The following is a 57,671-nucleotide window of genomic DNA, read 5'->3' on the forward strand; positions in this document are numbered from 1 at the left end:
CAAACCACCAAAATCGGCAATACTGACATGTACCCAGCTAATACCTGCGCCAAACCAACCTAAACCAAAACTAAACCCGAGTTTAGCGGCTTGCTCCGTTCGGGCTTTATAAAGTAGGCATAAATAGGCGGTGAGGCCGATGGGCATGACAGCCCAATATGAAAAAGGAGCGTAGCTTAAGGTTAAGCTCGCTCCAACAAGTAATGATAAAATATACAACATGCGCGTTAGGGCACCTAATCTTCTGAGTCGGGAATAGTGACCTTTAATTGGATCAGGCGGCGGGAGTCTGAATTCGAAACGGTAAAAATAAACCCATCGATATTAACTTTTTCGTCACGCATTGGCATATGACCAAATGCCTTGAGCACAATACCGCCTATGGTGTCGGCTTCCTCTTCGTCAAATTTGGTTTTAAAAAAGGCGTTAAAATCTTCAAGCTCAGTAAGTGCTTTAACCGAGTATGTCTGTTTGTTGAGCGCACGTATATTATCTGTGTTGGTTTCTTCTGCGTCGTGCTCGTCTTCAATTTCACCAACAATCAGCTCAAGAATATCCTCAATGGTCACAAGACCAGATACACCGCCATATTCGTCCACCACTATGGCCATATGAAAGCGTTTTTGCTGAAATTCTTTTAGCAACACATCCACGCGTTTACTTTCTGGGACGATGACAGCGGGACGCAGAATATTCTTTAATTCGAATTCTTTGCCAGGCAAAAAGGCATACTTGAGTAAATCTTTGGCCAGCAGAATACCTTCTATATGATCTTTATCTTCACTTATCACCGGAAAGCGTGAATGCGCCGAGTCAAGCATAATGGGTAGAAATTTGTCCACGGTTTCCGTAATGTCGATAGTGGTCATTTGCGCTCGGGGTATCATAATTTCTCTGACACGCATCTCGCTCACTTCCATGACGCCTTCGATCATTTCACGGGTTTCTTGATTGATGACTTCTCGTTGTTCGGCATCTGTGATGACAGAAAAGAGTTCGTCTTTATTTTTCGGTTCTCCCGTGAATGATTGGACTATTTTATCCAACCAACCTTTATTGGCAGAACCGTTAGTAGAGGGGGGGTTATCTTCGCTCATGATCTCGTTAAATTATGGTTTGAATGGTTATCATCATTGATCTTGGTAAGGGTCGTCAATCGAAAACTGTTTAAGAATTGCAACCTCAAGGTCTTCCATCTGTTGTGCTTCATCATCGTCTATATGGTCAAAGCCAAGTAAATGCAAGGTTCCATGAACGATCATATGGGCCCAGTGATGTTGTAATTCTTTATGCTGCTCAGTGGCCTCAGCGGCCACAACGCTGGCACATACTATCAAATCACCGAGCAAATCCAGACTCATGCCTACCGGCGCCTCAAACGGAAACGACAGTACATTGGTTGGTTTATCTTTGCCACGATAAGCCAGATTAAGTGCTTGGCTTTCTTGTGCATCAACTATGCGCACGGTGATTTCATTCTCAGGCACATTTTGCGCAGTGAATACCCCATCAAGCCATGTTTGTATGTCCTGCGCCGAAGGCAAGTTTGGCGAGTCACAGGCGATTTGTAAGTCTAGAATTGCGCTCACTGGTTATCGCTTTGTTGGCCAGTATGTTCGGCTTTCTTTTGTATTCGAATACGTTCTTGCTGTACTTCGTAATCTTCATAAGCCATAACAATTCGCGCGACCACAGGGTGGCGTACAACGTCATTCGCGTTAAAGAAGTTAAATGAAATGTCATTTACTTCTTTTAACACTTCAATGGCATGACGCAATCCAGAACGGGTGCCTCTAGGTAAATCAACCTGAGTAATATCGCCTGTGATGACGGCCCTAGAATTAAAACCGATACGGGTAAGGAACATTTTCATTTGCTCTACCGTGGTATTTTGGCTTTCATCTAAAATGATAAAGGCGTCGTTCAAAGTACGGCCACGCATGTAGGCAAGAGGCGCCACTTCGATGACATTACGTTCAATGAGTTTTTCCACTTTTTCAAAACCTAGCATTTCAAATAATGCATCGTAAAGTGGGCGTAAATAAGGGTCCACTTTTTGCGACAAATCACCAGGTAAAAAACCAAGTTTTTCCCCAGCCTCAACCGCGGGTCGAGTGAGTAAAATACGGCGAACTTCTTGACGTTCTAAGGCGTCGACTGCTGCAGCGACAGCCAGATAGGTTTTGCCGGTACCCGCAGGGCCAACTCCAAAGCTAATGTCATGGGTCAAAATATCACTGACATACTTAGATTGGTTTGGGTTGCGCGGCTTAATCACGCCACGCTTTGTTTTAATATGTACTTCTTTTCCGTAATGACCAGCTTCAGCACGCTCTAAACATTTAGCTTCTTGGATGGCCAAGTGCACTTGCTCGGATTCCAAATCAGGAATTTCACCGCGTACTGGTTGGGTTTCAATATAAAGCAATTTTAACAGCTGAGCTGCGCCACTTGATTGAAGAGGCTGACCTGTGACTTTAAACTCATTATTGCGATAGGTAATTTCTACCCCAAGACGACGCTCTATTTGTTTAATGTTGTCATCGAATGGTCCGCATAAACTCATTAAGCGTTTATGGTCAGATGGCTCTAAAAATATTTCATTACTGATAAGGTTACTCAATCGTTCTCTCTCGGTTGTTAATTTTAAATCAAAGTGAAGGTACGAACTGGGCGACGCCTATGGCGTCGGTTTTGTTCGTTTGTTTTGCCAATATAGCTTGCGGTGCAACGGCAATACGTAAATTCATATCCGCTTCTTTACGTAATACATCCCCGCGTAACGAATTGGCGAACACGTCTGTAATTCTTACGTCTACAAATCCTCCAATCATATCGGGTGTACCTTCGAAGTTCACGACGCGATTATTTTCAGTACGTCCAGAAAGCTCCATTGGATTTTTCTTAGAGGGCCCTTCTACCAATATACGCTGCTCACTATCAACCATATTACGGGCAATACGCAGAGCTTGTTGGGTAATGCGATTTTGCAACAACTGTAGACGCACTTTTTTGCTGTCCTCGGTTACGTCATCCGGTAAATCAGCTGCAGGTGTTCCTGGACGCGCACTGTAGATAAAACTAAAGCTTAAATCGAAGTCCATGGCTTGAATTAAATCCATTGTTGCTTCGAAGTCAGCATCAGTTTCCCCTGGAAAGCCGATAATGAAATCAGAAGACATGCTCAAATTTGGGCGAATTTTTTTAAGCTTACGAATTTTTGATTTATATTCTATTGCGGTATGACCGCGTTTCATCAAATTTAATACACGATCTGAACCAGACTGAACCGGCAGATGCAAATGATCAACTAGTTCAGGAATAGTCGCGTAGGCATCGATAATGTCGTCAGTGAATTCAACAGGGTGCGATGTTGTGTAACGAATGCGGTCTATTCCATCGATTGAGGCAACCATTTCTAGTAGTTCGGCAAAGGTACATATTGCGCCGTCATGGTGAGGCCCACGAAATGCGTTAACGTTTTGGCCAAGTAGATTAACTTCTCGTACCCCTTGCTCAGCCAATTGTGCGACTTCTAAGAGCACATCATCCACTGGTCGACTGACCTCTTCACCTCGAGTGTAAGGAACGACACAGAAAGTACAGTACTTAGAGCAGCCTTCCATAATCGACACAAACGCCGTCGGTCCATCCGCTTTTGGTTCGGGTAGGCGATCGAATTTTTCTATTTCAGGGAAGCTAATATCAATAACGGATGAACTGCCGCCTTTAATCTGATTAATCATTTCTGGCAAACGATGCAACGTTTGTGGGCCAAATACCAAATCAACGAATGGAGCACGCTGACGAATAACTTGACCTTCTTGGGAGGCGACACAACCACCTACACCTATGATGAGTTCAGGTTTGTCTTTCTTCAGGTGTTTCCAACGGCCTAATTGATGAAATACTTTTTCCTGGGCTTTTTCACGGATAGAACAGGTGTTTAACAAAATCACATCGGCTTCTTCAGCGGTGTTTGCAACTTGATATCCATGGGTCGAGTCCAATAGGTCAGCCATCTTCTGGGAGTCGTACTCGTTCATCTGACAGCCCCAAGTTTTAATAAAAAGTTTTTTAGTCATAACGCTGTGTACTTACCTTTGATGTGAAATCTATGCTTATTTAGAGCAATGTAATCTTGTCGTGCCCAGCCGAGAAACCATTAGTAACGAAGTTTCATGATAGATGAGCAAAATCGAACCGCACATTTTACGGGTTATTCTTGTCTTTCGCTAGTTTTATCCGGTGATTTGCGCGCAAAATACAACCTGAATCCATTCGTTGTTAATTATTTAGCCGCACCTTTACGCCCACGCTGAGTGGATGATAAAAAACGCCTTGAATAGTTATGCAATTTAATCTGCTAAGCAAAGTACGAATAATGATACTGCGCAGAAAATTGTGACAAGAGTATAGGGCTGTTAGCTACTGTCATAATGCAGTATGCAAGTCTTGACAGCCTTGCTATTCTTGCGCCCTAAGATTTTTCAAAGGCGTAATAAATGAATAATTTACACTCAATTTCAGTTGGTGACATTAAGGTTGCTAATGACAAACCGTTCGTACTTTTTGGTGGTATGAATGTTTTGGAGTCTCGAGACATGGCCATGCGTATCGCGGAGCACTACAAAGAGATCACAAGTAAGCTGGGGATCCCATATGTATTTAAAGCGTCATTTGATAAAGCGAATCGTTCATCTGTTAACGCTTACCGTGGGCCAGGAATGGACAAAGGTTTAGAGATTTTTGCCGAAATTAAAGCCACGTTTGATGTTCCTCTGATCACGGATGTGCATGAGCCAGCTCAAGCCGCTCCGGTTGCCGAGGTGGTAGACGTTATTCAATTGCCCGCATTTCTAGCACGCCAAACTGATCTTGTGGTCGCCATGGCAAAAACAAACGCCATCATTAATGTGAAAAAACCACAGTTTTTAGCACCCCACGAAATGCGTCATATTATTACTAAATTTATGGAAGCAGGGAATGACAAAATCATCCTGTGCGAACGAGGTTCAAGCTTTGGTTATAACAACTTGGTTGTTGATATGCTTGGTATGGATGAAATGAAACAATATGCGCCGGTCATTTTTGATGCTACACATGCGTTACAAAAACCTGGAGGACGCACAGATTCTGCTGACGGACGTCGTGCTCAGGCGGCTCAATTAGCCAGAAGTGGTATGGCGCTTGGGCTTGCGGGTTTATTCATTGAAGCTCACCCTAATCCGAATGAAGCGAAGTGTGACGGGCCTTGTGCCTTATCGTTGGATAAGTTAGAACCTTATTTACAACAAATGTTAGCGTTAGACGAATTAGTGAAGGGGTTTGCACCATTGGATACCAGTGCTAATTAGTCGATGAACTAGTTAGTTCTGAGAGGTTTTGAGCATACAGTTATTTTCCGTATGCTCAGAACGTCTAGATAATAATGCGCTAATATTTTAAATGATTAACACAAGGTTATTCTGATAAGGTCGCAGTTTGTGGGGCATTGCCACCACGTTCGTCATTCGTTCGCACTACAGCGTGCTGTAGGCCGTTAAGACTGTCTTCAAGACCGGCAATGATCTTGTTTAATCCTTGTGTACCATTGGCATTGCTCATATCGGCTAGCATGGTTTGCAACCCGGCTTCGATTTGCTCACTTACATACATAGAGGTAAGGTCGAATTCCTGAGCAAAAGACTGTTGGCTGAATACTAATGCAAATAAACTGCTTAAAACTAAATTTTTACGATTTTTCATAATTATCACCTAAAGTATATTAATGTTTTATGTAAACATATTCACTTAATTGTTAAATAAATACGCATTATGTTAACCCTTGTTTTAAAAGAGGTTTTACCTTTGACGGATTAAATAGTAACCAATAAATCCCCGTTAATAAAATGACAATAAGTATGGTCATGGATTAGAAAAACTAATGATGCTACACTTTGATCAAATTCTCCCTGTATTGCCCTTATGAGTCGCAGATTACCGCCCCTTAATGCCCTAAAAGCGTTTGAAGCCGCCGCACGTCATTTAAGTTTTACCCGGGCTGCAGACGAATTGTTTGTTACTCAAGCCGCAGTTAGTCATCAAATTAAGTCCTTGGAAGAGTTTCTGTCCATGAAACTGTTTATGCGCAAGAATCGGTCATTGCTACTCACCGAAGAAGGCCAAGGCTATTACTTAGATTTAAAAGACATATTTCAAGCGTTACATGAAGCGACGCAACGGTTATTGGCGCGTGGCGAAAAAGGCGCAATTACGGTGGCTTTGCCGCCTAGTTTTGCTATTCAGTGGTTGGTTCCTCGGTTAAATCAATTTAGCCAATCCAACCCTGATATCGATATACGCATAAAAGCAGTGGATTTTGATGAAGGTTTTTTAACCGACGACGTCGATGTGGCAATATATTACGGTCGTGGTAAGTGGCCGAATGTCTATGTACAGAAGTTACACACTGAGTATCTTACCCCTGTGTGCTCACCTTTATTATTTCAGGGTCAAAAGCCGTTAGAAAAACTCGAAGACTTACGCCATCATCTGCTGTTGCATGATTCATCAAGAGAGGCGTGGAAAAACTGGATAAAACACTTTCGTATACCTGGTATAAACGTTAACCAAGGTGCGATTTTTAGTCATTCCATGTTAGTTTTACAAGCCGCCGCGCTAGGCCAAGGGATCGCACTGGGTCACAGTGTACTTGCCCGCCCTGAAATTGAATCGGGTCGTTTGGTGTGTCCATTTGACGAACGCCTAATTGCCACGAATGCCTATTACGCTGTCTGTCATCAGTCCCAAGCTGATTTAGGAAAAATTGTGGCATTTCTCCACTGGTTACAAAGCCAAGTAAAAGATGAACAGGATAACGATGACTTTAATCAGTGAGGTAAAGACGCCCATTGCTCAATTAGTGTTAGCGCATGGCGCGGGGGCAGGGATGAACAGTGATTTTATGGCGTTAGCCGCTAAATTATTCGCTCAACAGCACATCCAGGTTACCCGCTTTGACTTTGAATATATGCAAAAAGCAGTGGCGTTAGACCGTCGACAGCCCCCAGATAGAATGCCAAAATTACAAGCTTATTATCATCATGTAATCGAGGGAATTGATTCATCGTTACCGTTATTTATTGGCGGTAAATCTATGGGCGGTCGTGTCGCATCTATGATACTCGATGCGTCGCCTGCTCTTGGCGGAATATGTTTTGGCTACCCATTTCATCCACCTGGTAAAGCAGATAAGTTACGTACTGAGCATTTATACACATTGGGCAAGCCGCTATTGGTGGTGCAGGGCTGCCGAGATACGTTTGGCACACAAGAAGAAGTAAGCGAATATGCATTGCCTGACAGTATTAGGTTGTTGTTTTTAGAGGACGGAGATCATAGTTTTAAGCCGCGTAAAAAATCTGGCTTTAGCCAAGCGCAACACATTATCCAGGCTATTGCGACAAGTAGTGAATTTATTCGGCAAATAATCGCTGGGCAACGCAGTTCAGCGGTAAAAGACAAAACATATTTTTTCCAGCATAACGCACCTATAGAAGGCAGTTGAATATGAAGATCTATCTTATCGTTGGGGCATTTACTGCAATGCTGGCAGTCGTTTTAGGGGCGTTTGCAGCCCATGGGCTTAAAAGTCAGTTATCTGGGAGTTTGATTGCGGTGTTTCAAACCGGCGTGCAATACCAGATGTACCATAGTTTGGGGCTAATTTTACTGGTTTTAGTCGCGCAGGTTATGCCAAGCTCATTGTTAGTATGGTCTGCAGGTTTTATGACCGCAGGTATGGTCTTATTTAGTGGTAGCCTATATTTATTGGCCGTCACCGGCAGCAAATGGTTTGGTCCGATTACACCCATTGGCGGCTTATGTTTTATTATCGCATGGGCGTTATTCATTTTTGCAGCATTTAAAGGGTTAAAATAATTAATGGCGGGATTAGCATTATATTGTCGTACCGGTTTTGAGAAAGACTTAGCCAACGAAGTAATTGAGAAGAGCGCAGCACTTGAGGTATTCGGTTACCCTGAGCTTAAAACAAACAGCGGTTTGGTATTATTTCATTGTTATCAGGCTGAGGGTGCGCAAACGTTAGCTAAATCGTTAGCGTTGACCAGTTTGATATTTGCTCGCCAACTTTTTGCCTTTACTGAACGCTGTGAACAATTAGATACGAGCGATCGTATCGGGCCGATTCTGCAGGCGTGTATCGAGTTCCCTGAATGTGGGGAATTGCGCGTTGAACATGCTGACAGTACTGACGGTCGTGAAATATCAAAATTTTGCCGTAAAATTAGTGTACCGCTCAGACAAACCTTGAGAGGGAAAGGCATATTAACGCCACTCGAACACAATAAGTTACCTGTGTGTCACGTTTACTTTGAGGACAGTACCACGGCGCTTGTTGGCTATTCCTATCCGCAAAATAACTCGCCTCATCCATTAGGCATTTTGCGTTTGAAGTTTCCAAACGAAGCCCCGAGCCGTTCAACATTGAAGCTTGACGAGGCCTTTCAATTATTCATTCCCAAAAAGGAACACGGCAAACGTCTGTCAGGTGGCTTACATGCCGTGGATTTGGGAGCTTGCCCAGGTGGCTGGACATATCAGCTGGTGAAACGCGGAATGTTTGTTGAAGCGGTTGATAATGGCGCTATGGACGAAGCATTGATGGCTACCGGGCAAGTACGATATTGCCCTGAGGACGGTTTTAAATTTCAGCCGCGCAAGAACAATGTATATTGGTTGGTCTGCGACATGATTGAGCAGCCACAGCGCGTAGCTAAATTAATGGCAACTTGGGTCGCAACCAAACGTTGTCAGGAAAGCATGTTCAATCTGAAACTGCCGATGAAAAAACGTTATGAATCTATCAAAGAAGCTTTAGCGATCATTGATCAATGCATTGATCAACATCACGCGGGGCCGTATGATTTAAGTGTGAAGCACCTTTATCATGACCGAGAAGAAGTGACAGTGCACCTAAGATTGAAAGCCTAAACTTCGTTAGGGGGGCTAAAGAACATCAAGTTAAAATACGTAAAAACAAGAGCTTAAGTTGTCTACGTTGAGCAATTAACCTTGCCAATATACTGAATTAATCAGTGCGTAGACGTTAGCGATCAGTATAATAATGACCAGAACATAGACAGTGTAGTGACACGAAATGAAGAATATAGAAATAGAAGACGATTTATACGCCTATATAGCCTCTCAAACCCAACATATTGGTGAGACGGCATCGGATATACTCAGGCGCTTAGTCATGCCACAAGGCAGCGTGCTAAAACAAGCTGTTAGCACCAAGCAAACTGGGCGTATAGTGCCAACTGGCAATGTGTTTAGCCAGATAACTACGGAAGAATTACGCGAATATCCTAAGATGGTTGAGCGATTTATAAAGATTTTATCGGTACTCGAAAACCTTCACGGTGCCCAGTTCGATGAAGTACTTACGTTAAGTGGTCGAAACCGCGTGTATTTTGCCAAAGACAAAGACACCTTGTTACAAGCCAGTAGCGTGACAAACCCAAAACAGATCGGCGAATCTACATTTTGGGTTATGACCAATAATAATACGGCTAAAAAAGCATCGTTGTTAAAAGAAGTAGCCGATGTTTTAGGCTATAGCACTGATGATGCACAACGCTTAGCTGTATTATTCGCCCCGGAATTATATGAAGACTAACTAAGGGAACAACATGGCTATTCACTCAGAAGCAGGTAAACCAGCGGCACAAGAACAACTCGTTAATGTGGCGCATTTAATTAGTGCCTATTACAGCAATAAACCTGATAAAAGTGATGTAAGCCAAGGGGTCACTTTTGGTACCTCTGGGCACAGGGGGAGTGCGTTTAAAAATACCTTTACGGATACCCACATTGCTGCGATTAGCCAGGCCCTAGCCGAGTATCGTGATGCTAATGGTATCACTGGGCCAATGTACGTTGGCATGGATACCCACGCGCTCTCTGAAGCTGCATTTACTACTGCAATTGAAGTATTGGCAGCTAACCAAGTAAAGCTGGTCGTTCAACAAGAACGTGGTTATACACCTACGCCAGTTATTAGCCATGCAATATTAGATTACAACGACGGAAAAGACACAGGGTTAGCTGATGGCGTGGTTATTACACCATCCCATAATCCGCCTGAAGACGGTGGATTTAAGTATAATCCACCCCATGGTGGCCCGGCTGATAGCGATGTCACTAATCAGATTCAAGCCCGTGCAAATGCGCTAATTCAAGCTGATTTACAAGGTGTGAAACGCATGTCCTACCAAATCGCCTGTGATACTGGTTTGGTACAAGAAGTCGACTTCTCCGATAATTACATTAATCAGCTTGATCAAGTTGTTGATATGCAGGCTATTGCAAATGCAGGATTGAAGTTAGGTACGGATCCACTTGGCGGAGCAGGTCTACATTATTGGGATAAAATAGCTAAGCGCTACGGTTTAAATATTGATGTGGTTAACCGTAAAGTTGATCATCAGTTTGGTTTTATGCGCCGTGATAAAGATGGCAAAATCCGTATGGACTGTTCGTCACAATATGCCATGGCGGGTTTGATAGATTTAAAAGATCGCTTTGATTTAGCGTTTGGTAATGATCCCGACTTTGATCGTCACGGTATCGTGACTAAAACCAACGGTTTAATGAATCCGAATCATTACCTCGCGGTAGCCATAGAATATTTATACTCTCATCGAAAAGAATGGCCTGCAGATTTAAAGGTCGGCAAGACACTTGTGTCTAGCAGTATGATTGATCGGGTTGCATTAGATGCAGGGTTAACCGTTGCTGAAATGCCAGTAGGGTTTAAATGGTTTGTGCAGGGAATGCTTAACAGCAAAATTGGCTTTGCCGGTGAGGAAAGCGCAGGTGGAATATTCTTGCGTCGTAATGGTAAGCCTTGGGCTACGGATAAAGACGGTATTATTTTGTGTTTATTAGCGGCTGAAATTCTAGCCGTTACTGGCAAAGATCCCAGTGAGCATTATCAAGCTTTTACCGAGAAGTTTGGCGCACCGCTTTACACTCGTATCGATGTGGCGGCGACTCATGCACAAAAACAAGCATTGAGCAAAGCGGACAAAAACGCGATTACCTCAACAGACCTTGCAGGGGAGCCGATTATCTCTATTCAAACCCATGCATCCGGAAATAATGCCGCTATTGGTGGTGTTAAAGTTGCCACGGAAAATGGTTGGTTTGCGGCGCGCCCTTCAGGTACAGAAGAGATATATAAAATATATGCAGAAAGCTTCAATGGTGAAAAGCATTTACAGCTTTTGATCGAAGAAGCACAAAAACTAGTTGCACGTATATTTGAAAATGTAACCTAATAAACATGTAACCATATTGTTTGTTTTACCTTTTGCAAAAGGCGGTTGAATACGTATTCAACCGCCTTTTTTGTTTATTTAACCGATTTTTAACAGATTAATCCCGATATTCCTGCTAAAACTATTCTCAGTTTATTTTTGTAATTTTATTACGGAATGTATCTCCATGATATTAACCGTTTTTTAACAAGTATTGGTTGAGGCAGCACAATGACAACAAAAAGCATTAAACGAGGAACTAAAAAAACCGTTGGGTCCAGTAGCACACCGCTAAACAAAGCAGAACTTAAAGCGGCTATCGTCAAACACTTGCATTGCTCATTAGGCACAGATGAAAACAAAGCGAACAATCATGCTTGGTGGAAAGCAACATGTGCTTCTGTGCAAGAGCATGTGCTGGAAGGGTTGCGTAAAACACAGAAATCTCATTATCTCAATGATACTCGAGCCGTGCATTATTTTTCTGCGGAATTTTTAATGGGTCGACTGACCTCAAACAACCTACATAATTTAGGTTTATTTGAGCAAACTGAAAAAGCGCTCAATGAACTGGGTGTAAATCTAACTGATATCATGGAAGAAGAACAAGATATGGCGTTGGGTAATGGTGGCTTAGGGCGTCTCGCGGCCTGTTTTATTGACTCGCTTGCTACCCTTGATTTACCTGCTGTTGGTTATGGTCTGCATTACGAGCATGGTTTATTTCGCCAAGAAATTAAAAATGGTGAACAAATTGAACGCCCAGATAGTTGGCGAGATTATGGTAATCCCTGGGAGATTTGTCGCCCAGAGTCTATCCAAGACATTCCCTTATTTGGTTATGTTGAAACAAAATACGGTGAAAATGGCCGCGTCAGCAAAGAGTGGCATCCTGGTCACATTGTTAAAGGATTACCTTGGGATATTCCCGTTGTTGGATACGGTGGAAAAACGGTTAACGTCTTACGCTTGTGGCAAAGCCAAGCGTCAGATTATTTCAACTGGGATGTTTTTAATGCCGGGGGCTACGTCGATGCGCAAAAAGAAAATGTGCAAGCTGAAACCATTTCCAAAGTACTTTATCCGAACGATGAAACAGAAGCAGGCAAAGAACTACGCCTTATTCAACAGTATTTCTTCAGCGCATGTTCGTTAAAAGATATTATTCGCCGTTACAAGCGTGCTCACGGAGACGATTGGAGCCGTTTTTCAGAGCAAGTGGTGATTCAATTAAATGACACACATCCTGCGGTGGCGATACCTGAATTGATGCGAATTTTAATCGATCGCGCCGAATTAGACTGGGATTATGCATGGAGCATTTGTAGCAAAACATTTGCCTATACCAACCATACTTTATTGCCTGAAGCGTTAGAAAAATGGCCAGCCCGTATGTTTGAAAAAATATTACCCCGGCATTTAGAAATTATTTATGAAATCAACCATAGATTTATGGATCAAGTGGAAGCGGTGTGGCCAGGCAACAATGCAATCAAACAGAAATTGTCAATTATTGAAGAAGGTGCCGAAAAAATGGTGCGTATGGGTAACCTATCGGTTATCGGTTCGTTTGCCGTCAATGGTGTGGCCGAAATCCATTCTGCTCTGGTTAAAAAAGATTTGTTTCCTGAATTTAATCATATGTGGCCTGATAAATTGACCAATGTAACCAACGGCATTACGCCCCGGCGCTGGTTAAAGGCCTGTAACCCGGCTTTATCACAATTGATTGACGGCAAGATAGGTAACGATTGGCCGTTGCATTTGCACAAGTTACAGGGGTTGGCCGAATTTGCCGATGACGCTAAGTTCCAAAAACAGTTTATGAAAATTAAACATGATAATAAGACTCAACTTGCCAAAGAAGTATTCACCCTAACGGGCGTTGAAATTGATCCCAATGCTATCTTTGACGTGCAGATAAAGCGTTTACATGAGTACAAACGTCAACACTTAAACTTGTTACATATAATGGCGTTATATCGTCGTTTATTGGAAAATCCCCAGTACGATATTCACCCACGAGTATTTTTGTTTGGCGCTAAGGCTGCACCGGGATACAAATTGGCCAAGGATATTATTTATGCCATTAATAAAGTGGCTGAAAAAATCAATAATGACCCCAGAGTCAATCACAAATTAAAAGTGGTGTTTTTGCCTAATTATCGCGTGAGCTTGGCGGAGAAAATGATTCCTGCGGCGGACATATCAGAGCAAATTTCGACGGCAGGCAAAGAAGCATCCGGCACGGGGAACATGAAGTTATCGTTAAACGGTGCATTAACGGTGGGCACATTAGATGGTGCAAATATTGAAATTGCTGAAGAAGTAGGGGACGAGAACATCTTTATATTTGGTCTTACTGTGGATGAAGTTGAAACGCTTGACCGCAAAGGATACAACCCGTTTGATTATTATGACAACAACCGTGAGCTTAAAGCGGTACTTGACTGGTTAGACAGTGATTACTTTACCCCAGGTAAACCGGGCGCATTATCATCACTGAAACGCAGTATGTTAGAAGGAGGCGACCCGTATAAAGTGTTAGCCGATTTTGTGTCATATAGTGATGCGCAAGCACTGGCAGACAAAGCGTATAAAGATAGCGCTAAGTGGGCAAAGATGGCGATTTTAAACACCGCTCGTATGGGGAAATTCACCTCTGACCGCTCAATAAAGGACTATGTAGAACGTATCTGGAAACTCGTTCCATGCGAGGTGGAATAGTCTTATCCTGATCCTATGTTTAACAACAGAATGGCTTTAACCCAAGCCATTTTCCTGTAGACTAAGGTCATATATGGAAAGTCTGAACGATAGTTTGGACTTTGTTTTCCTAATTAGAATAGACACTCAGTGTCAGAAGCATTCGGGGTTCACTTAACTGCATGAAGCCAGTTCACGATTCGTTGCGGACTTTACCTAATCGACATGTTTTTCTAGCGTTAATCGATAAGATGCTTAAGAAAAACCCTCATCACTCCATGTTATTGATAGACGTGGTGCGTTTTTCTGACGTCAGCAGTAGTTTTGGTTACGAACTTGGCGACGAATTGCTACTTAATATTGCGAATCGAATTTGTTATTTATTTGCCGGACATGATGCTCATCTGGGGCGTATCAGTGGGGATATCTTTGGCTTAGTGATACCTGGTAAATTTAGCCAAGTTCAGCTGCAACGCTTCTATATTCATCTTATTGATCATTTTAAAACCCCTATTGCGGTAGGCGACCATTCGTTTATTGCTGATTTTAACGTGGGTGGCGTATCCAATGAAGAATCAGCCGTGGCGGCAAGTCAGTTTTTTACTCGGGTAGAATCAGCGCTTAAGCAAGCTAAGCAAAATCGTTATGACAATTTCTGTTATATGAGTTTGGTTGATAAACCGGATAATAGTCGTTCAATTACCCTCAAGGCAGATTTAAAGCGTGCCTTGTCGCATAACGAATTAGAGATTTACTATCAACCCAAAGTCAATTTACGTACCCTTCAGATCACTGGCGCCGAGTGCTTATTACGCTGGAATCATCCTTTAGACGGCATATTGTTTCCAGGAGCACTGATCGAAGCTGCTGAATCCTACAATATGATGAACGAAATGGGTTATTGGGTCCTTGAAGCTGCGTTTAAGGGAGCCCAACAACTGACCGCGGCTAATATTCATCTCAAGCTGTCAGTTAATATGTCACCTACTCAATTATATGATCCACACTTCGTCGATCATTTAGCGCGATTTGCCCGTATTTATGCCGTAGACCTTAAGCAGATTGAGATCGAGTTGACCGAAGACGTTGCTTTGTCGAATTCTTTCGGTGTGACTACTCAACTCACACAAATACGTGCGCTGGGCGTTTCTGTTGCCATTGATGACTTTGGTAAAGGTTATTCCAACTTGGCCTATATGCGCAACATCGAACTGGATACCATCAAAGTAGACAAAACTTTTGTCATGGAATTAGGTGAAAGCCCAATCAACCGAGCAGTCATCGAAGCATCTAAATTAATTGCCACAGCAGCGAACTGCGAAGTGGTTGCTGAGGGGATTGAAAATATTCATCAACTTCATGTTTTACGTGAAATTGGTATAGTCGAAGGTCAAGGGTTTTTGTTTTCCAGAGCGGTACCCTTGCCTGAATTTATAGCGTTAACCCAACAAGACTTTATTGTGGGTAATTCTCACGCACGTCGTACGGATACAGATAATAAGCGTCACGGCTAACACGTAATCCGTAGCAAGCGAACCAGTGAAATACTCACGTTATTAACCAAAGCCAGCAGGGCATTTATGCATACACAAGACATCTCTATAATGATCAACAGCTTGTTAGAAAATGGACAGTTTCTGACAATGTCGCGACAGCAACCCGACGCACTGAAAAATCGAGTGAATTTTTCGTTAGCGAATAATACTAAGGTTTGCATTCAAGGCCCGGGGATCATTTCGTTCACGCCTCAGGTACCAGGCGATAAAGCCATTATCTTGTCTTGTGGGATCCACGGTAATGAAACTGCACCCATAGAGATTTGTGAGCAGTACGTGTCTGATATTCTTCTTGGTAACATAGCGGTGGCTCACCGGGTTTTATTTATTTTTGGTAATTTGCCCGCCATGGAGACAGGAACACGCTTCATAAAAGAAAATTTAAATCGATTGTTTAGTGGCGCTCACGCTAACGTGCAGGCTAATGCAAACACATATGAAGTTGCTAGAGCCAAAGAGTTAGAGGAGTCTGTAGCACAATTTTTTAATCTCGGTGGAGCCCAGGAAACCCGTTATCATTACGATCTGCATACGGCTATTCGCCCTTCTAAGAACGAGAAATTTGCGGTTTATCCGTTTCTACATGGTAAAGCACATAGCCGTGAGCAATTGAGTTTTTTACTTGCCTGCGGCATTGATACTTTCTTACTATCGGGAAGCGCGACAACGACTTTTAGTTACTTTTCGTCTCACCAGTTTGATGCCCACGCGTTTACCGTTGAATTGGGCAAGGTACAGGCTTTCGGACAAAATGATATGACCCGTTTTAGTCAGGTTCAAAACACCATGAAGCGTTTTATTTGCGGCCAAGCTATTGAGGTTAAATCATTCAATAATGGAGATTTCTCTATTTATCAGGTCAATCAAGTCATCAATAAAAGTCAAAATGATTTTGCGCTGGATTTTGCCGATGATTTACCTAACTTTAGCGACTTTACAGCCGGAACATTACTGGCTCACGAAACAGGCTGTGAATTTAGAGCACAGTATGACGGTGAAGCAGTGGTTTTCCCAAACGCAAATGTTGCCATAGGACAAAGGGCTATTTTGACAGTCGTTCCGACCAATATTGAGTAAACTATGCGAGTTTTGTTACAAAATTGTCTTCTAATCAAATGAGTCATTTAGCGATTATTTGCTAACGTAAATCATTAATAGGGTAAATCGCCAAGGAAAGATTATGATCATGACAACCACCCCCAATATTGAAGGGAAAAAAATAGAGCGTTACTGCGGCATAGTTGTCGGTGAAGCCGTTATGGGGGCAAATGTTTTTCGCGATATATTTGCCGCTATTCGTGATGTAGTTGGTGGGCGCTCAGGGGCCTATGAAGATGAGTTAACCAATGCCCGTAAAATAGGCTTTCGTGAACTTGAATCAGAGGCTCGTTCAATGGGCGCCAATGCAGTTGTGGGTATCGATATTGATTATGAGGTTGTCGGTAAAGGTGGCAGTATGTTGATGGTGAGTATCAGTGGCACTGCGGTGCAATGCGTCGATGTATAATCACTCGTTTACAATTATCTAGTACTTGAATGTTAGGCTAATCACCCACACCCGTTTACCGACGGGCTTATTTCTTATCCCAGTCGTCGTCATCAAAATTATCGTTGTTATCTTTTGTCGGTTTTGGCAGTTTAGTCTTGGCACTTTGTTGTAATAAAAATATATTGCCTAAGATGAATCCGAGTACCACTACTATGATCCCGACGACTATCCAAATATTCATTTCTGTCCTTTCATTGCGTTTGTTCCACGGTTGAGTATGTACCTCTGATAGAGCATTGGCAAACGACTTAGTATTTGGTCTTGTCCACAAAGGTGCTCTGTCGCAATAAGGTCATGTAGGCCCGATAGGGTGTGTAGCTGTTGTATTTTTTCTGCCACGGGACGATAGCTAATATGCCAAGGCTCTGCTGATACGCCGCCATTATATACTCGGTAAGGCAGGTAAAAACCAAATGTATCCCCATGTTCAATTAACCACTGACTCAGGGGACTACAAGGCCCATTCTGGCAATACTCATCTGGAACTAATTGTAATTTTTGTCCCGATTTATTTATCGCGATACGATCATAGACATCTAGGTCCGTGCCCCAATGATGACGGCTCGCACCTGGCAGCGCTGACCATGTTAGTATTGCTGCAATCTTTTGCTCTACACCGAGCGTGGCACCATCTAGTAGTTGCCCTTGCGCGGAATAAAGTGGTCGTTGACCTTGCCATTTTTGATCCCAGATTAGTTTTTGACGGGTAAAATCGCGAAAACCACTGGCGATACTGATGTCTATGTCGTCTTTTTGAGCGGCTTTTTGCATTCGTACAAAAGCGTCATAGGTTTGTTTCTCAAGGCGATGGCCATCTTGCGCCTCGCATAAATGCGAGGCATCAATCCCTAACGAATGTGCTAGGGTAATCAAGTCAGTAGTCCTTCCAATATGCTTTCGTATATTTTTGCCAACTCAGCTAGATCAGTAATTTTAACATTTTCATCAATTTTATGAATGGTGGCATTTACTGGCCCGAGCTCTATAACTTGCGCACCAGTTGGGGCGATGAAACGTCCGTCTGAGGTGCCACCTGCGGTGGATAATTGGGTTTCTCTTCCGGTGACGGCTTTTATGGCGGCTTGGGTGGCATCAACCAATTTACCTGAATCAGTCAAAAATGGCTGACCATTGAACGTCCAGTCAATCTGATATTCAAAATCGTACTTATCTAAAATCGTGGTTACCCGTGCTATTAGTTGTTTGTCAGTTACTTCGGTTGAAAAACGAAAGTTAAAGCAAGCAGCCAAGTCGCCGGGAATAACATTACCTGCGCCTGTACCTGAGTTGATATTAGAAACTTGAAAGCTAGTGGGTGGGAATGAGACGTTGCCATCATCCCAATGGGTGTTAGCCAATTCAGCAAATGCTGGGGCTGAAAGATGAATGGGGTTTTTGGCTAGATGAGGGTAGGCCACATGTCCTTGTATACCTTTGACGATAATATCGCCAGTGAGTGAGCCGCGGCGGCCATTCTTAACCACATCTCCGACCAATGTAGTACTCGATGGCTCGCCTACCAGGCACCATGTCATTTTTTCGTTTCTGGCTTCTAATGTATCAATTACGCGGGTCGTACCGTTAATGAAAGGGCCTTCTTCGTCACTGGTAATCAGAAATGCAATTGAGCCACTATGTTCAGGATGTTTGCTTACAAAAGCTTTTGTTGCCACTAGCATAGCGGCCAAACTGCCTTTCATGTCGGCAGCGCCGCGACCGTACAATTGCCCCTCGTGCTGCGTTGCGGTAAATGGCGGAAATTTCCATTTATTCGCAGGGCCCGTTGGTACTACGTCCGTGTGCCCTGCGAAGCAAAATAGCGAGCCGCTGTTACCTTTTCGTGCCCACATATTGGTGGTATCTTCAAATACCATAGGTTCAATATTGAAACCCAGAGGCTGCAGATAATCAGCCATTAACTGCTGACAGCCAGCGTCCTCTGGTGTGACAGACTGACGGTTAATTAATTCTTCGGTTAATGTGAGTACTTCACAGCTCATTTGAATATCTCTTGGTATATGGCGTCTTTAAATCCAACTACATGCTGGTCCTGATGGATCAGCAAGGGGCGTTTTATCATAGCGGGCGCTTCAAGCATTAGGGCTAGGGCAGTGTCTTTTACTAAATTTTCTTTTTGTGCGTCGGGTAATTGTCGAAAAGTGGTGCCGCGCTTGTTTAATAGGACCTCCCAGCCAACAACCGCTTCAACGTCTGCTAACCATTTTGGATCAACACCGTCTGCGCGATAATCGTGAAATTGATATTCAATATCATTTGATACTAACCATTTTCGTGCTTTTTTAATGGTGTCACAGTTTTTTATACCGTACATAATTGCCATGGATTGATTTGCCACCTGATAAAATAATTTAGCCGCTAACTATAACGAGATTAGACGGGTAGGGTAAAGGAGAAACGATAGTTTGCTGGTAAATGCAAAGCGAATATTCATTCCTGCTTTTTCTTTCACGTTTTTCATAAATACTTTGTTATGAGTTAGTACTAATTATCGCAACATATATTGGCTTACCGCCTTTTATTCCGCGTTTTGTACCACACATTATATTAATGAATTTATCTAAACGTTTATCCAATAGTATTCTAGCCAGCATAACTTTTGTATTGCTGTTGTGGTGTATTAAGTCAGCTGAAATTCTGTTCTCGCTCGATCTACATATGTTCGCTGTTTATCCGCATTCGCGTGCTGGCGTGTTGGGGATTATTACCGCCCCACTTGTTCATGGTTCGTTAGAGCATATTTTCAGTAACAGTTTGCCGTTATTGGTGCTGCTAACCGCGCTGTTATATGGTTATCCTCGATCGCGAATTCGTGTTTTGGTTAGTGTGTGGCTAATGTCCGGTCTTGGTGTTTGGCTATTTGCTCGGGATGCTTATCATTTAGGCGCCAGTGGCATCACTCACGGTATATTTTTTTATTTGTTAGTAGTGGGCATTTTACGTAGAGACAAGTCGTCGGTGGCTATTATGATGATTGCGTTTTTCATGTACGGTGGGATGACCATGAGTATATTCCCCCGAGAGCCAGGTATCTCATTTGAATATCATTTGTTTGGTGGCATTAATGGTGCGCTTGTTGCGCTGGTTTGGTTTCGTATGGATCCAAAACCACAAATCAAAACCTACCCGTGGGAGCATCAATCGAGTGAAATCGACGACCCAATTATAGGGGATGCATGGCGCATCGATAACGCACAAGCTGGATCAGATGAGCATAGCGCGTCCCTTGGTGCTTCGTCGGAGTCATTGCCTGAGGAAGCCCAAGCCCCTCGACCAAATAGTTCTTCTGTGGATGTAAGATTCAAAGATTAAATAAAGACGTTATATCCGAGCTTAAATCTACTTGTCTTCACTGTCCTGACAAAGCGCATCGAAGGATTATAGGTTATGCGTAACCTGTTGCGTGCATATTTTTATTAGTTATAGCGCATGTTTTCATTTGTATTAATTCTTACTGTTTGTTTTTACTAGAGTTTTAGTAATTAACCCAGTAACATCCTTGTTTATGTTAATTATTTGTAATTTATAAATATGCTTGATTTTAATTACTATTTTCGTGTGCGTTATGGTGAGTGTGATATGCAAAGTGTGGTGTTTAACGCTCGCTACGGCGACTATGTAGATATTACTATGACTGAGTATTTTCGCGCGTTCTACGGCGGATTCGAAACTTTGATCCAGCAAGGTTACGATACTCAGGTAGTGAATCTTAATATTAGTTGGAAGTCATCTGGACGATTTGATGATGTTATCAGGGCGAGAGTTCAGGTACTCAAAGTTGGTAACACCTCTTTCACCTGTCAGGTTGAACTGACCCATCAAGCAACGAATCGGCTTATCGCTAATGCTGATATTACCTATGTATGTGTTGATGCAAAAACATTTGCTAAGACGTCAATTCCCCAGAGCTTACGAGATGCATTTAGCAATAATGGGGGGACTATTTCAATTAATCATGCAGGGGATTTAGCGCAAAATTAAATGTAATCGCCTAGGGTAGACTTTAGTCGGGTAGCTCCAATTTGTACTTATTATAATACTACATTCTCTGCTATGGTAATTTGCTTAAATATCATCAATTAGCTCATGGCTTAGTCTTAGTTATGTGCCTAGCTGCAAATACAGCTAATCGCTCATTCGCCATAAAAATAATAATAAAAAAGGATCGTCATGGCACCTCAAAACCGCAAAAGTGATAATGCATTGCTCAGCGCAATGCTTGTTAGTTCTAGAGTCACTGTTGAGCGTTTAAATCAGTTAATGATAGGCAATGACAGTGTTAAGGAGATGTTAATGCTTTGCCAGTTGCCGATAACTGAGCAGGTGCCGGACATCATTGATAAGGTGCTTTCTAGACACCCTCAAATGGCTGATGTGACATTACGTACACAAGCGTACAATCTATCGACAGATTTACGTGGCATGCTCGAACGATATATTCAGGGTATATTTACCAATGAATACGATCAGCAATACATCAGTCATCGCATTGAATTGATTATTCTATATAAAAATATCGGGGTACCGGCAGTCACCTTTGTTCAGTTTATCGATACGCTTAAAGGCTTGCTCCTTAAGCTTGTGGCACACGATATTAGACTAAATCTCCATAAGGAACCCATTTGCCTAGCGATTAGCCAATTATTGCAGTTTGATATTGAATTGTGTGTAGATAGCCATTTGTCTCATTTGAAAGCTGAAATTGACACCTTGCGCCGGCAAAATGAAGAACTGGTGGGAAATTTCGAATTAGCTATTGCTCAGCGCACAAAAGATCTGATGCAACAAGTACGCCTTGATCCTCTCACTCAAATCTACAATATCAGTGCCATGCAGGAAATGCTTGATAAAGAGTTGGCATTAGCAAAGCGTCGCCAAACCAAGTTATCTTTGGTTTACTTCGACGTGGATCATTTTAAAAAAATTAATGATACAGAAGGACACATTAAAGGAGATGAAGTCCTCAAGGATATAGCGCAAACATTGCGCCAATGTGTAAGGCAAACAGATATTGCTTGTCGGTATGGTGGCGATGAATTTTGCTTAGTGTTACTCGAGTGTAATGCCCAAGAGGCGCAGAAAGTTTGTGAAAAACTTATCACGACATTTCAGGCTCGTTATCCTACGTATTCATTCAGTATGGGGATTGCAGAAACGGGGGCATCGGAATTTGTTAGTGTGAAGCAACTGATACATCTGGCTGATCAAAAAATGTATCTTGCTAAAAAAGAAGCCGGTTTTAAAATCGTATTGTGATTTTCCCTTACGCCATTTCTCTATTTCACGAGCCATATTTAGAGCATTACGTTGACTATATATGCTGAATACGTATGCAAAAACTTGTTTCTATATTGTGACAAAGGATAGTCTTGCCATTAGGCTGTGCTAACGATCTATTAACATAGCCTCGTTTGATTTATACGCCGACATAGAAAGCTATTATTCATCATCGACTCTAGCTTACAGGGGCCTCACGCAATGACGTAAGCCGTTGTGTTTTACATTCTAATACGTACAAAAAGAGACACATTCATGCAGCAAACAAAACCACAGTTGAGCTTTTGGCAAATTTGGAACATGTGCTTTGGCTTTCTCGGTATACAATTCGGTTTTGCTTTGCAGAATTCTAATGTTAGTCGGATATTTGAAGCTCTTGGCGCGGATTACAGTAATTTAGCCGTTTTATGGGTTGCTGCGCCGATTACGGGGTTAGTGGTACAACCGATCATTGGCTATCTAAGCGACAACACTTGGAATCGCTTAGGTCGCAGACGGCCATATTTTTTATGGGGTGCAATAGCAGCCAGTGGCGCGTTGTTTGTGATGCCAAATTCTCCGACTTTGTGGTTTGCCGCAGGCATGCTGTGGATCATGGATGCATCTATTAACGTTTCAATGGAACCCTTTCGGGCGTTTGTCGGCGATATGTTGCCTCCTAAGCAACGGGCCAGTGGTTATGCCATGCAAACCTTTTTCATTGGTGTCGGTGCGGTAGTGGCATCGGCTTTACCTTGGATGATGACAAATTGGTTCGATATCGCAAACACCGCAGCACCGGGGATGGTACCTGATTCAGTTAAATTTTCATTTTATGCCGGCGGCAGTATATTTTTACTTGCTGTTTTGTGGACGGTTGTGTCTACAAAAGAGTACTCTCCTGAGCAGCTAGCTGCGTTTGACGCAGCTCAAGCGCATTTCGACAAGCAGGCTACGCCAAGTGTATCCGCGCGCAGTGCAAAACAGTATTTCAAAGGTGGTTCTATATTTACGCTGATAGGTCTCGTCTTGTTAGGGCTGATTTTTGTAAATATAGAGGCGTTAGATAAAAATTTATATATTTTAGCCGGCGGCTTAATAGCGTTTGGTTTCTGTCAGTTTGTGGGCGGATATATGGCTCACAAACAGTACACAAAAAACGGTTTTGCACAGGTACTCGGAGATTTATTCGCTATGCCACAAGCCATGCGACAACTGGCTGTCGTGCAGTTTTTTTCATGGTTTCCCCTGTTCGCCATGTGGATCTATACCAATTCGGCGGTGACATCTCATCATTACGCCTCCCGAGATACAGCTTCGATAGCGTACAACGAGGGGGCGGATTGGGTGTCGATTTTAATGGCCACTTATAATGGCGTATCTATAATCGCAGCCATTGTGATCCCGTTTGTGGTCAGAAAGCTTAATTTACAGTACGCCCATTTAATTAATTTAAGTTTAGGCGGTATCGGCTTTATTTCATTCTGGTTTGTGCGCGATCCAGCTTGGCTTGTCTTATCTATGGTCGGCGTTGGTTTTGCGTGGGCTTCAATATTGTCTGTACCTTATGCCATATTAGCCAATGTATTACCCAGCAATAAAATGGGGGTATACATGGGGATTTTTAACTTCTTTATCGTTATTCCACAAATACTTGCTGCCAGCATATTGGGCTTTTTGATAACAAAAGTGTTTGATAACCAACCTATATTCGCTTTAGTTATAGGTGGGTTCAGTATGTTGATTGCAGGTGTTATGACACTGCGCGTTAAAATTCCACAATAACCCAGAACGGAACATTATCCCTTATGAAAGTGCAACATACTCACTCACACTCTATTGGCCAGGCGGCGCTATGTGCCATCGCGATATCTGTTGTCCTAACTCTCACGTCCTGTAGTCGTTCAAACAGTATTGATAGTGAGCATGTCCAAGATATTAACCCACTTCAATTTTACGGAACCGACAATCCATTCGTGAAAGAGGCGGTTTATTTTGTTATGACAGATCGTTTTGTCGATGGTGATAAAAGTAACAATTATCCAGAGCAGGGCGGCAGTTTACCTAGTTTCGATTTACCCCTATTTGGCGACAATGGTGAGACCGCGAATGTGGGCTATTTAGGTGGTGATTTAAGAGGGGTTTTAAATAACGCTGAGTATATCCGTGATTTAGGCTTTACTGCTGTGTGGCTAACGCCAATAGTTGATAATCCAGATCAACAGTTTTCGGGTGGTGAATCTATAGGATTTGGCGGAGCATTTAAAGACGGCGGGAAAGCGGCTTATCATGGGTACTGGGCGTCAAATTTTTATAAAATAGATGAGCATTATCCGTCAGTCGGTCTAACTTACAAAAACTACACGGATAAAATGCGTCAAGATTACGGACTTAAAACGGTATTCGACGTGGTGGCCAATCACGGTTCTCCTTCTTTTAGTATGCCTACTGTACAACCTAAATTCGGCCAACTGTATGATCAAAATAACCAATTGGTTGCTGATCACCAGAATCTGCCACCGGAACAACTGGATATAACGCAACCCTTACAGCGCTTCTACCACAACACGCCAGACATCATGCAATTATCCAATTTAAATGAAGGAAATAAAGGTCTTAGAGATTATTTAATTAATTCATATTTATATTGGATCGATCAAGGCGCTGACGCGTTCCGTATTGATACGATTAAACATGTCCCCCATCATTTTTGGCAAGAAATGGCAGCACGCGTACGCGCCGAACATCCTGATTTTTTCATGTTCGCAGAAAGTTATGATTACAATGCTAATTTCATTGCGCAGCACACGTTAGCAAAAAATGGCGGGATCAGCGTATTAGATTTTCCGGGACAAAAAGCGATTACCGGTGTCTTTCAGTCCCCCCAGAGCGATTATGCTGAGTTACTTTCATATTTACATTTAACCCATGGTCCCTACGCAAATCCATACGAACTCACTACCTTTTACGACAACCACGATATGCCTAGAATGGATGCATCAGATAATGGATTTATTGACGCCAATAATTGGCTTTTTACCAGTCGCGGTATTCCAGTGGTCTACCAAGGTTCAGAAATGGGCTTCATGCGTGGTAAAGCGGAACATCAAGGTAACCGCAACTATCTGGGACAAGACAATATCAATCTAGCGAAGCAACATCCTATTCATGCACAATTAGCTGCAATCGCTAACCTTAGAAAAGCGTTACCTGCCTTACAAAACGGTTTACAGGTGAATTTGGATTTTGACGGCGATCACGCCGCATTTTATCGCGTGATAGAGCAAGGCGAGATCGCCCAAACCGCGCTGGTGCTGCTTAATAAAGGCGATTCCGCTTATCGTTTCTCGGTAGCCAAATATTTAGAGAAAGGGCAGTGGAAAGAGCAACGCTACGGCAATAAAAGCCAAGTGATTAAAGAGGGGGGAACATTAGTCAACGTTGTTGATGGGCATAGTGTAAACGTGTGGGTGCGTGAAGGACGTATAACCAGTCAGGCAATGTTAAATGAATTGACTCAATTGATGGCATTTAAGTAATAGCGAAACCCGGAGCCATTATTTGGCTCCGCAAGATTGGCGCACCACCAAATCGACCGGCATTAAGTAATGCTCTACTTTTTCTCCGGCAATTAATTTCAGTAAACTATCGACTAATATTTCACCGGCTAAAATGGTGTCTTGTTTTACAGTTGTTAGGGCAGGTGTAGCGAAACTCGCCACCGGCACATTATCAAACCCAACCACTGCAATCTCTTCAGGTATAGTGATATTACTATCGCGCAGGGCACGTAACACCCCGATGGCAATTAAATCGCTGGCACAGGCGATAGCGTCAATGTCTGGCTGATTTTGTAACAAGGTTAGTGTTGCACTATAGCCCGAGTCTTCGGTGGAAATTGCATCTTGTTGAACGGCTTCCCCTGCAATACCTGCCAACTCTAGTGCTTTTCGATGACCTTGAAAACGGGCGAAAAATTCAGGGGAGCGAGTGTCTGCACCGCCGATAAAGGCAAATTTTTTATGACCCAAGGTGAGCAAGTGTTGAGTGACATCAAACCCGCCTTGAAAATTGTCACATCCAATGGATACCCCAGGGTGCTCATCATCTAACGCTCCCCATCGCACGAAATGGGTATGCTGTGCTTCTAATTGACTAAGCTTAGTGCGGTATTCCGTATAATCACCGTATCCAAGCAGTATGATGCCGTCGGCTTTATTGGAATCTTCGTATTCAGCGTGCCAATCGTCGCTTAAGTTCTGAAATGATATGAGTAAGTCATAACCTGCTTTGGCGGAAGCACGGGTAATACTGCCGAGCATGGATAAAAAAAACGGATTAATAAGAGAATTGTCTGACGTAGGATCCTCGAATAACAATAATGCGAGTGTCTTACTGTGCTGCCGACGTAGGTTGCTGGCGTTTTTATCAACCTTATAGTTAAGTTCACGGGCGATAGCCTGAACTTTTTCCCGGGTCTCTTTGTTTACCAACGGACTATTACGAAGTGCTCGTGACACCGTTGATTGCGACACGCCCGCCTGATGGGCAATGTCAAACGATGTAGCTTTCTCTTTCATTACCTAAAACCTTATTCGACAACATAAGAAGGATATGCCATTTATTAATACGAGTTATACACTAGGCAGACGGTGAAATCCGCAATTAAATTTGCCACTATTCATTTTTAGTGAGTAAGTTAAGTTACTGATTTGTTATATTTTAAATTAGATAATTCGCTCTTGATTCCCTAAAAAGCTTTACATTGATTGTGAATAAAAGGGCTTTGCCGAGAGGGAATACTGGTATAATATTCGCTGTTTTCAAAGTGCTAGCGTTAGGGGTAATAATTAATGGCCGAGACCGAGAGTCGTCCGACCAATTTCATTCGTCAAATCATCGATAAAGATTTACAAGCTGGTTTGCATTCACAGGTCCACACACGTTTTCCACCAGAGCCAAATGGTTATTTACACATAGGTCATGCTAAGTCTATTTGTTTAAACTTTGGTATCGCCCAAGATTATCAGGGTCAGTGTAACTTGCGTTTTGACGACACCAATCCAGATAAAGAAGACATTGATTACGTTAATGCGATCAAAACTGACGTTAAATGGCTGGGATTCGATTGGCAGGGTGATGAACGATATTCGTCTAACTATTTTGATCAATTACATGCTTATGCAATTGAGTTGATAGGAAAAGGCCTCGCTTACGTTGACTTTTCTAATCAGGAACAAGTACGAGAAATGCGTGGTACTTTGACCCGTCCAGGTACAAACAGTCCATATCGCGACACCTCTATAGAAGAAAACCTTGCTCAATTTGCAAAGATGACCGAAGGCGAATACAAAGAAGGTGAATGTTTATTGCGGGCCAAAATTGATATGGCTTCGCCATTCATGTGTATGCGTGATCCCGCTTTGTATCGTGTGAAGTTTGCACACCACCATCAAACTGCGGATAAATGGTGCATCTATCCGATGTATGATTTTACGCATTGTATTTCAGATGCCATCGAGGGCATAACGCATTCTCTGTGTACCTTAGAATTTCAAGATAACCGTCGTTTATATGACTGGGTATTGGAAAATATCACCATTGATGTGGTTCCACGTCAGTATGAATTTTCACGCTTGAACCTTGAATATACGGTTTTGAGTAAACGTAAGCTGATTCAGTTAGTTGAAGAACAACACGTGAGCGGCTGGGACGACCCACGCATGCCGACGATTGCTGGACTTCGCCGCCGAGGTTTCACCGCTGCGTCCATTCGAGAGTTTTGTAAGCGTATTGGTGTCACCAAAATGGATAACATGGTAGAGATGGGCATGCTTGAAGCGCCACTTCGTGACGAGTTAAATGAAAATGCTCCTCGTGCAATGGCCGTACTTGAACCAGTTAAGCTGGTTATTGAAAACTACCCCCAAGATAAGGTCGAGTTACTGGATGCGCCTAATCATCCGAACCGCCCTGAAATGGGGAGTCGTGAGGTGCCCTTTAGCAACGAAATCTATATCGAAGCTGAGGATTTTCGTGAAGAAGCCAACAAAAAATTTAAACGCTTAGTATTAGGCAAAGAAGTTCGTTTACGCAATGCCTACGTCATTAAAGCCCAGCGTGTCGAAAAAGACGAACAGGGTAATGTGACGACAATTTTTTGTGAATACGATGCTGATACTCTTGGCAAAGATCCAGCTGATGGACGCAAAGTAAAAGGTGTTATCCATTGGGTATCGGCCAAGCATGCCAAAGCCGCTGAAATTCGTTTATATGATAGCCTTTTCAATGTGGCTAACCCTGCTGCAGAGGACGACTTTGCTGCTTGTATCAACCCAGATTCGTTGAAGATTATGCAAGGGTGGGTTGAGCCAAGTTTAGGCAAAGTCACTACTTCAGCGGATGATATTTTGCCCTATCAGTTTGAGCGTACGGGCTATTTCTGTTTTGACAAAGACAGTAGCGACAGCAAATTGGTGTTTAATCGCACCGTTGGATTACGGGATACGTGGGCTAAAATAGCCGACTAAATCTTAGCCATTGTTGGCAAGAAAAAGCCCCTATCATAGGATATATGATGGGGGCCTTTTTGTATGAGGGTTATACCACGCCTAATGTAATAAACAGGAGTTTAAAAGACTACTTAGGTTGAGCGTGAAACGTTTTCCCCGATTCATGCTTGCTTTCATCACTCATCAAATACAAGTATAAGGGCATAATATCATGAGGTGTTTTCAACAGGTTGGGATCTTCTGCAGGAAATGCTTGGGCACGCATATTAGTGCGGGTACCACCAGGATTAATGCAATTCGCGCGTATGGAAGTGTTCTCATTTTCATCCGCGATGACTTCCATCATACCTTGCGTAGCGAACTTGGAGATGGCGTAACTGCCCCAATAAGCACGACCTTTCAAACCGACGCTTGACGTTGTGAATAACAGAGATGCACAAGGCGATTTTTTGAGAATGGGTATCAAGGCTTGGGTCATAAAAAACTGACTGTTCACGTTGACCTGCATCACTTTATGCCAGTCATCTTCACTGATTTGTTGAAACGGCTCTAGGTGACCTAAAACGCTCGCATTATGCAGTACACCATCCAGACCTGAAAACTGATTATCAATAGTACTGGCCATGTCACGGTAGTGCTGTGGTGTCGCGCCCATTAAGTCTAAGGGAACAATAGCGGGCTCCCTTCCGCCGTCAGCTATTATTTTATCGTAAACGGCTTCCAGCTTACTGACGGTTTTGCCTAATAAAATGACGGTGGCACCGTATTGGGCATATTGCAGTGCAGCTTCTTTACCTATGCCATCGCCCGCGCCAGTAACCAGTATTGTTTTTGACGCTAAAAGACCAGCTTTTGCTTGAAAATTGAGCATATTCAACTAATTCGGATAAATTTTACTGATTTTATCATTTAGATGTGAAAATATCCTACCGAAATAGTCTTGGAAGACTGGATTATTTTTAGTTACATGTGATTAACAAACCTTTGCAAATCAATATCAAACTCAATAAGATGGCGTATAGACAACTGGTCTAACATGTTATTTATTCTGTTGATAAACATGCATAGATGAGATTGATTTCAATGACATGCTTAGCCATTCAAATAATAAAGAGGTAGGGAAATACAATGAAGAAACTTTTGCTTAGTGCGAGTATTACAGCTGTACTAGGGCTAACAGGCTGTAGTGGCGATTCCGTAGCAGACAAAGAAACAAACACACCCGTTGAAAAGCCATTCGCGCGAGTGGTTTTTGACCCTGCTACTAGCACTTTGAACTTACCCAACGATTTAGTCATGTTACCCAGTGGTAATTTTTTCGATTTCACTCTTAATACTGAAGGTGACGAAGTATTTGACGGCGCTAATCCACAACATGCGTTAAGTGCGCTAGATGGGTGGTCGACACAGAATCCTTTCGCTGTAAATGTGACGCTTCCGACCGGGCTTGACATTGATGCAACCAGCGTCAACGGTTCTTCTATTAAATTATTTCAAGCTACCCAAGCACTTGAAGGAACTTCTGCAACTTGCCAAGCTATTGCTGCCGCTTCACCTGCCCCAGGTATACCCTGTGAGTTGGGCGATGAACTGATTTATGGTGTTGATTATGTCGCATCTTATACCGACGGCTCAGGCTCAATCACCGTTATCCCGCTTAAGCCATTAGCCTCTAGTCAAGGTCATATGTTGGTGATCACCGACTCGTTACTTGATACCGATGGAAAGAGCGTAAAAGGGTCTAGCTCTTGGGAGCTTGCTCGCCAGGATATCCGTACTTTGCCGCTCTCAACCGATGAGCAATTGCAACTACAGGGCTTGGTTAATAGTTTAGTTGATATCGTTATTCCATCAGGCATTGAACGCGATGCGATTTCTTACGCCGCTTATTTCTCTACCGTATCAGCTGGCACGGTTATGGACTCAGTTAAACAATTACAGATCGCAGGTTATGCCACAGCGTTTGGTGCAGCCATGGCAGCCACTGGTGGCGATTTAGCTGCTTCTGCTACTGTTGCTCGTGCCTATTTGCCTCAGTTGAATACATCGACCGCAGACGTGCCTAACGCATTTGAATTTTTGGCCCCGTCTTTATTATCAGCGACCGAACTAGCTCAGTTAGAGGCTGTTGGTTTAAATACTTGTGCTGGGTTGGTATCTGCCGTCATGGATAGTACTTCACCGTTAAATGCTGTCGCCACTGAAACGTTTGAAACGGCAGGTCCCTTCTGCGCTGCTAAGCGAGTAGAAGGCGAAGTTAAATTACCTTATTATTTAAGTACGACAGATCCGTTAGGTGATTGGTGGCGTGCTGCTTGTACCAGTGGAGCAACCTTGCAGTTGATGGGTGCTGAAACCGTAGGCGCGTTAATACAAGCTGAAGCACTTGGTCCAAATGATGCCCTATGTCAATTGGCATCTGATGGGCGATTACGCGATTTAGATTTGTCGTCTTTAGGCATAGACGACCCGCGCAATCTTACTAAATTCAATCCATTACCTGTAGCGCAAGGTACCAATGTTGATGATGAGACTACCGCATATAACGAAGCTGGAACCGAAACACTAGGCGTACAGTTTACGATCCCAGATGAGTCAGTTATCGCTATGTTGTCAGCGGCTACCGGAGGTGTCATTCCGACGCAGGCGAAACCTGCTAGCGGTTGGCCTGTAGTCATAGTTCAACATGGTATTACGGGCTCTAAAGAGAACGCATTAGCAATCTCTGCCGCGCTTTCCTTGGCTGGTTTTGCGTCGGTTGCCATTGATCATCCACTACATGGTGCTCGCGGATTTACCTTAGAAGATGGCACGATTGTGAATGCATCCACTCATTCACCCACGGATTATATGAACTTGGCGAGCCTTTTGACTGCACGGGACAATTTGCGCCAAAGCGGTACCGATACGTTAGGTTTGCGCCTTGCCTTGAATGCCATTAATGACACCACCGGAATGGTTGATTTGGATACTTCTAATGTGCACTTTATCGCGCAAAGCTTAGGAGCTATTTCTGGTATCAATACAGTGGCGAATGCCAATACACAGTTTGAGGGGGATTTCGCACCCTTTAGTGATATGTACCAAATAGATTCGGCCGTGTTGAATGTGCCATCAGGTGGCATAGCTAATTTCTTATTTGAATCAGCGGATTTTGGTCCATTAATTAAGGGGTCATTGTTAGCTGCATCTTCACAAGACTTTGCTGGGTTTTTGGCACAATATGCCGCTGAAAATTCATTGGCACTCGAAGCTGCTATTCGTCCTGCCTATATAGCGTTTGATGCTGCAATTGATGATGCTCAGCGTGCTGAAATTGCTGCGACCTTTAGTCAGTTTACGTTTGCTGCCCAAACCATATTGGACGCAGGCGACCCTATTAATTATGGACCACGTTTAAGTGCAAATACGCCTACACTCATGCAGCTTGTGGTTGGTGGTGGTACGAATGATGATGGTAGCTTAGCTCTAACTGATCAGGTGAACCCTGTTGTGACGTCACTGCCTTTATCAGGTGGTATCGCGTTGTCTCAAGTGATGGGATTAAGCCAAGTATCATCGACTATTGAAAGTGATACGCCGCAAAAAGCAGTCGTTCATTTCAAGGCAGGTGAACATCAATCGTTGTTTCGCCCTACGCCGAGTTTAGCGGCGACCACAGAAATGCAAAATGAAGCTGTTGAGTTTTTTAAATCTAACGGTAAGCGTGTTGTTATTGGCGAAGAGTCAATTGTTGCTAACTAAAAACACGATATAAACTTTAAAAGCTAGGCTGTGCCTAGCTTTTTTTTTGCGAATTTGACCCAATATCGCTTAAGTCAGTTATTAAGGAGCAGATAGAATTGGAATTTTTGTATGAATACGGGCTATTTATAGCCAAAGCAGTAACCATAGTCGTTGCGATCTTATTGGTAGTTGGCGGTGTCGTCGGCCTCATTAGCAAACAAAAGCAACCCAAAGGTAATCTTGAAATTGATTCAATATCAGATCGCTTAGATGATATTAAAGACAGTGTTAATCACCTTATTTGCACCAAGGATGAGTTAAAAAAGAAGAACAAGGAACAGAAAAAAACAGATAAAGCGGCTAAAAAAGAAGCAAAGAATAAACCGCAGGAAGAAGCAAAAGGTAATCTGTATGTTATTGACTTTGATGGCTCTATGGATGCCCATGAAGTGGAAAACTTACGTGAAGAAGTTACCGCCATCATTTGCATCGCAAAACCAAAGGACGAAGTGTTGCTACGTTTAGAAAGTGGTGGTGGTGTGGTGCATGGTTATGGACTTGCAGCATCGCAATTACAACGCCTTAAAGACAAAGATATTCCGTTGACTATTTCAGTTGATAAAGTGGCTGCCAGTGGGGGCTATATGATGGCTTGCGTAGCCGACAAAGTATTGGCGGCTAAATTTGCAATTATTGGTTCAATCGGTGTCATAGCACAAATCCCAAACTTTAATAAATTATTGAAGAAAAACGATATCGAATTTGAACAACATACCGCTGGGCAGTTTAAACGCACGTTGACTATGTTTGGTGAAAACAGCGATGAAGGGCGCGAAAAATTCAGAAATGAATTGGAAGATGTTCATCAAATGTTTAAGGGCTTTGTGCAAGAACATCGTCCTGGGTTAGCGATAGACACAGTTGCAACGGGAGAATATTGGTACGGGAGCAAAGCCCTTGAGCTAGGACTGGTCGATCATATTCAAACGTCAGATGATTTTTTGCTCAGCGCGAATAATGACAAACAGATTTATTCAGTCAAATATGCGGTAAAGAAAAACCTTGCGGAGAAATTTGGTATCTCGATTAGCAGTGGTGTGGCGAAAACGCTAATGAGCCTGTGGAGTAAGACCCAAGTCATAGGGAAATAAACAATTAGACGAAAGTTTACTTTTTTATTAAAAATACCGACTTTGAGTCGGTATTTTTTTAGCCAATGAAAACAGCTGTATAAATGTTGGTTATATAAAATCCTGTCAAATTTATTTTTTCATCGTTTTTTCGCTGTTTAAGTCGATAAAACGCATCGATATCTCTGTTAGTTCATGTGGCTCCGATATGACCATTTAATGTGTTTGTAAGTTCAACTTTTTATCGTTATAAATAATATGTAATTCACTACAAACAATCAGTTTTTACTGAATTATCAACACGTGTAATGTCACTCAGCGTCTGCTGAACTAAGAATAATAAGAAACTGACACGCAGCAATAAAACATAATAAAGTTGGATAAAAAATGAACACGTCACTAAACAAATTAACTAAAAGTATTCGCTACGTTATCGCTACGTCTGCTGCAGTAGCAGTAACTGCGATAAGCCCCGTTTATGCACAACAGACAAAAGACGACAGCGCAGATGTCGAAAAAATTGCGATTGTAGGGAGTCGCGCAGCACCTCGTTCAATTGGAGATTCAGCGGTACCAATCGATATCATTTCTGCAGAAGATTTCAAGAGTCAAGGCTCTACCGACATGGTATCCATGATGCAAACGGCTGTTCCGTCTTTTAACGTGAACGATCAACCCATCAACGACGCCTCGTCATTGGTTCGCCCGGCAAACTTGCGTGGATTAGCTTCAGATCACACGTTAGTTTTAGTTAACGGTAAGCGTCGACATCGTTCGGCCGTGATCACCTTCTTAGGTGGTGGTCTATCTGATGGTGCACAGGGCCCAGATATTTCCACTATTCCCGCCAGTGCATTAAAACAAATTGAAGTATTGCGTGACGGCGCTGCTGCTCAATACGGTTCAGATGCCATAGCCGGTGTAATTAACTTCGCGTTAAAAGACGATGCTGATGGCGGTTCCGTTGAAATGTTGTATGGCTCTTATTACGAAGGAGATGGCGATTCAGTACAAATGTCTGCCAACGTTGGTCTGCCATTGACAAAAGACGGCTTTGCTAATTTGACCGTAGAGTATCGCGAGTCTGATGCAACCAGTCGCAGTGTGCAACGTGACGATGCAGGCGCTTTAGCAGATGCGGGTAACACCTTCATTGAAAATCCAGCCCAAATATGGGGAAGTCCTGAAGTTAAGAGTGATTTTAAATTTTTTGGTAACTTCGGACTTGATCTTGGTAATGACCGCGAAGCTTATATGTTCGGTAACTACGCCGAGCGCGAAATAGATGGCGGTTTTTACTATCGTAATCCACATAATCGAGGCGGAGTCTTTGATGGTGGACTTGACGAAAACGACAACCAAACATTACTTGTTGCCGATCTAACTGCCGATCTAAGTGCGAATTGCCCAACATTAGCAAATGGTAACCCGATTCTAGTGGGTGATAACGTTCTGGATAACCCACGTTATATTGCAGAAGTGGCGAACAACCCTGATTGTTTTGCGTTCAACGAAATGCTGCCAGGTGGGTTTACCCCGCGTTTTGGCGGTACCGTAAATGATGCATCATTGGTAGTAGGGACAAAAGGTACCCTTAAGAATGAATTATTTTATGATGTGAGCTTAAACTTCGGTCAAAATGAAGTCGAATTTGCAATCAACAACACAATTAACCCATCGCTTGGTCCAGAATCACCGACTTCATTTAAACCTGGTACCTATACGCAGTCTGAGCAGACCTTAGATATTGATTTGGCTAAACCGATTGAAATTGGTTTTGACTCTCCGTTATATCTAGCCGGTGGTTTCCAATATCGTCATGAAACCTATGAAGGCCGTGCGGGTGATGTTGCATCATATGAAATTGGACCGTTAGCCTCACAAGGTTTTGGCATTGGCTCAAATGGTTTCCCTGGTCTGTCTAATCGCAGCCAAGATGAAACATCACGCCATAACATCGCCTTGTATCTAGATGGTGAATTAAATCTAACTGAAGATTTCTTATTAACAGCAGCAGTGCGCTACGAAGATTTCTCAGACTTTGGTGATACAACGAAAGGCAAGATAGCTGCTCGCTGGCAGTTAACAGAAAGCTTTGCACTTCGCGGTGCATACAGCACAGGATTCAAAGCACCGACTATTGGCCAGACAACGGTTCGCAACGTTACCACTGCTTTTGGTACAGATGGTAAGTTAATTGACAGAGCAACTCTGCCTCCGACTGATCCAATTGCCGTACAAAAAGGGGCGACTCCTCTAGAGCCAGAAGAATCTACCAGTATTAGCGCAGGCTTTGTCGCTGAGTTTGATAATGGTCTGTTTGTAACGGCTGATTACTATAACATCGAAGTAACAGACCGTATTAGTACGACGTCTGGTATTGCATTAACGGCCGAAGATATTGCTACTTTGTTAGCAAACGGTGTTAGTGATGCATCTAGTTTCAGTGAAGTAAGTTACTTTACTAACGATTTTGATACGACCACTGAAGGTGTTGATTTAGTTGCTAACTACGGCATGGAAATGCTTGGTGGTGATACTAAGTTCGCTTTAACGTATAACTGGACATCCACAGTTGTTGACCGCGCGTCTGATAATATTTCATCGTTCCGCGTACGTATGTTAGAGAATAACTTACCAGCTGTACGTTATAGCTTTACGTCAACACATAACAACGGTGACTGGAAAGTATTAGGTCGTCTTAACTATGCTGGCAGTATTTATGAAGATCACTTGGATTCAGCGTTACCTATGTCGGTTGGCTCTGAGTTCACCTTCGATTTGGAAGTGGGTTACAACGTCTCGGATAATCTAAATCTTGTTGCGGGTGCGAAAAACTTATTTGATCAACGACCTGATGACAATGTGTTATACGATACAGAAGTTGCAGGCTCACAATACCCAACTACGTCGCCTATTGGTATAAACGGTGGTTTCTACTACGTTCGTGGTGTTTATTCTTTTTAATATTGAGACTATATGAACGAAAAAGCCTTGTCACTGACAAGGCTTTTTTTTTGAGTGTGTCCCATCCTGAAATACGTTGACATAAAGAGGACTTCTTTATGGAAGCATCAAATAATAAAAGCGCTAGACGCTCACAGCGAGATTACACGTTAGGCTTTAAATTAAGTGTTGTAGCGCTAGTAGAAAAAGGCGAATTCACCTATAAGCAAGCTCAAAAGCACGTTGGTATACAAGGACGAAGTACGGTTTTAGTGTGGCTCAGAAAACTTGGTAAATTAGACTGGTCGAAGCCATTTCGGCATCCCCTTATGCCTAAATCAAAAGAAACACCCGCCCAAAAAATTAAGTGCTTAGAGCGTGAATTCCAGGATGAAAAGTTAATAAACCAAGTCCTTAATGGCATGGTTGATATCATGGACAAAGAGTATGGAGCGGGCCTAAGAAAAAAGTACTTATCCGATACGTCTGGAAAGCTAAGCAAAAAAACGAAATAAGCTTAGCGCCTGCGTGTCGGCTGTTCGGCCTTTTTCGACAATCGGTTTATCAATCGATATCAAGAATGGAAGTTAAACGAGAAACCTTAAGCCCTATTAAAGAGTGGGTCATGTATTGGCGCCAATACATGCCACAAGTGGGTACACGAAAATTATATCAACTCATCAAGCCGAAATTAGTGGAGCACGACATTAAGTTAGGCAGAGACGGACTGTTCACTTATCTGCGCCGTGAAGGCTTGTTGGTGAAGACCAAGAAGAGTTACATCAAAACCACATTCAGCAAGCATTGGATGAAAAAACATCCTAACTTACTCAAAGATAAAACACCTACGAAACCTGAAGAGGTCTTCGTCAGCGATATAACCTATGTGCAATCAAATGAAGGTGTTCATTATTTATCATTAGTGACAGATGCTTTCTCGCGCAAGATAGTGGGTTACCACTTAAGTAATGAAATGAAGGCGACAGATGTCGTTAAGGTGCTGAATATGGCGATTACCAATAGACACTACGAGCATGATGCAATTCACCATTCTGACCGAGGATTGCAATACTGTTCAGCATTATATCAATCAGTCCTTGAGACCAATAAGATTAGACCGTCGATGACAGATGGATATGATTGCTATCAAAATGCACTAGCTGAAAGAATAAACGGAATACTTAAGCAAGAGTTCTTACTCTATCAATGCAATACACTTGATGAGCTACAAATATTGGTCAGAGAATCGATAAGTACTTACAACGAAATGAGGCCGCACTTGAGTTTAGATATGAAAACACCTAAAGAAGTGCATATAATAAAAAGCCAGCAAAAAATGCTGGCTTAAAACCGTCAACTTATTCTAGGACGGGACAGTGTTATCTTTTTTGACTTAATATCAAAATTTTATAATGAGGTAAGAAACTACCAACCACACTGACGACCTTTATTCTGTGTATCCAACCAGTCCTTCAGAGGCGCAAAGTAATCTAAAACGGCCGTGGCGTCCATTTTCTCGCTACCGGTAAGCGATGCTAATGCTTTCTGCCAAGGTTGGCTCTTGCCCATTTCTAGCATCTCGTTCAAGGCTTTGCCGGCTTTTTCACTGCCATAAATAGAGCAACGATGAATTGGTTCTTCATTACCTGCTAGTTCGCACAGTTGTTTATGAAATTGAAATTGCAGTACATGGGCTAAGAAATAACGTGTGTATGGTGTGTTGCTCGGTACATGATATTTCGCACCTGGGTCAAACGCGTCGCTTGAGCGCTCAACTGGCGCCATTACACCCTGATATTTTTCCCGCAACTCCCACCATGCAGTGTTGTAGTTTTCAGGCGTGACTTCACCTGAAAATACTTTCCAGCGCCACTGATCAACCAGCAAGCCGAACGGGATAAATGCGATTTTATCCAAGGCTAGTTTTAACAGCATACCGATGTCATTTGACTCATCAGGTATTGTGTTGACTAGACCAATTTCTTTTAAATATTTAGGGGTGATAGACAGGGCAATCGTATCGCCAATCGCTTCATGGAAGCCGTCGTTCGCTGAGCCGCGATAGAGCATGGGTAGCTCTTTATAGGCGCGTTGGTAATAGTTATGGCCAAGCTCATGATGTATTACAGAGAATTCTTCACCTGTTAGCTGTATGCACATTTTGATACGTAGATCATCTTGCTCATCAATATCCCATGCTGAAGCGTGACAGACGACATCACGCTCCGCCGGTTGGCTGAACATGGAGCGTTCCCAAAAGGTGTCTGGTAGAGGCGCGAAACCAAGGGAAGAGAAAAACGATTCAGCTTGTTTAACCATCTTCATTTCATCATATTGCTTTTCGGCCAACGCAGCTGTTACATCGATAACGTCTAATGGCTCTTCAGGTTTAACAATGTCATAAATGTTGCCCCAACTTTGTGCCCACATGTTACCGAGGAGGTGTGCTGGGATAGGTTGGTCTTGAGGAACAATATCTGTGCCGTACTCTTCACCCAACTCAGCTCTAACATGGCAGTGAAGTGCATCATAAAACGGTTTTATTTGCGTCCAAAGTCTATCTAGCTCAATGGCGAAATCGTCAGCGGGCATATCATACCCGCCGCGCCATAATTGACTAATATCTTTAAAACCTAATTCTTCAGCGCCTTGATTTGCCAACGTCACTTCTTCTTGGTAAAGCGCTTTCATCGGAGGAGATACTTCTCGCCAGCCTTTCCATATATCGAGTAGAACAGCAGGGTCTCGTTCATTGGCCATAATATTGTTCATGTCGGTTAAGCGAAGACAGTCTTTTTCAGTGCGACAGTATTTACCAGCTCCGTACATACCTTCTAGCTCCGACGTAATTTGGGCTAGTCGTTGTGATTTAACAGGATCGCTTGGGGCAGGGAGCACTAAACCATTGCGCAGTAAGTCAAGTTTTCTGCGTGTATCAATGTCTACTTCGACGTCGTTAAAGTCAGCTGCACGTTTAGCAAGCTCTGACGCTTTACTAGTGTATTTTTCGGATAAATACGCTGAAACGGCAGCAGTATCTTGATTAATATAGGTTTGATAAGCCCAAGCGGCTTGTGCTGCTGGCTGGCTTAATTTCGTTAATTCAATTTGGGTGGTTTCGATAAACGTTTTTGCATCCGCTGCGTTAAACGGTTTTTTCTCTATTTGTTTAGCATGATTGCTTGTAGCCGTGCTGTTGTCGGTACAGCCCATTAGCGATATACCTAGGATCGCCGCGGTTATCAAATTAAGTGTATTTTTGCGCTTATATTTGTGTTGTTGCATGTTTCCCTCATGAGTATTTTTATTATGCTGGGTGAGTATACCCAGTTAATTACAAATTCAGAATTCCCCATTATTTTGTGATCGTTGTTGAGCCGATTTTCGTACACGCAGGGTTAACATTTTTTGAATGATGCCTAAAAGGAGCGAATGTGAGCGCATTAGTATGGTTAAGAAGTGATCTAAGAAGCAATTGGCACGCTGCTATTGATTACGCAGTGGTGAATCATGAAAAGGTCATTGCTGCATTTTTTATTAACTCCTGCGCAGTGGGCTCAATTTAATTTGGCTAAGAGTAAAATTAATTTGATACATCAACGCTTGGCGTTTTTACACAAAGATTTACTCAAACGTAACATCACGCTTCAGATATTTCAGAGCACGGAATATTCTGCTCTACCTGAGAAAATTAGCCAATTGTGCAGCGAGGAAGACATAACTCATGTATATAGCAACGCAGAATACGAGTGGGACGAACGTCAACGAGATAAAGCGGTTAAAAGCACTCTCAAGGAAATAGACGTGTCCTTTGCCCTGTTTCACGACACTTGCTTGGTAAAACCAACGGATATCTTTAACTTAAAAAATGAACCTTACAAGGTGTTCACGCCCTATTTTAAACGTTGGTTAGACGCTGTATCTAGGCAATTGCCGAGTGTACCTGATAGGAATAAGGCCCGCTCAACTGGCTTTATTAAGCCCAAAGTGGAAGTTTCAGCCGAGGATTTAACGAAAAATGATGCCAATAAAGGTACAGATAATGATATTTCGTTATCCTGGCCTGCAACTGATCCCGTAATCATTAAAAAGATGAATGCATTTATTATTGAACTTGCTCCTGATTACCCCAAAAATCGTGATATTCCATCTATCGATGGGACGAGTAAAATATCACCTTACCTGTCTATTGGCGCCCTAAGCCCGAAGCAATGCTTATATCATGTGTTGCAAGCCCATGGTGAAGAAGCGCTTACGCCCGAACATGGTGCTCACACTTGGGTGAAAGAAATTGCTTGGCGAGACTTTTATCGCTACGTGATGTATCACTTTCCTCATGTGAGTAGAGGGTTGCCTTTCCAAAAACACTATCAACATTTTAAGTGGGAAACTAATCAAGCTCACTTTAGCGCTTGGCGAGACGGGAAAACAGGTTATCCAATAGTAGATGCGGCAATGATTGCGCTGAAAGAGACAGGATGGATGCATAACCGATTACGTATGATAGTGGCGAGTTTTTACTGCAAGCATTTAATGTTGCCGTGGCAATGGGCTGAAAAATACTTTATGAGTCAGCTTATTGATGGTGATTACGCATCAAACAATGGAGGTTGGCAATGGAGTGCCTCTGTGGGTACTGACGCTGCGCCTTATTTTCGGATTTTTAATCCGACGACTCAAAGTCAGAGATTTGATCCCCAAGGCGTGTTTATCAAAACGTGGTTGCCCCAACTTCACAACTTATCCCATAAGCAGATCCATGAACCCAGTAAGTCCTGTGATGTGCAAAAGTTAGGTTACTACCTCCCAATCGTTGACCACAAGGCATCTGTAGCTCGGACAAAGCAACAATTTAAAGGATTTCTAGCGGCGTTGAATTAATCGTGTGTATTGGGCGTTTTCGGTATATTTATTGACATCTTTCAACGCTGTTACTGTGAAACAATTACTTTATAATGGCGCGAAAATTTATAATGAAAACGTGCCGTGCCTCATATTAGGTTTAACGTTGCGTAAAAACAGGTACCTACACAATGAGCATGAATAATCTACGTTTGCTGGCATATTTAGACAGTTTATTGCTTCCAGAGCGCGTCACCGACTTTTGTCCAAATGGTTTACAAATTGAGGGCAAGTCGGACGTGAGAAAAGTTGTTTGTGGTGTGACCGCTTCCCAAGCTCTGATTGACCGAGCAATCGAACTCGGTGCTGACGCGATTTTTGTTCATCATGGCTTTTTTTGGAAAGGTGAAAGCGCCAATATCAGTGGGATGAAAAAAAAGCGCATCGCTGCGTTGTTAAAACACGATATTAACCTTTATGCATATCACTTACCTTTGGACGTCCATGAGGAGCTTGGCAATAACGCCCAGCTAGGAAAGTTACTCGGTGTCTCTAAAATAAAATCGCTAGGTGTCAATTCAGGGCCTGAAGGTATCGTCATGCAGGGAGAATTTGAACCCGCACTTTCACCGAGCGAATTATCTAACAAACTAAATTCATTGTTAGCTAGAGCACCGTTACATGAAAACGTTAACAGCCAACTTATTAAATCAGTCGCTTGGTGTACTGGTGGGGGACAGGGTTACTTAGAAGCAGTCGCCCAGCTTGGGATTGACGCCTTTATCACTGGGGAAGTGTCAGAGCAGACCATACATACGGCACGAGAAATGAATATTCATTTCTACAGTGCTGGCCACCATGCGACTGAACGCTATGGTGCAAAAGCCATCGCAGAGCATTTGACTAAGCTCGATTCGCTAGTCGTCGAGTTCGTCGACATCCCCAACCCAGCATAGCTTTCATTGAGATGGCGCATTCGCGCCCATTAGCAGGTATGTATTATGTGTAGTGATAAAAATGATCAAAATTTTGATGCTATCGCTAACAAATTTGAAAAGAATATTTATGGCACGAGCAAAGGTCGTTTACGCCATGAGTTATTACTTTATCATCTCAATCGTAACATTGATTTTAGTACGCTGAATTCAGCACTTGATGCAGGAGGGGGCACAGGTGAAATGTCCCTTGTCCTACTTGATAAGGGCTTGGATGTGACGTTAAGTGATATTTCTAATGAAACTTTAGAGATCGCTAGACAAAAATGTCAAAACAGCAACACGTTAACGTTAGTGCTTAGTGATATTCTTGGGTTAGCTCACAAGCAATATGATTTAGTTGTGTGTCATGCGGTACTTGAGTGGTTACATGATCCGTACACAAACATTCAAAAATTAATTGCTATGACCAAGGTCGGTGGTTACTTTTCTCTTACCTTCTTTAATAAAGATGCCCAATTGATGGGAAATTTATTATACGGTAATTTTGATTATGTACGTCAAGGTATGAAGGTCAAAAATCAAGTTAGATTGAGCCCCGATAAACCTCTGCAGCCCAAGGTCGTATTAGATTTTATAAATCAACAAAACGTAACAGTGATCTCTATGGCAGGTATTCGCTGCTTTCATGATTATCTAAAACATCCGGACATGCAGCAAACGCATTATGAGCAACTAAAAGAGGCCGAAATGACCTTCGGCACTAAAGAACCTTTTATGTGGTTGGGTAAATACTTTCATATATTGATGCGCAGAGTAGCCTAATAAGCAGGTACTCGTGAACAAGTGTTGCTTTATCAGGCAGGTAGCAACGCTGAAATATCACCTTCGATTTGTGCGGGTTTAGTTTTAGGTGAATAACGTTTAATTACATTACCCTGATTATCAACCAGAAATTTTGTGAAATTCCACTTAATACGCGTTGTGCCAAATACGCCCGGAGCATGCTTTTTGAGATACATAAATAGCGGATGGGCATTGATACCATTGACTTCTACTTTAGCGAAAAGCGGGAAGCTGGTTGCAAATTTATTGGCACAAAATTGCGCTATTTGTTCATCGTCATCTGGCTCTTGATGACCAAATTGGTCACAAGGAAATGCCAGCACTTCAAATCCCTTGGCATTAAATTTGTCTTGCAGCGTTTGCAAACCCGAATATTGAGGGGTAAACCCACATTGACTTGCTGTATTGACGATCAATAAAACTTTACCGTGATAGATATCAAGTGAAAGACCATGGCCATTGTTATGCTTTGCGGCAAATTGATAAATGTTATTCAACGGATTCATTCCGGTTTACTGATGGATGTAATATAGTGGCATTTTTACGCAAACTATCAAGGGTTTAAAGCATCATAATGACAATAAATGTAGCCTTTATCGGACTCGGCGTCATGGGTTTCCCAATGGCTGGCCATCTCGCCAATGCGGGTCACAATGTCACGGTATACAACCGTACACAATCAAAAGCACAGAGTTGGATGACTTCCTATCAAGGCGAAATGGCCCAAACGCCTGGATCTGCAGTTAAAAACGCCGACATTATATTTATTTGTGTGGGTAACGATGACGATTTACGCTCAGTAATATTAGGTGAGCGGGGGATACTCGCCTGTGCCAAAAACGGCGCTATTATCGTAGATCATACGACTGCGTCAGCAAACGTAGCGAGAGAATTGGCTGAGTTGTGTCAAGCAAAAGAAATCGACTTTCTCGATGCCCCAGTCTCAGGTGGGCAAGCCGGTGCTGAAAAGGGGCAGCTTACCGTTATGCTAGGCGGCCAGCAGGCGAGTTACGTTCGAGTTCAGCCGATTATCGACGCATACGCTAAGTTTAGTCAATTGCTCGGGCCGGTAGGCAGCGGACAGTTGGCTAAAATGATGAATCAAATTTGTATTGCTGGTGTCGTTCAAGGGTTAGCGGAAGCATTGCATTTTGGACAAAATGCCGGATTGGATTGCTCAGCGGTAATAGATGTTATTTCACAAGGAGCAGCCCAGTCTTGGCAAATGGAAAACCGCTCGTCTACCATGCTAAAAGGCCAATACGATTTTGGTTTTGCTGTTGACTGGATGCGTAAAGATTTAGGTATTGCCCTGGATGAAGCCCGAAAAAACGGCAGTACGCTGGCACTAACGGCTTTGGTCGATCAGTTTTATGCTGATGTGCAACGTCAAGGTGGAAATCGCTTTGATACATCCAGCTTGTTAGCGCGTTTACATCATTCCTAGAACGATTGAATAGGAGGAATTAATGTGCAATATATTGAACTACTCTTCTTACGTGGATATTTTATATTTGAATAAAGTGTCGATTTATCGTCTACCATAAGCTGATCAGGCTTGATGGTAAAATGAGGTCCCTAAATGAACGTGAAATTACTATTTGTCGTTTCTGTTAGTTGCATATTAACGGCATGCACTACCCCATATGGCTATCATGATCCTGCGCCTGATACCTGTGATGGTGCGCCTGGTTGCGCGGTATCTGCTGTTGTTGATGGGATATTTAAAACGAAACCGACAAAAAATAAAAAGTTGCTCTGAAATGACCGGAAAACGCAAAAAATCCTGTGACGCTCAGGTTGCGGCACTTAAAGCGTCAATTGAAAATGCTAAGCGACAGAAATAAAGCACGACGCGGCCATGGCGCCGTGCTTTATGCTAGGACGGGACAACCGTTAAAGAAGCAGGCATTACGTCGTAACAGGTTCACAGTTCCACTGATGGCCATGAAAACTGACATTTGCTTTTGAAAACTCCCGCTCGGCACGCCATGTGCGATTGTTTAATTTAACCACCACTCCAGGGTAAATCCGCTTGTTTGCCATGATCATAATGCGCTGTTGGTAATCGTCTTTATTTGCGGCGAGTTCGACGGCTTTTTGCTCGAGCCACTGCATTAATTGATTTTCATTTTCAAACATTTCTTGCGCGGCATTAACTTTACCGCGCAGATCATCGGGTATGAATTTACTGTGGATTATTTTCATACGGTCTTGATGACGACTGCAGTTTTGCCGTATCTGCCTGACTAGTTCGTCTAACGAGTCCTTACGGGCTAGTAGGGTATTGAAACCTTCACTGAAATCGATTGTTAGGTTACTGCCAGACACCGCCCCAAATGTGCCTGCTTGCACTCTGTTTTGGCTGAATATGCTGCAAGCAAACAAATTTCCGTTGGGTTTGTCTACCGGACCGACATACATTTCTTTACGACAAACGACTTTACTGAAAGCCAATTGGCGCCCAATTGTCACACCACCATCACATTTTATATCTAAGCCTTGACCATGTTGAATATGAATACTGCCTTTGGCGCGCAGCACAGTGCTGTATTGTGTTCCCGCATCATTCACCTTACCCATAGCCCCCTCTGTGATAATGATATCACCGCCAGCATGGATGGTGGCAGACTCAACAAAACCGTTTACCGTGACATCGCCAGTGGCAATAATTTCCATTTTCTCAGTTATGTCACCGTTAACCAACACTGCGCCATTATAGTTGACGTTGCCAGTTCCCACGTTTACGCCTTTGCATATATAGGTGTCGTCGACCCACATTTTTTGATCTTTAAATTTAGGCATACCTGATATTTCAGCGATTAAGAGATTCTCATCTTTTTCACTTATTGCCGTGCCATCTCCTGGACGCAAGGTTAACCACTCTCCAGCTTTAGGTTTGATTATTTCACCTGTCACCGTGTAGCCGGCTCGTCCGTTGGATGGGGGTAAACGACGAAGTAATTCGCTACCAACTTTAACGCAAATAATATCTCCTAGGTTACGCATATCTACGCGCCCATGGTTGGCGGTTTGCGGACGTAAGATACGTTCTAAGGCATTTTGCACTAACGGTTGTAATTTAGATGAGCGACCTGTTTTTGCTGGCAGGCCTTTGGCAATTACGGCTGAAACAGTCTCCCCAGAGTTAGCCACCTGAAAGGTTTCATGCAAGGCATATACTCTTTTACTGCTCAGCCCCCGCATAATTTTATTGTCTTTTGCATCGGCGATAAGGGATTGCACCGTTAATGCCGGGGCACCATAACCTTTGGTTATCGTCATCGTTGCACTTAACTTACCGTCCTCAAGTTTACATTTAACACTGTTTTGGCGACGCTCGCCAACCCGTTCCATTACGGGCTCGTCAGACTCACTTTTTATGGATTTTTGCAAATTGGACAGCAGCGTAAGAATGGCATCATCGCTAATATAAAAATCTGCAAATTCACTATTTTTCAGCATGTTATGCAATGATTTTATATCAAGTTTACTTTGCAACTCTGCAGGTCTAATTTGTACACTGAGGTGCGTATCCGACTCATCAACCTGTAAGGTTATTCCTTCCATTCTCACCACCTAACGTTTTAAATATCTAACTAGTTCAACATTAACCTTAAGCCATGACTTCGAGCTAATCATTAACAGCTAACTGATTTGTTATCGACCATACACAAAATAGTATGATTAAACTTTACTCTACCTCGCTTGCTCAGCACATTAAAGCTGTTCAGCGTATCTATATAAGGCTTTAAGTATGGCTAACTTGTCGTTATTTGTTTGATGCTCTTGTGAAAGCAATTCTAACGACTGCATATAATCTGACATTGTTATATTCGACGGCGAACCTTCGTCAAGTAAACGGAATTTACGATGGTTTTGCCAGCGCTGCAATTCTAGTTCATTCAAGGTGGTGGGGAAATTTCGCGCCTTATAATAAAACAATAGGGTGTCGAGTCTAGGATCTTCAAACGGCAAGGTTAAATCCGCTAATTGCGCAGGACTGCATCCGATAACTTGATTCATCAAGTCCCGATCTCTCGGGCTGAAAAACGCGCCGGAATACAAAGCATGATCGGCTTCGTGCTCAGCCTTTGGTTTATTTTCACTGTGCACGGTGATGAGCTTTTCAACCAGCTCTGGATGTTGCTTTAATAATTGTAGATTTTGCAAGCAGGTTGCGCGGTTGATACCAAGACGTTCTGCATTGTCCTCACTTAATGATTTAGCAGGAGCGAGTACAGGGCTTTTATTAACATGGATAAGTTTAATGGGTAAGCGCTGTTCCCCTTCCTCAAGCATATTGCTTGGGGTGTATAACTTGGCAATGATTTCATCGACAGTTAACGACAATAAAGGTCGAATATCGAGGGCTAAATTCACTACGATATAGGCGTTTTTATTGATTGGATGCTGAGCAATCGGCGCAATCCAGGTACAACATCCATGCAACGCAGGTAATTTTGACGAAATATGCACCAAAGGCGTGTGGTTATTGAGATCAAACAGCGCAATGACATTCTTTTTAAGGCGTAAATTAAACAAGTAATCGTACAATTTTGGCTGTACCGTTTTTACCAGTTTGGCTAAGCCTATGGTCGCGTACACATCGGACATCGCATCGTGGGCCGCACTGTGTTCGATATTGTTTGCCTGACTTAAATCTTCTAGTTTAAAGCTAGGGCTGCCATCTTCTTTTAAAGGCCATTCAATGCCATCAGGACGCAGTGCATAACACGCACGTACCACATCGATAATATCCCATCGACTATTCCCATTTCGCCATTCCCGCGCATAAGGGTCATAAAAATTACGATACAGTGCGTAGCGCGTCACTTCATCATCAAAACGAATATTGTTGTAACCCGCCACACAGGTATTAGGCTGGCTAAACTCGTGATGAATTTTAGCGATGAATTCTGGCTCGATCATGCCATCTCGTAAACTACGCTGGGGAGTGATGCCGGTAATCAAACAGGCTTGAGGATTAGGCAAGTAATCATTGGGTATTTGATTAAAAATCATTAAAGGTTTGGAAATGATATTTAAATCAAGATCGGTACGAATACCGGCAAACTGACACGCTGGGTCTTTTTGCGGATTGACGCCCCATGTTTCATAATCGTGCCAAAAAATAGAGGGAGAAGACACAGCGTTCCTTAACGTTTTAATTGTCTTGAGATCTGAACAGAATTACGTTGCAAACTCAAATTAATCCAACGATTTGACGCATTAATCAGCAATCAAACGGAACATGGCGTTTATTTAATCTGTGCAGACTAAAGTTGTAGATGCTAATCCTATGAAATTCGCCAGTATGTGCTTAACTAAAAGTGTGTCAAAAACTTGTTGTTCAAATGGTAGTTTACCTTTGGAGTATTTATGCAATCATTACGTGTTAGCGATTATATGAACTGTCGGCCCGTGACATTTTCTGTTGAAATGTCTGTTGCTGAAGCGGTCGAGCGTCTATTGCAAAGTGGTCAAACCGGTGGTCCTGTGGTTGATGGCCAAAATAAAGTGATAGGATTTTTATCTGAGCAGGATTGCTTAGTCCGCATGATTGAGTCGTGTTATTACCGGGAGCAAGTGTGCCGCGTTAAAGACATTATGCGAACAGAGGTCGTTTCTATTCGCCCCTACGTTTCCGTGATTGAACAAGCACAAACAATGCTTGGTGCGAAACCTAAGATCTATCCAGTTGTGGACGATGATGGTTATCTATTGGGCACAGTCAATCGCTCTCAACTGCTAAATGCTATCGATATGCAACTTAGAGATGGCTACCGAATTGCTGGTTAAGGGTTTTTTAACGATTTAACGATTCGGTACTAGCATTTAAATACTCATTCTTCTAGGATCGACAACCATTATGGTTGTCACCTAGTATGAGCAAATTTTATTGTCTTCACATGCATCTGAAACGAAAAATACCCAGTTAAACTTTTCACAGTTAAACGAGCTGATTGAGCAATGTATGCTCGCTGACCGTTTTCGTTTTCGTCGGCGTATTCAGCAAATTCTGCGTTTGGATGAAACAAAGCAAGTCGAGGCATTGGCTAAACTAAGTAAAGATATTGAACGTTCAACATTATTGTGTGAACAGCGGCGTAATAATCGGCCTAAAATTGAATACCCTGATCTGCCCGTTACCGAACAAAAAGACAAAATATCCGACGCTATTCGCGATAATCAAGTGGTGATCATTGCGGGTGAGACAGGCTCTGGGAAAACGACACAAATCCCTAAGATTTGCTTAGATTTAGGACGTGGTGTGGCTGGGTTAATTGGCCATACGCAGCCTAGGCGACTCGCTGCACGAAGTGTGGCTAACCGTATTGCGGAAGAATTGAAAACCGAATTGGGCAATGAAGTCGGGTTTAAAATTCGCTTCTCTGATCAGGTTAGTGATCGTAGCTACGTGAAGCTGATGACTGATGGTATTTTACTGGCTGAAATACAGCAAGACAGATTTTTAAAGAAATATGACACCATTATTATCGATGAAGCTCATGAACGAAGCTTAAACATCGATTTTATTCTGGGCATATTGAAACAGTTGTTACCAAAACGCCCCGACTTAAAATTAATCATTACATCAGCGACGATTGATCCCGAGCGTTTCTCTAAGCATTTTGATAATGCACCTATTATTCAAGTTAGCGGGCGAACCTTTCCAGTAGAAATGCGCTATCGACCTTTACTAGAAGACGGGCAGGAAAATGATCGTGACCAAGCGCAGGCCATAATTGATGCAGTGAATGAGCTAGGTGAGCATAGTCAAGGCGATATACTGGTTTTCTTAAGTGGTGAACGTGACATTCGGGACATGGCTGATGCACTTACTCGTCAGCAATTCAGGCATACCGAAGTGGTTCCTTTATACGCAAGGTTATCAGCAGCAGAACAAAATAAAATATTTCAGTCTCACTCGGGACGGCGGATTGTACTTGCTACTAACGTTGCAGAAACATCGCTTACGGTGCCCGGCATTAAATATGTAATCGACCCGGGCACGGCGCGAATTTCCCGCTACAGCGTACGTAGCAAAGTTCAACGGCTGCCCATTGAAGCAATATCACAAGCATCAGCGAATCAACGAGCGGGGCGATGTGGCCGTGTTTCCAATGGTATTTGTATTCGTCTATATAGCGAAGAAGACTTTAATAATCGTGATGAATTTACTGATCCAGAAATTTTAAGAACTAATTTAGCGTCTGTTATTTTACAAATGCTGGCCTTGGGACTTGGCAAGATTGATCAATTTCCTTTTGTTCAAATGCCCGACTCTCGTAGCATTAATGATGGCTTTAACTTGCTTGAAGAATTAGGCGGAGTAGAAAAAGACACTGGACGTCTTAGTTTAACGACTATAGGTCGTCAGATGGCGCGCTTACCTATTGACCCACGTTACGCTAGGATGATAGTTGAAGCAGAAAAGCAAAATAGTATGCGTGATGTAACCGTGATCACTGCAGGTTTAAGTATTCAAGATCCCAGGGAGCGTCCGCAAGACAAGCGCCAAGCTGCGGATGAAAAACATCAGGCGTTTGCAAATAAAGATTCGGACTTCTTAGCATTATTATCCCTCTGGCATGAGTTCAAAGCTAAGCAGGCTGAACTTACCAATAATCAATTACGTAAATGGTGTAAGCAGTATTTTATCAATTATCTGCGTATGCGGGAATGGCAAGATATTGTCAGCCAGTTGAAAAAATCTATTGCCGAGCTTGGTTTTAGGATCAGCCAAGCGGAGGCGGATTATCAAGCTATTCACCAAGCTATGGCTGCGGGGTTGTTGTCTCATATCGGAAATAAAGATAAAGATAAAGAATACCTTGGAGCACGGAATAGCCGTTTCATGTTATTCCCTGGTTCGGGGATTGCTAAAACCAGTCCCAAGTGGTTGATGGTTGCAGAATTGGTTGATACCTCACGGTTATTTGGACGGATGGGGGCTAAAATTGAACCCCAATGGCTTGAATCATTGGCTGGTCATTTAATCAAACGTAACTACAGCGAACCCCACTGGTCGAAGAAGCAAGGCACCGTGCAGGCATTTGAGAATGTTGTTTTATATGGCTTACCCTTAGTCACAAAACGCCGGGTCGCATACAGTCAGATTGATCCTGTCATCAGTCGCGCGATTTTTATTCGTGAAGCACTCGTTAATCAAGATACCAAGCTTAAAGATGATTTTCTAATTGAAAACCAGCTAGAAGTTGACGAAATTAGAGGGTTAGAGGATAAAATCCGCCGTCGTGATCTGCTTGTAGACGAAGAGGCACTGGTCGACTTTTATGCTGAGCATATCCCTTCGCACGTCTGCAGTGAGGCAAGCTTTAAAAAATGGTGGAGTAAAGCGCGTAATAATACACCTGATTTACTGTCCTATTCAAAGCAAATGTTGCTTAAAAATTCGCCGGTAAAAGCGCATGAAATTGATTTCCCTGAAACGTGGCGACAGGGTAATTTGACCCTAAGTCTGGATTATCATTTTAACCCAACTGACATTGATGATGGGGTAAGTCTGTTAGTGCCATTGTCTTTGCTAAATCAACTATCTACTAGCGGTTTTGATTGGCTAGTACCCGGGTTACGCCATGAACTTATTATTACCTTAATTAAATCACTACCCAAACGCCTTAGACGTAATTTTGTGCCTGCTCCTAACTATGCTCAAGCGTGTTTAGCGGACATTTTACCCATAGATGATAAGGGGCGAGCTGTGGGATTTTTAAACGCATTGACCCTCAAGCTAAAGCGTATGACAGGTGTCGAGGTCACAGCCGAAGATTGGCAAATCGATACATTACCGTCGCATCTTCATTTTAATTTTAAAGTTTTAGATGAACATAATAAACTATTCAAGCAGGGTCGAGATCTGCATGGTTTACAGCATGAGCTGCAAAGTAAGGTTAAGCAGAGTTTAAGTAGCATCGCCAAACCCGGCCTAGAAAAATCAGGTCTAACAAAATGGGATTTTGATGCGCTACCCGAAGAGTACGAGAGTAAACAAAGTGGCTTTAATGTTAAGGCGTATCCGGCGCTAGTCGCGCAAAAGCACTCTGTGGCAATTAAGTTATTCGACAAGCCTTATATGGCGCAATCATCACATCAGCTTGGTCTAAGGCAATTAATATTGATATCAATCCCATCACCGATAAAATATTTGCATGAAAAGCTCCCCAATAAAGCAAAGCTAGGCTTGTATTTTAACCCTTTCGGCAAAATCACAGCCCTTATTGATGATGTTATTGCTGCAGCGATAGATGAACTGGTTACTCAATTTCAGTTACAAAATGGCAATATACGCACGCCCGAACCCTTCGAAAAGTGTTGTGTTTTTGTGCGCAGTGAAATCAACGATCGGGTATTAGAAATTGCGCAAAAAGTTGAAATAGGTTTAACAAAGGCACACCAGATTAAGAAAAAAATGAAGGGTAACGTCCCCATGAGTATGATCAATGCGTATGGCGACATTAAACAACATCTAGATAGCTTGGTATTTGGCGGTTTTACCAGCGAGATAGGAGCGGGGCGCTTAAATGATTGGCAACGTTATATCGAAGGCATTGCTCGGCGTATTGAAAAACTGCCGATTGATCCAACGAAAGACAGGCTTCACCAGCTGAATGTTGAAAAAGTGCAGCAAGCGTACGCAAAGCAGTTAAATAAAGTGCCAGCAGGTCTACCTGTGCCTGATGCGCTAGCTGAAGTACGTTGGATGATCGAAGAATTACGGGTGTCGTTTTTTGCCCAACAATTAGGTACGGCTATGCCTATTTCAACGAAGCGCATCATCAATCAACTCGAAACAGTGAGCTAATAAGATGAGCAAACAATAGATTAAACGACTTGGTTTGCATAAAGTCCGTTGACTTTGCTTTAACGGCACCCTATAAACACAGAGTAGGCAATAAACTAGGATGGAATTTTGATGTTAGGCTACAACGACAAACGTAATTTTTTTCGTATGATGGTGAACTCAGCGTGCGAAATAGTGGTTAACGACGATGAGTCGAGTCGTACATTACCAGCGGTATGCAAGGATATAAGCGCAACTGGTATGTCATTCGAAGTAGATGAACAATCGGTAGAAATTGGTACTCTGGTCGATGTGTATATAGAATCGACCAATAGCCAAATCCCGTCCTTATCCGCTAAAGGCAGGGTAGTGCGATCTGAATGCAGTGAAGATAAAACCTGTATTATCGGTGTTGAAATAACCGAGATGAATTAACAGGCCTTATATTAAAAAGAGGCGTCAGGCTATTTTCAAGGTTTGTGTATTGCGCCGAGCAAAAAGACGTAATGTCTAGTGCGCAGCGCAGGGTAATGTATTTAAAGTACCTTGCAAATTAGGCCTTTCAAATAGAACCCTTCGGGATAGTTTGTGGATACCGGATGATCAGGCGCCTGAGAAAGACGTTGTATTATCTGTACCTCACGACCTGCATCTAGCGCTGCATCTGCGACGACCTTCTGAAATAAATCAAATGGCATTAAGCCAGAGCAACTAAAGGTGGCGAGGATCCCACCTGGTTGCATAATTTGCATCGCCAGCATATTAATGTCTTTATAGCCTCGACAGGCTCGGTTTAAAGATGCTTTTGAGTCAACAAACTTAGGAGGATCAAGTATGATCTGTGAGAAATGTCGTCCTTCGGCCTTGTAATCACGTAGTGCTTGAAACACATCTTGATTTTTGAATTCACATTTGCTGATATCTAAATCATTAATTTCAACGTTACGTCTGGCCGTCTCCAATGCTAAATCAGAAACATCTAAACTAGTCACACTGCGCGCACCGGCCGCTAGGGCATAGCTACCAAACGTGCCTGTGTAACAGAAACAGTTCAATACATCTCTGTCGTTAGCATATTGTGCGGCAATCGCGCGATTGTCACGTTGGTCTAAATAGAAGCCGGTTTTATGACCAAGTTTTACATTAACAATTATTTTAACCCCATTTTCTTCGATGATGACCTCATCAGGGATGTCACCACTCAATACTTGGGCAACTTCCTCTAACCCTTCTTTTTTACGCACTGCGACATCGCTTCGTTCATAAATAGCATGTTGCGGAAATTGCGATTTCAATGCCCAGACGATTTTATCTCTGTGCTTGTCGGCGCCAGCTGAGAGCAACTGACAGACGATGACTTGATTATAGATATCTATCGTTACCCCTGGTAACCCATCAGATTCCGCAGCGATTAATCGGTAACCGGTTAAACCGTGCCGCCGAATCAATTCTTCTCTAGAAAGTTGTGCTTTTGCAATACGACGCTGAAAAAAACCGTTGTCGACACTTTCATTTTGCTCAAACGTCCATATTCTAACTTGTATCTGAGAATGCGGTGAATAGGCACCGCGACCGAGCCAAAGGTCATCATGACTATAAACATCGACAGTATCGCCAAGATTCAAGCGGCCTTTTGCACTTTCAATTGCACTGGCGAAAATCCAAGGGTGACGGCGTAGCAGCGATTTTTCTCGCCCGGGGTGTAATGTAACGCGTGATGACATAGTGTGGTGGTTTCCAACAAACAGAATTAAATAGGTGAACGTGGGACAGACTTTTGCCTTCGAGCATCAAATTGAACAAGACATTCAATGGAGAATTCATGCAATTTATTGATTATCAAGAAAGTACAGCAACAGACACGCTTTTTATTAATGATACAACAAAACCTGTGCTCAAGCATGGGCAAGTGTTGTTAAAGGTGCATAGCTTTGGCATAAACCGCGCTGATACCTTGCAGCGTCAAGGAAAGTATCCTGCGCCGAGAGGCGAAAGTCCTATATTGGGCCTTGAGGTGTCAGGCGAAATTGTTGAAATTTACGCCGATGACGATAACTCACCATCTCGGTGGAGTATCGGTGATGAAGTGTTTGCCCTGGTCGCCGGTGGTGGCTATGCCGAATACGTCGCGGTCAATGCCACACATCTTATGTCAAGGCCTAAAAGTGTTGATATGCCTAGTGCAGCTGGTATTGCTGAGGTTTTTTTAACGGCTTACCAAAGCTTATTTCAAGTGGCTGGATTGAAACCTCAGCAGCGTGTGTTGATACATGCAGGGGCAAGTGGGGTCGGTCTCGCTGCCATTCAATTGGCAAAAGCGCATGGATGTCATGTGAGTGTTACGGCATCAAGTGAGAAGAAATTAGCCATATGCGAAAAGTACGGTGCTGATCGACTGATAAATTATAAAGAACAAAACTTTGCTGAGTGCTTTGAGCAAGGCGGCGTGGATGTCATCATTGATTTTGTCGGCGGAGATTACGTCAATCGTAATCTGCGTATTTTGAATATCGATGGGACCATAGTTTACCTTGCTATGCTTGCAGGACGATATGCAGACAAGCTCGATATGGCGCTGATGTTAGCTAAGCGAGCAACGATTACCGGTTCGACATTACGCAGTCGCAGCGATGAATATAAAACCGTATTAATTAAAGATTTTTCGGAACGCTTTTTTGCGGATTTAGAAAATGGTGCTCTGCGTCCTGTCATTGATACTCAATATGGCGTTAGCGATATTACCACCGCCCATCAACGGCTTGAGCAAAACGACAGTATGGGGAAAATTATAGTTTCTTGGTAAATATACTGAAACATAAAGGTGGCTAGGGGAGATTATCACCCTAGCCAGATTTGAACTACCTCTGTAACAGCACACTAAACTCTTGTTTGGATACATAGCCATCTTTGTCGCCGTCTAAGTCATTAAAGATAGCGGCAAGGGTGGTATCAATGCTCGCTTCTTTAGCGCTAAGCATATTGTCTTCATTAACATCCAAGGCTGCAAAAATGTCAGTAGCGGCAAATGCACTTGCTGATGTCAACGCTATTAAGCCTGCAATCACTGTTTTTTTCATTTGGTTCTCCTGATACTTTATTTGTTAGTGTTACTTTGTTCGTTTAGACGCTAATACTATTCGAACCATCTGACTAATTTTCCAATTCACTCGCTGTAAGGTATCCGTCTTTGTTAATATCGAGCTCTGCGAATACCGATGATAAAGCTGCATCTGATGAAGCTTCTTCTAGGCTGATACGGTCATCGTTATCAGTATCTAGCGCATCCATTAAATCTTCTTGGGCGTAGACTGTTCCAGAGGCCAGAAATAGGCCGGTAATTACAATTAACGTTTTCATAATGTCGATTCCTTATGGCTAAACAAAATTAGCTAGGTTGTCGTTGTTAAGCCAATTTCACGCTTTGCGTTTTTATTAAGGCATAACAAATTTGACGAGCAATATTACTCAAATATTCATATTAAATGGCAGCGAACGTAAACGTCACTATTCAGATGTTGAATACAATTCAGGTATTACATGGATTATGCCAAAGTTAAAAAGTACATTATATTCAATGGTTTGGGATGGTCTTGGAGAGAAAAGCTGTAAACTAAAGACTATATAATAAGGTATATGTGTGGATACGATTACACTTAACGGTTAGTGATATAAAAGGTATTATTAATCAGTGACTTAAGGCGAAGCTAATTAGTTACGCGTAGCGAAAAAGCGACAATATACATAATAATAGAGCGTTATCATATGCATAATGTCACTTGCTCAGTGCACGCGGAGTGCCTACCTAGCCTTTAGGTAGATTACTGATCCACATCGTTTGATAAGGTGCCAACACTATACTGCTTTGTGAAGCATATATCGGCTGTTGCGTCATTAGGTCTAACCACTGGTCAGTACCTACCAAATTGATGTCGCTTAGATGAATTTCTTGAGGTTCATCACTGATATTACTCAAGCAAAAAATACTTTGTCTTCGGTCGATGCTTTGACGCCAAAAACCGAAAATATGATTACCTAGCTGTAAAGTGAACTGTGTTGCATTAGGGTGAAAGGCAACTTGTCGCCGCCTGATTGTTAATAACTCACCCATGGCTTTTAATACGCGATGATGTTGGGAGTAAGGTGAAGCCAGTTGCTCTTGCAGTTCCCCATACTGCCACTTATGACGGTTTATCGCGCGGTTATGACTGGTGTTTTTTACTCGTTCATAGTCATTACCTGTTGCTAACAAACTGTGAATATAGATCCCCGGGATCCCTTCGAGTCCCAGCATAATGGCATGGGCACAGATAAAACGCTGGAAACCCCATTTATCGGTACCTTTTGTTGTCCCTTGTAATGCATCATATAACGCAATATTTATTTCATACGCTTTTTGCTGGCCATTTTCCGAAGCTCGCCAGGATACTCGGCCACCGAAATTTTGCATAGTATTAACCAATACGGTGAGCTCTTCGTCTGCTAGTAGTCCTTCTGCAGGTCGCAGGCCTATGCCG

General features: G+C 42.7%; 49 protein-coding genes and 1 pseudogene (1 of these 50 running past the window's edge). 30 read left to right on the plus strand and 20 right to left on the minus strand.

Annotation, left to right across the window (positions count from 1 at the left end):
* The 5 genes and pseudogenes from GPLA_RS05225 to miaB form a co-directional block, all read right to left on the minus strand.
* Positions 1 to 222: pseudogene (locus GPLA_RS05225) on the minus strand (apolipoprotein N-acyltransferase); the annotation flags it as partial.
* Positions 223 to 236: 14 nt separating this feature from the next.
* The gene (gene corC / locus GPLA_RS05230; RefSeq protein ID WP_007103804.1) at positions 237 to 1,097 is read right to left on the minus strand and encodes a CNNM family magnesium/cobalt transport protein CorC; all 861 of its coding nucleotides are present in this window, start codon (positions 1,095 to 1,097) and stop codon (positions 237 to 239) included.
* Positions 1,098 to 1,130: 33 nt separating this feature from the next.
* Positions 1,131 to 1,589 carry an rRNA maturation RNase YbeY gene (gene ybeY / locus GPLA_RS05235; protein ID WP_007103805.1) on the minus strand — a complete coding sequence of 153 codons (459 nt, stop codon included), beginning with the start codon at positions 1,587 to 1,589 and terminating at the stop codon, positions 1,131 to 1,133.
* Positions 1,586 to 2,623 (minus strand): PhoH family protein, encoded by a 1,038-nt coding sequence (locus GPLA_RS05240; RefSeq protein WP_007103806.1) that lies wholly within the window; start codon positions 2,621 to 2,623, stop codon positions 1,586 to 1,588. Before GPLA_RS05240 ends, ybeY begins: the two co-directional genes overlap by 4 nt.
* 28 nt (positions 2,624 to 2,651) lie before the next feature.
* Positions 2,652 to 4,085, minus strand: a complete 1,434-nt coding sequence (gene miaB / locus GPLA_RS05245; RefSeq protein WP_040513941.1) for a tRNA (N6-isopentenyl adenosine(37)-C2)-methylthiotransferase MiaB — start codon at positions 4,083 to 4,085, stop codon at positions 2,652 to 2,654.
* A gap of 420 nt (positions 4,086 to 4,505) precedes the next feature.
* Between miaB and kdsA the strand changes: the two genes are divergently transcribed.
* A complete protein-coding gene (gene kdsA / locus GPLA_RS05250; protein WP_007103809.1) occupies positions 4,506 to 5,357 on the plus strand; it encodes a 3-deoxy-8-phosphooctulonate synthase in 852 nt (283 codons plus the stop codon).
* Between the two features lie 106 nt (positions 5,358 to 5,463).
* Here the strand turns inward: kdsA and GPLA_RS05255 are convergent, their stop codons facing one another.
* Entirely contained in the window at positions 5,464 to 5,748 is a 285-nt protein-coding gene (locus GPLA_RS05255) for a hypothetical protein (RefSeq protein ID WP_007103810.1), read from the minus strand.
* A 219-nt stretch (positions 5,749 to 5,967) separates the two neighbouring features.
* Here GPLA_RS05255 and GPLA_RS05260 point away from each other — a divergent pair, with 219 nt between their 5' ends.
* The 10 genes from GPLA_RS05260 to GPLA_RS05305 all read left to right on the plus strand — a co-directional run bounded on the left by GPLA_RS05260 (position 5,968) and on the right by GPLA_RS05305 (position 17,096).
* On the plus strand, positions 5,968 to 6,879 hold the full coding sequence (locus tag GPLA_RS05260; protein WP_007103811.1) for a transcriptional regulator GcvA: 912 nt from the start codon (positions 5,968 to 5,970) through the stop codon (positions 6,877 to 6,879).
* Complete coding sequence (locus GPLA_RS05265) at positions 6,863 to 7,549, plus strand: alpha/beta family hydrolase (RefSeq protein ID WP_007103812.1); 687 nt, start codon at positions 6,863 to 6,865, stop codon at positions 7,547 to 7,549. The genes GPLA_RS05260 and GPLA_RS05265 overlap by 17 nt, the downstream gene beginning before the upstream one ends.
* Before the next feature lie 2 nt (positions 7,550 to 7,551).
* A complete protein-coding gene (locus GPLA_RS05270; protein WP_007103813.1) occupies positions 7,552 to 7,923 on the plus strand; it encodes a DUF423 domain-containing protein in 372 nt (123 codons plus the stop codon).
* Positions 7,924 to 7,926: 3 nt separating this feature from the next.
* A complete protein-coding gene (gene rlmM, locus GPLA_RS05275; protein WP_007103814.1) occupies positions 7,927 to 8,997 on the plus strand; it encodes a 23S rRNA (cytidine(2498)-2'-O)-methyltransferase RlmM in 1,071 nt (356 codons plus the stop codon).
* A 166-nt stretch (positions 8,998 to 9,163) separates the two neighbouring features.
* Positions 9,164 to 9,685, plus strand: coding sequence for a negative modulator of initiation of replication (locus tag GPLA_RS05280; protein WP_007103815.1), 522 nt, complete (start codon positions 9,164 to 9,166; stop codon positions 9,683 to 9,685).
* 13 nt (positions 9,686 to 9,698) lie between these two features.
* Complete coding sequence (gene pgm, locus GPLA_RS05285; protein WP_007103816.1) at positions 9,699 to 11,348, plus strand: phosphoglucomutase (alpha-D-glucose-1,6-bisphosphate-dependent); 1,650 nt, start codon at positions 9,699 to 9,701, stop codon at positions 11,346 to 11,348.
* A 210-nt stretch (positions 11,349 to 11,558) separates the two neighbouring features.
* Entirely contained in the window at positions 11,559 to 14,054 is a 2,496-nt protein-coding gene (locus GPLA_RS05290; protein WP_007103817.1) for a glycogen/starch/alpha-glucan phosphorylase, read from the plus strand.
* Positions 14,055 to 14,215: 161 nt separating this feature from the next.
* A complete protein-coding gene (locus GPLA_RS05295) occupies positions 14,216 to 15,547 on the plus strand; it encodes a putative bifunctional diguanylate cyclase/phosphodiesterase (protein ID WP_007103818.1) in 1,332 nt (443 codons plus the stop codon).
* A gap of 66 nt (positions 15,548 to 15,613) precedes the next feature.
* Positions 15,614 to 16,666 (plus strand): succinylglutamate desuccinylase, encoded by a 1,053-nt coding sequence (gene astE / locus GPLA_RS05300; protein ID WP_007103819.1) that lies wholly within the window; start codon positions 15,614 to 15,616, stop codon positions 16,664 to 16,666.
* A 103-nt stretch (positions 16,667 to 16,769) separates the two neighbouring features.
* Positions 16,770 to 17,096, plus strand: coding sequence for a heavy metal-binding domain-containing protein (locus GPLA_RS05305; RefSeq protein WP_007103820.1), 327 nt, complete (start codon positions 16,770 to 16,772; stop codon positions 17,094 to 17,096).
* Between the two features lie 67 nt (positions 17,097 to 17,163).
* On the opposite strand, the gene GPLA_RS23105 is transcribed toward GPLA_RS05305, so the two are convergent.
* Genes GPLA_RS23105 through GPLA_RS05320 form a run of 4 tightly spaced genes read right to left on the minus strand, consistent with a single transcriptional unit; the run spans position 17,164 to position 19,479 of the window.
* Complete coding sequence (locus tag GPLA_RS23105; protein ID WP_007103821.1) at positions 17,164 to 17,319, minus strand: DUF2897 family protein; 156 nt, start codon at positions 17,317 to 17,319, stop codon at positions 17,164 to 17,166.
* Positions 17,316 to 18,011 (minus strand): M15 family metallopeptidase, encoded by a 696-nt coding sequence (locus tag GPLA_RS05310; RefSeq protein WP_007103822.1) that lies wholly within the window; start codon positions 18,009 to 18,011, stop codon positions 17,316 to 17,318. The genes GPLA_RS23105 and GPLA_RS05310 overlap by 4 nt, the downstream gene beginning before the upstream one ends.
* Positions 18,008 to 19,138 carry a succinyl-diaminopimelate desuccinylase gene (gene dapE / locus GPLA_RS05315; protein WP_007103823.1) on the minus strand — a complete coding sequence of 377 codons (1,131 nt, stop codon included), beginning with the start codon at positions 19,136 to 19,138 and terminating at the stop codon, positions 18,008 to 18,010. Before dapE ends, GPLA_RS05310 begins: the two co-directional genes overlap by 4 nt.
* Complete coding sequence (locus GPLA_RS05320) at positions 19,135 to 19,479, minus strand: ArsC family reductase (protein WP_040513943.1); 345 nt, start codon at positions 19,477 to 19,479, stop codon at positions 19,135 to 19,137. Before GPLA_RS05320 ends, dapE begins: the two co-directional genes overlap by 4 nt.
* Positions 19,480 to 19,706: 227 nt before the next feature.
* On the opposite strand from GPLA_RS05320, the gene GPLA_RS05325 reads away from it, so the two are divergent.
* From GPLA_RS05325 to GPLA_RS05345, 5 genes are all read left to right on the plus strand, one after another.
* Positions 19,707 to 20,468, plus strand: coding sequence for a rhomboid family intramembrane serine protease (locus GPLA_RS05325; RefSeq protein ID WP_007103825.1), 762 nt, complete (start codon positions 19,707 to 19,709; stop codon positions 20,466 to 20,468).
* Positions 20,469 to 20,687: 219 nt separating this feature from the next.
* Positions 20,688 to 21,137 (plus strand): acyl-CoA thioesterase, encoded by a 450-nt coding sequence (locus GPLA_RS05330; protein ID WP_007103826.1) that lies wholly within the window; start codon positions 20,688 to 20,690, stop codon positions 21,135 to 21,137.
* A 189-nt stretch (positions 21,138 to 21,326) separates the two neighbouring features.
* A complete protein-coding gene (locus GPLA_RS05335) occupies positions 21,327 to 22,412 on the plus strand; it encodes a GGDEF domain-containing protein (protein ID WP_007103828.1) in 1,086 nt (361 codons plus the stop codon).
* Between the two features lie 276 nt (positions 22,413 to 22,688).
* The gene (locus tag GPLA_RS05340) at positions 22,689 to 24,197 is read left to right on the plus strand and encodes an MFS transporter (protein ID WP_007103829.1); all 1,509 of its coding nucleotides are present in this window, start codon (positions 22,689 to 22,691) and stop codon (positions 24,195 to 24,197) included.
* A 23-nt stretch (positions 24,198 to 24,220) separates the two neighbouring features.
* The gene (locus GPLA_RS05345) at positions 24,221 to 25,951 is read left to right on the plus strand and encodes an alpha-amylase family glycosyl hydrolase (protein WP_007103830.1); all 1,731 of its coding nucleotides are present in this window, start codon (positions 24,221 to 24,223) and stop codon (positions 25,949 to 25,951) included.
* Positions 25,952 to 25,969: 18 nt separating this feature from the next.
* Here GPLA_RS05345 and GPLA_RS05350 read toward each other — a convergent pair whose 3' ends face one another.
* Entirely contained in the window at positions 25,970 to 26,992 is a 1,023-nt protein-coding gene (locus GPLA_RS05350; protein WP_007103831.1) for a LacI family DNA-binding transcriptional regulator, read from the minus strand.
* Positions 26,993 to 27,265: 273 nt separating this feature from the next.
* Here GPLA_RS05350 and glnS point away from each other — a divergent pair, with 273 nt between their 5' ends.
* On the plus strand, positions 27,266 to 28,942 hold the full coding sequence (gene glnS, locus GPLA_RS05355) for a glutamine--tRNA ligase (protein ID WP_007103832.1): 1,677 nt from the start codon (positions 27,266 to 27,268) through the stop codon (positions 28,940 to 28,942).
* Positions 28,943 to 29,051: 109 nt separating this feature from the next.
* Here the strand turns inward: glnS and GPLA_RS05360 are convergent, their stop codons facing one another.
* Positions 29,052 to 29,795 carry a YciK family oxidoreductase gene (locus GPLA_RS05360; RefSeq protein WP_007103833.1) on the minus strand — a complete coding sequence of 248 codons (744 nt, stop codon included), beginning with the start codon at positions 29,793 to 29,795 and terminating at the stop codon, positions 29,052 to 29,054.
* 257 nt (positions 29,796 to 30,052) lie between these two features.
* On the opposite strand from GPLA_RS05360, the gene GPLA_RS05365 reads away from it, so the two are divergent.
* From GPLA_RS05365 to GPLA_RS23110, 4 genes are all read left to right on the plus strand, one after another.
* Positions 30,053 to 32,668 carry a VolA/Pla-1 family phospholipase gene (locus tag GPLA_RS05365; RefSeq protein ID WP_007103834.1) on the plus strand — a complete coding sequence of 872 codons (2,616 nt, stop codon included), beginning with the start codon at positions 30,053 to 30,055 and terminating at the stop codon, positions 32,666 to 32,668.
* Between the two features lie 98 nt (positions 32,669 to 32,766).
* On the plus strand, positions 32,767 to 33,801 hold the full coding sequence (gene sohB, locus GPLA_RS05370) for a protease SohB (protein WP_007103835.1): 1,035 nt from the start codon (positions 32,767 to 32,769) through the stop codon (positions 33,799 to 33,801).
* Between the two features lie 366 nt (positions 33,802 to 34,167).
* Positions 34,168 to 36,747, plus strand: a complete 2,580-nt coding sequence (locus tag GPLA_RS05375) for a TonB-dependent receptor plug domain-containing protein (protein ID WP_007103836.1) — start codon at positions 34,168 to 34,170, stop codon at positions 36,745 to 36,747.
* A 98-nt stretch (positions 36,748 to 36,845) separates the two neighbouring features.
* Positions 36,846 to 38,074, plus strand: a protein-coding gene (locus GPLA_RS23110) for an IS3 family transposase (RefSeq protein ID WP_407636143.1) whose coding sequence is annotated in 2 segments (ribosomal slippage) — positions 36,846 to 37,197 and positions 37,197 to 38,074 — 1,230 coding nt in all. Because the reading frame shifts where the segments join, the coding sequence is not laid out codon by codon here.
* A gap of 77 nt (positions 38,075 to 38,151) precedes the next feature.
* Here the strand turns inward: GPLA_RS23110 and GPLA_RS05390 are convergent.
* Positions 38,152 to 40,011: a M2 family metallopeptidase gene (locus tag GPLA_RS05390; protein ID WP_007103839.1), complete on the minus strand. Its 1,860-nt coding sequence runs from the start codon at positions 40,009 to 40,011 to the stop codon at positions 38,152 to 38,154.
* Positions 40,012 to 40,293: 282 nt separating this feature from the next.
* On the opposite strand from GPLA_RS05390, the gene GPLA_RS05395 reads away from it, so the two are divergent.
* The 3 genes from GPLA_RS05395 to GPLA_RS05405 all read left to right on the plus strand — a co-directional run bounded on the left by GPLA_RS05395 (position 40,294) and on the right by GPLA_RS05405 (position 43,328).
* Positions 40,294 to 41,607: a cryptochrome/photolyase family protein gene (locus GPLA_RS05395; protein WP_007103841.1), complete on the plus strand. Its 1,314-nt coding sequence runs from the start codon at positions 40,294 to 40,296 to the stop codon at positions 41,605 to 41,607.
* A 152-nt stretch (positions 41,608 to 41,759) separates the two neighbouring features.
* Entirely contained in the window at positions 41,760 to 42,524 is a 765-nt protein-coding gene (locus GPLA_RS05400; protein ID WP_007103842.1) for a Nif3-like dinuclear metal center hexameric protein, read from the plus strand.
* Between the two features lie 45 nt (positions 42,525 to 42,569).
* Positions 42,570 to 43,328 (plus strand): methyltransferase domain-containing protein, encoded by a 759-nt coding sequence (locus GPLA_RS05405; RefSeq protein ID WP_007103843.1) that lies wholly within the window; start codon positions 42,570 to 42,572, stop codon positions 43,326 to 43,328.
* A 32-nt stretch (positions 43,329 to 43,360) separates the two neighbouring features.
* On the opposite strand, the gene GPLA_RS05410 is transcribed toward GPLA_RS05405, so the two are convergent.
* Positions 43,361 to 43,855 (minus strand): glutathione peroxidase, encoded by a 495-nt coding sequence (locus tag GPLA_RS05410; RefSeq protein ID WP_007103844.1) that lies wholly within the window; start codon positions 43,853 to 43,855, stop codon positions 43,361 to 43,363.
* 68 nt (positions 43,856 to 43,923) lie between these two features.
* On the opposite strand from GPLA_RS05410, the gene GPLA_RS05415 reads away from it, so the two are divergent.
* Together GPLA_RS05415 and GPLA_RS05420 are read left to right on the plus strand one after the other, a co-directional pair.
* Entirely contained in the window at positions 43,924 to 44,796 is an 873-nt protein-coding gene (locus GPLA_RS05415) for an NAD(P)-dependent oxidoreductase (RefSeq protein WP_007103845.1), read from the plus strand.
* A gap of 135 nt (positions 44,797 to 44,931) precedes the next feature.
* Positions 44,932 to 45,111, plus strand: coding sequence for a hypothetical protein (locus tag GPLA_RS05420; protein ID WP_007103846.1), 180 nt, complete (start codon positions 44,932 to 44,934; stop codon positions 45,109 to 45,111).
* Positions 45,112 to 45,260: 149 nt separating this feature from the next.
* Here GPLA_RS05420 and GPLA_RS05425 read toward each other — a convergent pair whose 3' ends face one another.
* Positions 45,261 to 46,919 carry a DUF342 domain-containing protein gene (locus GPLA_RS05425; protein ID WP_007103848.1) on the minus strand — a complete coding sequence of 553 codons (1,659 nt, stop codon included), beginning with the start codon at positions 46,917 to 46,919 and terminating at the stop codon, positions 45,261 to 45,263.
* 150 nt (positions 46,920 to 47,069) lie between these two features.
* Positions 47,070 to 48,500 carry an exodeoxyribonuclease I gene (sbcB, locus tag GPLA_RS05430; protein ID WP_007103849.1) on the minus strand — a complete coding sequence of 477 codons (1,431 nt, stop codon included), beginning with the start codon at positions 48,498 to 48,500 and terminating at the stop codon, positions 47,070 to 47,072.
* Positions 48,501 to 48,731: 231 nt separating this feature from the next.
* Between sbcB and GPLA_RS05435 the strand changes: the two genes are divergently transcribed.
* The 3 genes from GPLA_RS05435 (at position 48,732) to GPLA_RS05445 (ending at position 53,592) form a co-directional block, all read left to right on the plus strand.
* Positions 48,732 to 49,151 carry a CBS domain-containing protein gene (locus GPLA_RS05435; RefSeq protein WP_007103850.1) on the plus strand — a complete coding sequence of 140 codons (420 nt, stop codon included), beginning with the start codon at positions 48,732 to 48,734 and terminating at the stop codon, positions 49,149 to 49,151.
* Between the two features lie 100 nt (positions 49,152 to 49,251).
* Positions 49,252 to 53,178 carry an ATP-dependent RNA helicase HrpA gene (hrpA, locus tag GPLA_RS05440; protein WP_007103851.1) on the plus strand — a complete coding sequence of 1,309 codons (3,927 nt, stop codon included), beginning with the start codon at positions 49,252 to 49,254 and terminating at the stop codon, positions 53,176 to 53,178.
* Between the two features lie 111 nt (positions 53,179 to 53,289).
* Positions 53,290 to 53,592, plus strand: a complete 303-nt coding sequence (locus GPLA_RS05445; RefSeq protein ID WP_007103852.1) for a PilZ domain-containing protein — start codon at positions 53,290 to 53,292, stop codon at positions 53,590 to 53,592.
* A gap of 101 nt (positions 53,593 to 53,693) precedes the next feature.
* Here GPLA_RS05445 and GPLA_RS05450 read toward each other — a convergent pair whose 3' ends face one another.
* Positions 53,694 to 54,881 carry a class I SAM-dependent rRNA methyltransferase gene (locus GPLA_RS05450; protein ID WP_007103853.1) on the minus strand — a complete coding sequence of 396 codons (1,188 nt, stop codon included), beginning with the start codon at positions 54,879 to 54,881 and terminating at the stop codon, positions 53,694 to 53,696.
* Between the two features lie 98 nt (positions 54,882 to 54,979).
* On the opposite strand from GPLA_RS05450, the gene GPLA_RS05455 reads away from it, so the two are divergent.
* Complete coding sequence (locus GPLA_RS05455; protein WP_007103854.1) at positions 54,980 to 55,960, plus strand: NAD(P)H-quinone oxidoreductase; 981 nt, start codon at positions 54,980 to 54,982, stop codon at positions 55,958 to 55,960.
* 55 nt (positions 55,961 to 56,015) lie between these two features.
* Here the strand turns inward: GPLA_RS05455 and GPLA_RS05460 are convergent, their stop codons facing one another.
* The 3 genes from GPLA_RS05460 to GPLA_RS05470 form a co-directional block, all read right to left on the minus strand.
* Positions 56,016 to 56,234, minus strand: coding sequence for a CREC-EF hand family protein (locus GPLA_RS05460; protein WP_007103855.1), 219 nt, complete (start codon positions 56,232 to 56,234; stop codon positions 56,016 to 56,018).
* 73 nt (positions 56,235 to 56,307) lie between these two features.
* The gene (locus tag GPLA_RS05465) at positions 56,308 to 56,514 is read right to left on the minus strand and encodes an EF-hand domain-containing protein (RefSeq protein ID WP_007103856.1); all 207 of its coding nucleotides are present in this window, start codon (positions 56,512 to 56,514) and stop codon (positions 56,308 to 56,310) included.
* 445 nt (positions 56,515 to 56,959) lie between these two features.
* Positions 56,960 to 57,671, minus strand: partial view of a sugar phosphorylase gene (locus GPLA_RS05470; protein WP_007103857.1) — the 3' end only. It continues 1,049 nt past the right edge of the window; 712 of the gene's 1,761 nt are visible here — the last part of the coding sequence; its start codon lies off the right edge, out of view; it ends in the stop codon at positions 56,960 to 56,962.

This window comes from Paraglaciecola polaris LMG 21857 (assembly GCF_000315055.1).
GTDB lineage: Bacteria > Pseudomonadota > Gammaproteobacteria > Enterobacterales > Alteromonadaceae > Paraglaciecola > Paraglaciecola polaris.

Excerpts from the sequence above, each read along its gene's own strand:
- corC (WP_007103804.1), bottom strand. The coding sequence starts at position 1,097 with ATGAGCGAAGATAACCCCCCCTCTACTAACGGTTCTGCCAATAAAGGT.
- miaB (WP_040513941.1), bottom strand. The coding sequence starts at position 4,085 with ATGACTAAAAAACTTTTTATTAAAACTTGGGGCTGTCAGATGAACGAG.
- kdsA (WP_007103809.1), top strand. The coding sequence starts at position 4,506 with ATGAATAATTTACACTCAATTTCAGTTGGTGACATTAAGGTTGCTAAT.
- GPLA_RS05255 (WP_007103810.1), bottom strand. The coding sequence starts at position 5,748 with ATGAAAAATCGTAAAAATTTAGTTTTAAGCAGTTTATTTGCATTAGTA.
- GPLA_RS05260 (WP_007103811.1), top strand. The coding sequence starts at position 5,968 with ATGAGTCGCAGATTACCGCCCCTTAATGCCCTAAAAGCGTTTGAAGCC.
- GPLA_RS05265 (WP_007103812.1), top strand. The coding sequence starts at position 6,863 with ATGACTTTAATCAGTGAGGTAAAGACGCCCATTGCTCAATTAGTGTTA.
- GPLA_RS05270 (WP_007103813.1), top strand. The coding sequence starts at position 7,552 with ATGAAGATCTATCTTATCGTTGGGGCATTTACTGCAATGCTGGCAGTC.
- rlmM (WP_007103814.1), top strand. The coding sequence starts at position 7,927 with ATGGCGGGATTAGCATTATATTGTCGTACCGGTTTTGAGAAAGACTTA.
- GPLA_RS05280 (WP_007103815.1), top strand. The coding sequence starts at position 9,164 with ATGAAGAATATAGAAATAGAAGACGATTTATACGCCTATATAGCCTCT.
- pgm (WP_007103816.1), top strand. The coding sequence starts at position 9,699 with ATGGCTATTCACTCAGAAGCAGGTAAACCAGCGGCACAAGAACAACTC.
- GPLA_RS05290 (WP_007103817.1), top strand. The coding sequence starts at position 11,559 with ATGACAACAAAAAGCATTAAACGAGGAACTAAAAAAACCGTTGGGTCC.
- GPLA_RS05295 (WP_007103818.1), top strand. The coding sequence starts at position 14,216 with ATGAAGCCAGTTCACGATTCGTTGCGGACTTTACCTAATCGACATGTT.
- astE (WP_007103819.1), top strand. The coding sequence starts at position 15,614 with ATGCATACACAAGACATCTCTATAATGATCAACAGCTTGTTAGAAAAT.
- GPLA_RS05305 (WP_007103820.1), top strand. The coding sequence starts at position 16,770 with ATGATCATGACAACCACCCCCAATATTGAAGGGAAAAAAATAGAGCGT.
- GPLA_RS23105 (WP_007103821.1), bottom strand. The coding sequence starts at position 17,319 with ATGAATATTTGGATAGTCGTCGGGATCATAGTAGTGGTACTCGGATTC.
- dapE (WP_007103823.1), bottom strand. The coding sequence starts at position 19,138 with ATGAGCTGTGAAGTACTCACATTAACCGAAGAATTAATTAACCGTCAG.
- GPLA_RS05320 (WP_040513943.1), bottom strand. The coding sequence starts at position 19,479 with ATGGCAATTATGTACGGTATAAAAAACTGTGACACCATTAAAAAAGCA.
- GPLA_RS05325 (WP_007103825.1), top strand. The coding sequence starts at position 19,707 with ATGAATTTATCTAAACGTTTATCCAATAGTATTCTAGCCAGCATAACT.
- GPLA_RS05330 (WP_007103826.1), top strand. The coding sequence starts at position 20,688 with ATGCTTGATTTTAATTACTATTTTCGTGTGCGTTATGGTGAGTGTGAT.
- GPLA_RS05335 (WP_007103828.1), top strand. The coding sequence starts at position 21,327 with ATGGCACCTCAAAACCGCAAAAGTGATAATGCATTGCTCAGCGCAATG.
- GPLA_RS05340 (WP_007103829.1), top strand. The coding sequence starts at position 22,689 with ATGCAGCAAACAAAACCACAGTTGAGCTTTTGGCAAATTTGGAACATG.
- GPLA_RS05345 (WP_007103830.1), top strand. The coding sequence starts at position 24,221 with ATGAAAGTGCAACATACTCACTCACACTCTATTGGCCAGGCGGCGCTA.
- GPLA_RS05350 (WP_007103831.1), bottom strand. The coding sequence starts at position 26,992 with ATGAAAGAGAAAGCTACATCGTTTGACATTGCCCATCAGGCGGGCGTG.
- glnS (WP_007103832.1), top strand. The coding sequence starts at position 27,266 with ATGGCCGAGACCGAGAGTCGTCCGACCAATTTCATTCGTCAAATCATC.
- GPLA_RS05360 (WP_007103833.1), bottom strand. The coding sequence starts at position 29,795 with ATGCTCAATTTTCAAGCAAAAGCTGGTCTTTTAGCGTCAAAAACAATA.
- GPLA_RS05365 (WP_007103834.1), top strand. The coding sequence starts at position 30,053 with ATGAAGAAACTTTTGCTTAGTGCGAGTATTACAGCTGTACTAGGGCTA.
- GPLA_RS05375 (WP_007103836.1), top strand. The coding sequence starts at position 34,168 with ATGAACACGTCACTAAACAAATTAACTAAAAGTATTCGCTACGTTATC.
- GPLA_RS05390 (WP_007103839.1), bottom strand. The coding sequence starts at position 40,011 with ATGCAACAACACAAATATAAGCGCAAAAATACACTTAATTTGATAACC.
- GPLA_RS05400 (WP_007103842.1), top strand. The coding sequence starts at position 41,760 with ATGAGCATGAATAATCTACGTTTGCTGGCATATTTAGACAGTTTATTG.
- GPLA_RS05405 (WP_007103843.1), top strand. The coding sequence starts at position 42,570 with ATGTGTAGTGATAAAAATGATCAAAATTTTGATGCTATCGCTAACAAA.
- GPLA_RS05410 (WP_007103844.1), bottom strand. The coding sequence starts at position 43,855 with ATGAATCCGTTGAATAACATTTATCAATTTGCCGCAAAGCATAACAAT.
- GPLA_RS05415 (WP_007103845.1), top strand. The coding sequence starts at position 43,924 with ATGACAATAAATGTAGCCTTTATCGGACTCGGCGTCATGGGTTTCCCA.
- GPLA_RS05420 (WP_007103846.1), top strand. The coding sequence starts at position 44,932 with ATGAACGTGAAATTACTATTTGTCGTTTCTGTTAGTTGCATATTAACG.
- GPLA_RS05425 (WP_007103848.1), bottom strand. The coding sequence starts at position 46,919 with ATGGAAGGAATAACCTTACAGGTTGATGAGTCGGATACGCACCTCAGT.
- GPLA_RS05435 (WP_007103850.1), top strand. The coding sequence starts at position 48,732 with ATGCAATCATTACGTGTTAGCGATTATATGAACTGTCGGCCCGTGACA.
- GPLA_RS05445 (WP_007103852.1), top strand. The coding sequence starts at position 53,290 with ATGTTAGGCTACAACGACAAACGTAATTTTTTTCGTATGATGGTGAAC.
- GPLA_RS05450 (WP_007103853.1), bottom strand. The coding sequence starts at position 54,881 with ATGTCATCACGCGTTACATTACACCCCGGGCGAGAAAAATCGCTGCTA.
- GPLA_RS05455 (WP_007103854.1), top strand. The coding sequence starts at position 54,980 with ATGCAATTTATTGATTATCAAGAAAGTACAGCAACAGACACGCTTTTT.
- GPLA_RS05460 (WP_007103855.1), bottom strand. The coding sequence starts at position 56,234 with ATGAAAAAAACAGTGATTGCAGGCTTAATAGCGTTGACATCAGCAAGT.
- GPLA_RS05465 (WP_007103856.1), bottom strand. The coding sequence starts at position 56,514 with ATGAAAACGTTAATTGTAATTACCGGCCTATTTCTGGCCTCTGGAACA.